49 protein-coding genes (1 of these 49 running past the window's edge) are annotated in these 57,296 nt (G+C 68.3%); 37 read left to right on the plus strand and 12 right to left on the minus strand.

Annotation, left to right across the window (positions count from 1 at the left end; all coding sequences use genetic code 11):
- Positions 1-69: 69 nt before the first annotated feature.
- Together LB310_RS12635 and LB310_RS12640 are read right to left on the minus strand one after the other, a co-directional pair.
- Positions 70-2,691 (minus strand): molybdopterin-dependent oxidoreductase, encoded by a 2,622-nt coding sequence (locus LB310_RS12635; protein WP_301155130.1) that lies wholly within the window; start codon positions 2,689-2,691, stop codon positions 70-72.
- 52 nt (positions 2,692-2,743) lie between these two features.
- Positions 2,744-2,968, minus strand: coding sequence for a zinc-ribbon domain-containing protein (locus LB310_RS12640; protein ID WP_301155131.1), 225 nt, complete (start codon positions 2,966-2,968; stop codon positions 2,744-2,746).
- Positions 2,969-3,243: 275 nt separating this feature from the next.
- Between LB310_RS12640 and LB310_RS12645 the strand changes: the two genes are divergently transcribed.
- Entirely contained in the window at positions 3,244-4,743 is a 1,500-nt protein-coding gene (locus LB310_RS12645; protein ID WP_301155132.1) for a response regulator transcription factor, read from the plus strand.
- A gap of 168 nt (positions 4,744-4,911) precedes the next feature.
- On the opposite strand, the gene LB310_RS12650 is transcribed toward LB310_RS12645, so the two are convergent.
- Entirely contained in the window at positions 4,912-6,324 is a 1,413-nt protein-coding gene (locus tag LB310_RS12650) for an SLC13 family permease (RefSeq protein ID WP_301155133.1), read from the minus strand.
- Between the two features lie 394 nt (positions 6,325-6,718).
- Between LB310_RS12650 and LB310_RS12655 the strand changes: the two genes are divergently transcribed.
- Entirely contained in the window at positions 6,719-8,074 is a 1,356-nt protein-coding gene (locus LB310_RS12655; RefSeq protein ID WP_301155134.1) for an MFS transporter, read from the plus strand.
- A 90-nt stretch (positions 8,075-8,164) separates the two neighbouring features.
- Here LB310_RS12655 and LB310_RS12660 read toward each other — a convergent pair whose 3' ends face one another.
- Positions 8,165-9,139, minus strand: coding sequence for a LysR family transcriptional regulator (locus LB310_RS12660; RefSeq protein WP_301155135.1), 975 nt, complete (start codon positions 9,137-9,139; stop codon positions 8,165-8,167).
- Between the two features lie 264 nt (positions 9,140-9,403).
- Between LB310_RS12660 and LB310_RS12665 the strand changes: the two genes are divergently transcribed.
- From LB310_RS12665 to LB310_RS12705, 9 genes are all read left to right on the plus strand, one after another.
- Positions 9,404-10,549 carry an acyl-CoA dehydrogenase gene (locus LB310_RS12665; RefSeq protein ID WP_301155136.1) on the plus strand — a complete coding sequence of 382 codons (1,146 nt, stop codon included), beginning with the start codon at positions 9,404-9,406 and terminating at the stop codon, positions 10,547-10,549.
- A gap of 33 nt (positions 10,550-10,582) precedes the next feature.
- Entirely contained in the window at positions 10,583-11,344 is a 762-nt protein-coding gene (gene fixA / locus LB310_RS12670) for a putative electron transfer flavoprotein FixA (RefSeq protein ID WP_096228015.1), read from the plus strand.
- A 14-nt stretch (positions 11,345-11,358) separates the two neighbouring features.
- Complete coding sequence (locus LB310_RS12675) at positions 11,359-12,300, plus strand: FAD-binding protein (protein ID WP_301155137.1); 942 nt, start codon at positions 11,359-11,361, stop codon at positions 12,298-12,300.
- Between the two features lie 79 nt (positions 12,301-12,379).
- Positions 12,380-12,838, plus strand: a complete 459-nt coding sequence (locus LB310_RS12680) for a PaaI family thioesterase (RefSeq protein ID WP_301155138.1) — start codon at positions 12,380-12,382, stop codon at positions 12,836-12,838.
- A 60-nt stretch (positions 12,839-12,898) separates the two neighbouring features.
- On the plus strand, positions 12,899-14,266 hold the full coding sequence (locus tag LB310_RS12685) for an NAD(P)/FAD-dependent oxidoreductase (RefSeq protein ID WP_301155139.1): 1,368 nt from the start codon (positions 12,899-12,901) through the stop codon (positions 14,264-14,266).
- A gap of 40 nt (positions 14,267-14,306) precedes the next feature.
- On the plus strand, positions 14,307-15,548 hold the full coding sequence (locus LB310_RS12690) for a CoA transferase (RefSeq protein WP_301155140.1): 1,242 nt from the start codon (positions 14,307-14,309) through the stop codon (positions 15,546-15,548).
- A complete protein-coding gene (locus LB310_RS12695) occupies positions 15,548-17,104 on the plus strand; it encodes a class I adenylate-forming enzyme family protein (protein WP_301155167.1) in 1,557 nt (518 codons plus the stop codon). The genes LB310_RS12690 and LB310_RS12695 overlap by 1 nt, the downstream gene beginning before the upstream one ends.
- A 94-nt stretch (positions 17,105-17,198) precedes the next feature.
- Entirely contained in the window at positions 17,199-18,485 is a 1,287-nt protein-coding gene (locus tag LB310_RS12700) for an FAD-dependent oxidoreductase (protein WP_301155141.1), read from the plus strand.
- The gene (locus tag LB310_RS12705) at positions 18,482-18,772 is read left to right on the plus strand and encodes a ferredoxin family protein (RefSeq protein ID WP_301155142.1); all 291 of its coding nucleotides are present in this window, start codon (positions 18,482-18,484) and stop codon (positions 18,770-18,772) included. Before LB310_RS12700 ends, LB310_RS12705 begins: the two co-directional genes overlap by 4 nt.
- 70 nt (positions 18,773-18,842) lie before the next feature.
- On the opposite strand, the gene LB310_RS12710 is transcribed toward LB310_RS12705, so the two are convergent.
- The 5 genes from LB310_RS12710 to LB310_RS12730 all read right to left on the minus strand — a co-directional run bounded on the left by LB310_RS12710 (position 18,843) and on the right by LB310_RS12730 (position 22,636).
- On the minus strand, positions 18,843-19,577 hold the full coding sequence (locus tag LB310_RS12710) for an ABC transporter permease (RefSeq protein WP_123673486.1): 735 nt from the start codon (positions 19,575-19,577) through the stop codon (positions 18,843-18,845).
- Entirely contained in the window at positions 19,578-20,420 is an 843-nt protein-coding gene (locus tag LB310_RS12715) for an ABC transporter ATP-binding protein (RefSeq protein ID WP_123673484.1), read from the minus strand. It abuts the gene before it with no gap.
- A 174-nt stretch (positions 20,421-20,594) separates the two neighbouring features.
- Positions 20,595-21,338, minus strand: coding sequence for a hypothetical protein (locus LB310_RS12720; protein ID WP_301155143.1), 744 nt, complete (start codon positions 21,336-21,338; stop codon positions 20,595-20,597).
- On the minus strand, positions 21,332-22,252 hold the full coding sequence (locus tag LB310_RS12725; RefSeq protein ID WP_301155144.1) for a LytTR family transcriptional regulator DNA-binding domain-containing protein: 921 nt from the start codon (positions 22,250-22,252) through the stop codon (positions 21,332-21,334). The genes LB310_RS12720 and LB310_RS12725 overlap by 7 nt, the downstream gene beginning before the upstream one ends.
- Before the next feature lie 6 nt (positions 22,253-22,258).
- Positions 22,259-22,636, minus strand: coding sequence for a VOC family protein (locus LB310_RS12730; RefSeq protein ID WP_123673479.1), 378 nt, complete (start codon positions 22,634-22,636; stop codon positions 22,259-22,261).
- A 225-nt stretch (positions 22,637-22,861) separates the two neighbouring features.
- On the opposite strand from LB310_RS12730, the gene LB310_RS12735 reads away from it, so the two are divergent.
- The 5 genes from LB310_RS12735 to LB310_RS12755 all read left to right on the plus strand — a co-directional run bounded on the left by LB310_RS12735 (position 22,862) and on the right by LB310_RS12755 (position 30,514).
- Positions 22,862-23,602, plus strand: coding sequence for an ATP-binding cassette domain-containing protein (locus LB310_RS12735; protein WP_301155145.1), 741 nt, complete (start codon positions 22,862-22,864; stop codon positions 23,600-23,602).
- A 1-nt stretch (position 23,603) separates the two neighbouring features.
- Positions 23,604-26,093: a YhgE/Pip domain-containing protein gene (locus LB310_RS12740; protein WP_301155146.1), complete on the plus strand. Its 2,490-nt coding sequence runs from the start codon at positions 23,604-23,606 to the stop codon at positions 26,091-26,093.
- 143 nt (positions 26,094-26,236) lie between these two features.
- On the plus strand, positions 26,237-28,066 hold the full coding sequence (gene glmS, locus LB310_RS12745) for a glutamine--fructose-6-phosphate transaminase (isomerizing) (RefSeq protein WP_301155147.1): 1,830 nt from the start codon (positions 26,237-26,239) through the stop codon (positions 28,064-28,066).
- Between the two features lie 177 nt (positions 28,067-28,243).
- Positions 28,244-28,804: a holo-ACP synthase gene (gene acpS, locus LB310_RS12750; RefSeq protein ID WP_087191339.1), complete on the plus strand. Its 561-nt coding sequence runs from the start codon at positions 28,244-28,246 to the stop codon at positions 28,802-28,804.
- Positions 28,805-28,981: 177 nt separating this feature from the next.
- Positions 28,982-30,514: a L,D-transpeptidase family protein gene (locus LB310_RS12755; protein WP_301155148.1), complete on the plus strand. Its 1,533-nt coding sequence runs from the start codon at positions 28,982-28,984 to the stop codon at positions 30,512-30,514.
- 55 nt (positions 30,515-30,569) lie between these two features.
- Here the strand turns inward: LB310_RS12755 and LB310_RS12760 are convergent, their stop codons facing one another.
- The gene (locus LB310_RS12760) at positions 30,570-31,442 is read right to left on the minus strand and encodes an NAD(P)H-hydrate dehydratase (RefSeq protein ID WP_301155149.1); all 873 of its coding nucleotides are present in this window, start codon (positions 31,440-31,442) and stop codon (positions 30,570-30,572) included.
- A 213-nt stretch (positions 31,443-31,655) separates the two neighbouring features.
- Here LB310_RS12760 and LB310_RS12765 point away from each other — a divergent pair, with 213 nt between their 5' ends.
- From LB310_RS12765 to moaC, 13 genes are all read left to right on the plus strand, one after another.
- Positions 31,656-32,183, plus strand: coding sequence for an HdeD family acid-resistance protein (locus LB310_RS12765; RefSeq protein ID WP_087191336.1), 528 nt, complete (start codon positions 31,656-31,658; stop codon positions 32,181-32,183).
- 155 nt (positions 32,184-32,338) lie between these two features.
- Positions 32,339-34,465: an NAD-dependent DNA ligase LigA gene (gene ligA / locus LB310_RS12770; protein ID WP_301155168.1), complete on the plus strand. Its 2,127-nt coding sequence runs from the start codon at positions 32,339-32,341 to the stop codon at positions 34,463-34,465.
- A gap of 80 nt (positions 34,466-34,545) precedes the next feature.
- A complete protein-coding gene (locus LB310_RS12775) occupies positions 34,546-34,800 on the plus strand; it encodes a hypothetical protein (protein WP_278805477.1) in 255 nt (84 codons plus the stop codon).
- Between the two features lie 273 nt (positions 34,801-35,073).
- Positions 35,074-36,726, plus strand: a complete 1,653-nt coding sequence (locus LB310_RS12780; RefSeq protein ID WP_301155150.1) for an ABC transporter substrate-binding protein — start codon at positions 35,074-35,076, stop codon at positions 36,724-36,726.
- Positions 36,727-36,929: 203 nt separating this feature from the next.
- On the plus strand, positions 36,930-37,919 hold the full coding sequence (locus LB310_RS12785; protein WP_301155151.1) for an ABC transporter permease: 990 nt from the start codon (positions 36,930-36,932) through the stop codon (positions 37,917-37,919).
- On the plus strand, positions 37,912-38,892 hold the full coding sequence (locus tag LB310_RS12790) for an ABC transporter permease (protein ID WP_278806880.1): 981 nt from the start codon (positions 37,912-37,914) through the stop codon (positions 38,890-38,892). Before LB310_RS12785 ends, LB310_RS12790 begins: the two co-directional genes overlap by 8 nt.
- A gap of 8 nt (positions 38,893-38,900) precedes the next feature.
- A complete protein-coding gene (locus LB310_RS12795; protein WP_301155152.1) occupies positions 38,901-39,965 on the plus strand; it encodes an ATP-binding cassette domain-containing protein in 1,065 nt (354 codons plus the stop codon).
- On the plus strand, positions 39,958-40,557 hold the full coding sequence (locus tag LB310_RS12800; protein ID WP_301155153.1) for an ABC transporter ATP-binding protein: 600 nt from the start codon (positions 39,958-39,960) through the stop codon (positions 40,555-40,557). Before LB310_RS12795 ends, LB310_RS12800 begins: the two co-directional genes overlap by 8 nt.
- A gap of 237 nt (positions 40,558-40,794) precedes the next feature.
- A complete protein-coding gene (gene modA / locus LB310_RS12805) occupies positions 40,795-41,715 on the plus strand; it encodes a molybdate ABC transporter substrate-binding protein (protein WP_301155154.1) in 921 nt (306 codons plus the stop codon).
- A gap of 79 nt (positions 41,716-41,794) precedes the next feature.
- Positions 41,795-43,330: a molybdate ABC transporter permease subunit gene (gene modB, locus LB310_RS12810; protein ID WP_301155155.1), complete on the plus strand. Its 1,536-nt coding sequence runs from the start codon at positions 41,795-41,797 to the stop codon at positions 43,328-43,330.
- Positions 43,327-44,439, plus strand: coding sequence for a sulfate/molybdate ABC transporter ATP-binding protein (locus LB310_RS12815; RefSeq protein WP_015539969.1), 1,113 nt, complete (start codon positions 43,327-43,329; stop codon positions 44,437-44,439). The genes modB and LB310_RS12815 overlap by 4 nt, the downstream gene beginning before the upstream one ends.
- 96 nt (positions 44,440-44,535) lie before the next feature.
- Positions 44,536-45,537, plus strand: coding sequence for a GTP 3',8-cyclase MoaA (moaA, locus tag LB310_RS12820; protein ID WP_301155156.1), 1,002 nt, complete (start codon positions 44,536-44,538; stop codon positions 45,535-45,537).
- 209 nt (positions 45,538-45,746) lie between these two features.
- Positions 45,747-46,250: a cyclic pyranopterin monophosphate synthase MoaC gene (moaC, locus tag LB310_RS12825; RefSeq protein ID WP_015539967.1), complete on the plus strand. Its 504-nt coding sequence runs from the start codon at positions 45,747-45,749 to the stop codon at positions 46,248-46,250.
- 89 nt (positions 46,251-46,339) lie between these two features.
- Here moaC and LB310_RS12830 read toward each other — a convergent pair whose 3' ends face one another.
- Entirely contained in the window at positions 46,340-49,159 is a 2,820-nt protein-coding gene (locus LB310_RS12830; RefSeq protein WP_041239547.1) for a LamG-like jellyroll fold domain-containing protein, read from the minus strand.
- A 244-nt stretch (positions 49,160-49,403) separates the two neighbouring features.
- Between LB310_RS12830 and LB310_RS12835 the strand changes: the two genes are divergently transcribed.
- Entirely contained in the window at positions 49,404-49,544 is a 141-nt protein-coding gene (locus LB310_RS12835; protein ID WP_156791020.1) for a hypothetical protein, read from the plus strand.
- A gap of 123 nt (positions 49,545-49,667) precedes the next feature.
- Here LB310_RS12835 and bfr read toward each other — a convergent pair whose 3' ends face one another.
- Positions 49,668-50,132, minus strand: coding sequence for a bacterioferritin (gene bfr, locus LB310_RS12840; protein ID WP_015539965.1), 465 nt, complete (start codon positions 50,130-50,132; stop codon positions 49,668-49,670).
- 305 nt (positions 50,133-50,437) lie between these two features.
- On the opposite strand from bfr, the gene LB310_RS12845 reads away from it, so the two are divergent.
- The 7 genes from LB310_RS12845 to LB310_RS12875 all read left to right on the plus strand — a co-directional run.
- Entirely contained in the window at positions 50,438-51,238 is an 801-nt protein-coding gene (locus LB310_RS12845) for a YebC/PmpR family DNA-binding transcriptional regulator (RefSeq protein ID WP_041239546.1), read from the plus strand.
- Between the two features lie 161 nt (positions 51,239-51,399).
- On the plus strand, positions 51,400-51,930 hold the full coding sequence (gene ruvC, locus LB310_RS12850) for a crossover junction endodeoxyribonuclease RuvC (RefSeq protein WP_114568523.1): 531 nt from the start codon (positions 51,400-51,402) through the stop codon (positions 51,928-51,930).
- Positions 51,927-52,526, plus strand: coding sequence for a Holliday junction branch migration protein RuvA (gene ruvA, locus LB310_RS12855; RefSeq protein WP_015539964.1), 600 nt, complete (start codon positions 51,927-51,929; stop codon positions 52,524-52,526). The genes ruvC and ruvA overlap by 4 nt, the downstream gene beginning before the upstream one ends.
- 70 nt (positions 52,527-52,596) lie before the next feature.
- Positions 52,597-53,664 (plus strand): Holliday junction branch migration DNA helicase RuvB, encoded by a 1,068-nt coding sequence (gene ruvB, locus LB310_RS12860; protein WP_015539963.1) that lies wholly within the window; start codon positions 52,597-52,599, stop codon positions 53,662-53,664.
- 88 nt (positions 53,665-53,752) lie between these two features.
- Positions 53,753-54,226 carry a hypothetical protein gene (locus LB310_RS12865; RefSeq protein ID WP_227155340.1) on the plus strand — a complete coding sequence of 158 codons (474 nt, stop codon included), beginning with the start codon at positions 53,753-53,755 and terminating at the stop codon, positions 54,224-54,226.
- A 247-nt stretch (positions 54,227-54,473) separates the two neighbouring features.
- Positions 54,474-55,799 (plus strand): Bcr/CflA family efflux MFS transporter, encoded by a 1,326-nt coding sequence (locus LB310_RS12870; protein ID WP_278807267.1) that lies wholly within the window; start codon positions 54,474-54,476, stop codon positions 55,797-55,799.
- 214 nt (positions 55,800-56,013) lie between these two features.
- On the plus strand, positions 56,014-57,296 hold the 5' portion of the coding sequence (locus LB310_RS12875; protein ID WP_114568520.1) for a LuxR C-terminal-related transcriptional regulator. 358 nt of this gene lie beyond the right edge of the window; 1,283 of the gene's 1,641 nt are visible here — the first part of the coding sequence; it begins with the start codon at positions 56,014-56,016; its stop codon lies beyond the right edge, outside the window.

Raw genomic sequence — 57,296 nt, forward strand, 5'->3', positions numbered from 1 at the left:
TGCAGGCTATCTGGCAGTTGCGGCACCCGTTGCACTTGGCGACGTCGAACACGAACACCTTGCCCATGGCTACTCCCCTTCCCCTTCGTCGACGACGCGCGCCGTGGCCACCAGCCCGCAGCCGGGATCGTAGTCGCGCCCGAACGCCTCCGGGTACTGCGCGGCCAGCGCGAGCACGTCGACCTTCTCGATGTTCACCAGGAAACCGCTCGTCACCTCGCCGTGGGCGTTCTTGGACGTGGTGGCCGTGGGGGCGATGAGGTTGTTCGCCCCGCCGCGGTCCAGGCCGCCCTCGCCCAGCACGATGGTGTCGCAGCGTGCGCCGTGGTCCTGGTACACGGCCCCGGGCATGATGCGCTCCGTGACGATGACGCCGCCGAGCACCGCACCGCGCTCGTTGTACACCTTCACGACGTCGCCCGTCGAAAGTCCCAGCTTGCCTGCGTCGATAGGGTTCACCCACACCGGCTCGTACTTGTAGCCGTCGGGGCCCGTCACCTTGCAGGTCTCGATCTCGCGGAACCAGGTGACGTCGTCGTGCTGCGCATGCACGCGGAAGTGCGGGTGGTTCGACACCAGCAGGAAGGGGTACTTCCGCCCGCGCTCCAGGTACTGCCGCTCCTGGTGCCCCGCGCCCTCGTCGACCCAGTGCGGGATGGGCCCGCGCTCGCGGTCGTCGGGGAAGTAGTGCGAGAGCGTGGTGGAGTAGTACTCCAGCTTGCCCGACGGCGTGCGCAGCGGGTGCCTCTCGGGGTCGTCGTGGAACTGGCGGATGCCGGCGGGGATGTCCTTCCAGTCCTCGCGCGTGGGGAAGGCGTAGTACTGCTTCTCCTTGAACTCCTCGAACGTGAGGTCCTCGGGCACGCCGCTCGTCTCGAAGCCCACCTTGATCCACTCGTCGTCGGTCTTGCCGCCCAGGTACTTGTCCAGCATGCCCTCGTAGATGCCGCCGTACTGCTCGAGCGCGCGGGCAACCTCGGCAACGACCTCCTTGTCGGACTTCGACTCGCCAATGGGCTGGATGGCCTGGCGCTCGTAGAACACGACGTTCCACTGGCCGGAGTCGCAGTCCGTGCCGATGTCCTCCGTCTCGAACTTCGTGTTGGACGGCAGGATGATGTCGGCGAACAGGGTGTCGTTCTCCATCCAGGGGTGCTGCACGACCACGCATTCGATGGACTCGTGGCGCAGGGCGTCCTGCATCTTGAAGCCGCCGTTCCAGCACGTCTCCCAGCAGGGGGAGTCCGACCACACCATGTGGATGCGGCTGCCGCCCTCGGGCGGGAACGTGTAGGGCCCGTCGAACTGGTCCTCGCGCGGGAAGCCGGCCGCGATATGCCCGTACCACTGCACGGGCGGGTTCATGATGGCCTCGGGAATCATGGTCTTGGGGATGAAGCTGGCCTTCGTGCCGGTCACGTAGCCGCGGTAGGCGGCGCCGAGGCTGGGTATGTGCACCGAGGGCGGCAGCGGGTCGAGCGTGGGGATGCCGAACAGCGTCCACTCCATGAACTTGAACTGGTTCGCGCCGGGCTTGCCGACACCCTGCATGCCGAGCAGCGCCACCTCGAGGCGTGCGGGCTCGTGCGCGAAGCAGGAGCGGATGAACGATCCGCCGTTGCAGTGCGCGATGGAAACCGCGTGCGCAGCCCAGTAGCGGGCAAGGGCCTTGATGGTGTAGGAGGGCACGCCGCAGATGGCCTCGGCCCACTTCGGCGTCTTCGGCACGCCGTCCTCGCCGCCCATGACGTAGTGCCTGAAGTTCTCGAAGCCCACGGCATGGGTGTCGAGGTAGGCGGCATCGTAGGTGCCCTCCTTGATCCACGTGTAGGCGATGGCAAGCTGCAGGGCCGCGTCGGTGTTGGGCAGCACGGGGATCCATTTGTCGGCGTGCACGGCGTTGGTGTAGTTCACGTCAGGCGAGATGTGGATCTGCTTGATGCCGAGCTCGGTGAACCAGTAGCACAGGCGGCTGGCCATGTAGCCGCCCCAGCCAAGCGGCGTGGTCTCGGGGTCGCAGCCCCAGAAGAGCACCGCGTCGCCGTGCTCGGAGATGTCCTTGATGACGTTGTTCTGCTGGTTCTGCTGTCCGAGCGGGTCCATGCCCCAGACGTGCTTGGCGCCCCAGTACCAGCCTTCCCAGCTGTCGGGCTGGCGGGCCTGCAGCGTGAAGCCGCCGCAGAGGTCCAGAAGCTGGGTGATGCAGCCGTGCGCCGCGTGGACGACCTTCGTCTCGCCGTGGCCATCGATCTCGCACAGGATGGCCTCGGGGCTGTACTCGTCGTGCATGCGCTTGATCTCGCTGGCCACGATCTGCGCGGCCTCGTCCCAGCTGATGCGCTCGTAGCCGCTCGTGCCGCGCGTCTCGGGGTGCCGCTCGCCCTCCGGGTCCCAGTCCACGCGCTTCATCGGGTAGGGGATGCGGTTCTTCGAGTACACGCGCTTCTTGTAGCACAGCGACAGCGGCGAGATGAGCGTCTTGAAGCCCGGCTCGAAGGTCTTTCCGCGGGCCTCGATCCGCCATGCGTTCAGCTCCTCGGGCGTTTGGTGCTCGTCGAAGTGGAACGGGCGGATGCGCAGGATCTTGTCCTGCTCCTCGTCGATGTCGACCGTGCACGCGTTCGCGCCGAGCCCGAAGCTGTCGAAGCCCAGGCCCTTGACGATGGGCGTGCCCTTCACGTTCTTGGTCATGCGTTGCTCTCCTCTCCTCGTGGCTTCCCTTCGAAACCTCCCCGCTCTCCCCTTACGCAGTGGGCGCGGGCGGCTTGGGCACGCTCGGCACCTTCGGCGCGCCGGGCACGCCGGGGACCGGCGGCGGGGTGGGCGCGCCCGGAGGCGTGGGGATCCCGGGCATCGGCACCGCCTTGGCGCCGCAGCTCGGGCAGGCGTCGGCCTTCGGGTCGACCTCGGCGCCGCACTTGGGGCACTTCACGGGTCCGTTGTCGACGGTGGGTGGTCTGAAGCACATGGTTCGTCCTCTCTGCGTGCAGGACCGCGTGGTCGGTGGCGCGGCGGTCGCCGGAGGCCCCCTGCAAGGCGTCCGGCCAGTGTGGAGCGGCGATCGGGGCGGGCGGTTGTGCGCTTAGCGCGGGAACGCTAAAATGCCCGCATGCGGGAAGCGGCGATCGTCCCCTCCCGCATGCGGGCAGTATTCTTCGTTGGGGGAAAATTATCTACCGCTGCTAAGGTTGAATTGCGGGAATAGGCTGGAACATTATCATACTCTGATGTTGAGGAGCGGGGATGACACCTGATTCACCTGCGGAAACAGCTTCAAACGACATAAGAACGCCCGATGATCTCCGCCTGACCTACGTCCTTGCCACCATCGGCTTCGCGTTCCTCATCGGGTGGGAGCTGTCGGCCACCTTCAGCCCTTCCCTCGCCCTTCTCGCATTCTGCGATATACGGGAGGCCACGGCCTTGCGCATCGTGTCGGTGCTGACGCTGGCGGCCACGTTCGCTTTCTGCGCGTGGAAGGCCGATTGGGCTTTCGAGAACCGCAACCGCCTGTTCGCCATCGGCTCGCTGCTCGCGCTCGCAGCGGTGGCGAACGCGTTCGTGAACATGGCGTTCGCGGGTATCCCGCTTGCCGTCTCGGTGATCTCCTGGGCCCTGTTCGGCGTTGCCCAGGGAAGCATCATGATGTACTGGTGCGTGTTCTTCAGCTTGATTCCCACCCGTCGTACCGGGGTGGCCGTCGGCCTGGGCTCCATCGGTGGCACGCTGCTGTTCGTCTTTGCCAACGCCTCGGACACCCAGTGGCTCAACCTGCTTGAGATCGCGCTGTTCATCGTGGGATCGGTGGGGTTGGCGGCCTATCTTTCAACGCGCATCCCCGCCGAGCGCATCTTGCCCGTGGGCGCGTTCCGCCGCACGAAGGTGCTGACGGTGCCCGCCTCGTTGTCGGTTGCCAGCCAAGGGGCGGTGTACGGGTTCATGGCCATCGAGCTGTGCTCCATGGGCCAGGAAGTGGCCGTCATCGGAGGTGCGAGCGGGCTGGTGGGCACGCTGGTGGCGCTTCTGTGGGCGCTGCTCGGGTCCAAGGTGGACGTGGACATGGCTATCGTCCAGCGCATCTCGCTGCCCGTCCTCATGGCCGGGATGCTGCTGTTCCCCTTCTTCGACGGGCCGGGGCGGGTGGTGTGCGGCGGCATGATCATCGCTGCGCTCGCACATTCGACCATCGTGGGATGGTGCACCACGAGCATCGACAATTACGAGTTCCGGCTGCACCCGGTGGATCGGTTCGCCTTGCGCCAGACCCCCAGCTACCTGGGCTTCCTTGCCGGGTCGGCGGTGGCCTACCTCGCGGTGTTCGCGTATCCGCTTGCGGGGACGCAACTCGACCTGCTGATGGTGGCGTTCGCTTTGGTTCTGGTCGTGGCGTTCTGCGTGTACGGAGGCGACGACGCCCAGGCGAGGAAGCGGTTGAACGAGCTGCTGGCGCCGCCTGCCGCAGAGCGGGTTCTCGGAGAGGCTGGGGATGTCGGCGCGGACCAGTCGGGGCCCGGTTTCTTCAGGAAACGCTGCGAGCTTGTGGCCCAGCGCTACGGCCTGACGCCGCGCGAGGAGGAGGTGTTCCTGCTGCTGGCCAAGGGGCGCAACGCCGAGCACATCGCCGAGCAGCTGGTGGTGAGCCCGGCCACGGCCAAGTCCCACATCTACCACATCTACCGCAAGCTCGATATCAGCTCGCAGCAGCATCTCATGAACATCGTGGAGGGCTACGACGGGGAGTGAGGCTCGGGTGCGCGCCCGGCCGTCTCCCGCAGAGCGGTACCGGCCTGCCTGCAGGAAGTCCTTGCCCTAGGGGGGTCGCCGCTTCCCGGCCGGCACGAAGAAGGACCCCGGAACCGTAGCGGTTCCGGGGTCCTTGCACGCGGGGTGCTTGCGAAAGCGAGGGGCGCCTTACAGGCCCATGACCCCCACGATGAACGGCATCCAGGCGGCCATGATGAGCACGAGGGCCACCGAGGGAACGATGCCGGTCTTGAACATGTCGCCGAAGGTGTAGTAGCCCTCGCCGTAAGTCAGCATGACCGTGGGGTTCACGGGCATGAGGTAGTTGCCGGCAACTACCACGGCCAGCGCGATGGTGGGCACGGCCGGCGACACGCCGAAGCCGGCGCACAGCGTGATCATGATGGGCAGGAAGATGCCCAGGATAGCCACGCCGATGGGGCACACGGTGTGCAGCAGGTAGATGAGCGCGAGCAGGAGCGCGAACGCCGCGAAGAAGCCCAGGTCCATGACGCCGCTGCCGGAGATAGCGCCGGCGAGGAACGCCGCGCCGCCCGTGGCCTCAACCACGCCGCCCATGGACATGATGGTGCCGCACATGATGACGATGCCCCACGGCACGGAGCCCTGGAACTCCTTCCAGGTGAGCAGGTCCATGCCCGGCAGGAACATGACGGTCAGGCCGATGAGGGCGACCACCGTGGCGTTGAGGACGGGAACCCAGTTGCCCACGATCCACAGCACCAGCATGGCGCCGATCACGAGGATGGCCTTCACCTCGTAGGCCTCGATCTTCTTGGCGCTGGCGGCCTGGTCGCGGATGCCCTGCAGGCAGGAGTCGGCGATGGGCTCGGGCTTGAGGATGGCCGTGATGAAGAACCAGCAGATGGGCGTCATGATGATGACGACGGGCAGGGCGACGAGCACCCAGTCGAGGAACGAGATGGAGGTGCCGGTGGCCTGCTGCAGGATGTTCATGGCCACGACGTTGAACGAGCTGCCGGCAGGCGTGGCCATGCCGCCGGTGACGGCGGCGATGGGAATGCCGATCATGAGGCAGCGGCCCAGGTTCGACTGCAGCGGCTTGGCGTCGGCGGCCTTGAGGATGGTGAGCGCGAAACCCAGGAACAGCACCGTGCAGGGCACGTCGGACATGACCGTGGACACGAGCGTCGTGGCGCACATGAAGCCCAGCACGAGCTTGCGCGAGTTGGCGCCGGTCCAGCCGATGAGCGCGTTGATGAGGCGCACGCCCCAGTTCGTCTTGAGCATGATGACGGGCATCGAGAACACCGCGATGATGAAGAGCAGCGCGGGGCTGGCGAAGCCGCCGATGGCCTTGCCCAGGTTGTCGACCACGCCGAGCACCGGGCATAGCACGACGACGAGCAGGGCGGTGGCGCCCAGGGGCAGGGCCGAGGTGACCCACAGCGCCACGAGGGCGCCCAGGATGCCGAGCGCGGTTGCTCCTTGGTGCGAGAGGGCCTCGGAGCCCGGGACCAGGAAGCCGATGGCGAGACAGACAATCGCCAGTCCTATTCCGATCAGGCGTTTTACCATAGGAACGTTGGTGTTTTCCATGCGTTGTACCTCCTTGTTGAGAGAGTGCGGTGCATTCTCCGCCGGTGCGGAGCCGGGTTCCCAGTCCGGTGCAGAGCTCTCGATCGCCGCGGCCCCCAGCCGCGTGCCACGCATTATAGAGACCGCCTTCGACAAGGGGCAAATACGTATGTTGCAAGAAGCGGTGCCTGTCGTCGTAGGGCTGCAATGCGAGAATCGAAACCATCCGATTCATCATCTGCATACTGCGGAGCACGTGCTTCCCGATAACGGGCGGGAGGTGACGCTTCAGTATCTGGGTATGAGGACTGCGGAGCTGAAACGCAGATTTCAACATCAGTTGCGGAAGATTTTCCAAACCGTCAGAGCGATGCTGGGCAGAGGAGGGCAAGACTGCAATCGCTAGGGAGGCGGCATGGACTACGAGGCACGGCAAGGGGATGCGGGCGCGGCGCCCGCTGCGGCGGGGCAGGGCGCGAAACCGGGGAGGCTGTTCTACGGCTATATCTTGATCCCCGTGCTGGGGTTCATGTACTTCTGCTCTTCGGGCATCGTTTTGCCCACGGCCACCATCGTCAACCCGCTGATGCTCCAGGATGCGTCGCTTGGCATGAACGCCACCATGCTGGGAACGGGCTTTTCGCTGTTCGTCCTGGTGCAGGGGCTCTCGGCGCCGCTCGTGGGGGCGCTTATCGCGAAGAAGGGCGCCCGGTTCAGCATGGCGCTCGGCGCAGCGGTCATGCTCTTGGCCATGCTCGCGCTGATATTCCTCGTGTCCTCGCCGGTGGCGTACTTCCTGGTGTTCGGCATCGTGACGAGCGCCGCCACCATGATGGTGGGGCAGCTGGCCGTGCAGAGCACGGTCGGCGACTGGTTCGTGGCGCGCCGCGGCATTGCCATGACCGCCATGATGGTGCTGGGGGCGAGCGCGTCGTTCGTGGGGCCGCCCGTCGTGAACGCCATCGTGGGCGCCACGGGCGGTACGTGGCGCAGCGGATGGTACCTGCTGGTGGGCCTGAGCGCGGTGCTCATCCCCGTGGCGCTCCTGTTCGTGAAGAACAAGCCTGCCGATCTGGGACAGCATCCCGACGGCATCGCCGACCCGAGTGTGCTCGGCGGTAGCGGCAAGGGCTTCAAGGTGTACAAGAACACCGACGCCGTGCCGTTCAAGCGCGTGGCGAGGACGCCGGCCTTCTGGCTCATCTCGCTGGCGGCCACGGGCGGGTTCGCGTCGTATACGCTGGCCACCTCGCAAAGCGCCCTGCACTTCTCGTCGCTCGGCTTCGACAGCGGGCTCGTGGTGGCGGGCGTGGCCGTCATGGGAGGCGTCAGCCTGCTGGGCAAGCTCCTTCTGGGCATGGTGTCCGACCGCATCGAGCCCGTGAGGCTCATCGTAGCGTCCACGGTGATCTTGGTCGTGGGCGTCCTAGCCGGCGCGGCGGCGCAGAACGAGGCGATGCTCTTCGCGTTCTACGTGTGCGTGGGCTTCGGGTTCGGCGGCGTCAATGCCGTGTTTCCCACGGCCATGGCCAACTACTTCGGGGCCTCGTCGTTCTCCAAGAACCTGGGCACGGGCATCATGATCACCACGGTGGTGGCCTCTGCGCTGCCCATAGCGAGCGGGGCTGTGTACGATGCGACGGGAACCTGCACGATCGCGTTCTACCTCACGGCGGGCATCGTCGCCGCGTGCGCGGCGTGCGGGCTGTTCGTGCGGATTCCGCGCTGCGATACGGAGATTGAGGCCGCGGCGGAAGCGGTTGTGCAGTAAGGGATTTTCTGGCGCATCCCCGGTCATGGCCGTGCGAGGGCGGGAGCGCCGGCATGCTGGCGGGAGCCGCGCACAGCGCCGTTCGATCGATCAGGCGTCGGCGGGGGCATCCGCCGAATGGAACCGCTCGGCGTGCTCCCGGAGAAGCTCGGCAAAGTACTCGAGGTCGGGGCGTCCGGGGTCGCTGTCCATGAGCGCGAAGGCGTCCACGTAGCGCTTCTTATCCGCGAAGGGAAGGATGACCACATGCTGCTTGAGCATGTCGGACATGAGGGGCTTGTACTTCCGGTCCACCTTGGTGAGCAGGTGGATGCCGTCGCCCGGGTCAGTGGCGTAGAATTCCAGCGGGTTGTCGGTGGGAACGAGCGTGATGTTGGGATAGAAGCCCACCTCGCGGCACAGCGCGATGAAGTCCTCGCGGAACCGCTCGCTGTAGCGGTTCGCCTGCAGGATGAAGCGGGATTGCGCAAGGTCGGCAAGCGCGAGCTGCCCCTTGGCCGCCAGCGGCGAGGTGCGCGAGACGCCGGCCACGAGCTCGCCGTGGAACTCGGGAATCCAGATGGCCTCCACCGAGTCGGACACGTAGAGCTCGGTGGGCGGGTCCTCGGAGATGATGGTCTCGAAGGCGACGTCCACCTTGCCGGCATCCACCATCTGCTGCCCGCCCAGCCCGGAGTTGTCCATGTTGACGAACTCCACGCGCAGCCCGGCGAAGCGCTCCTTGGCGCGGGCGACGGCCTCGTTGATGCCCACGTAGAGCGCGTTGGTGTGCAGCAGGTCGAGGATGAGGATGCGATTGCTGCCGCCCGCAGGAAGCGCGCGCAGCTCGGCGAGCATGTTCGCCTGGTCGCCGATGATCTTGCCCGCGTGCTTGAGCACCACCTCGCCGGCCGCCGTGAGGCTCAGGGGGCGCGTGTCGTAGAAGAGCCGGCATCCCAGATCGTTGGAAAGGGCGTTCATGTGCCGGCTCAGCGAGGGCTGCGACATGTTCAGGTCGCGGGCGGCCGACACGAAGCTCTTGTGGGCGGCGAGCGCCATGAATTCCCGGTACACCTCGATGTCCATGAAAGACCCACCGTCCTCGCGTCGACTCGGTTTATGCAGAATGTGAAAAGTAGGATACCAGAAGATGAATGGGCATGCATTCGGGCATGGGAAGGGCGGCTGCAACATACGTATTTGGGCCATGCCGGCGCGGCTCCCTATAATGGCGGCGGCCGGCAGGGACGCAGCGCACCCTATCCGGTTTCCGGCCGGTGGGGCCGCCTCGCACCGACCCCCCTTCCCAGCAGGCAGACCGCCGATTCCTTCGAACGATAGGAGCAACCCATGGACTTCAAGAAGACCGAGGAGCAGGAGCTTCTGCTCGACAGCCTGAAAACCGTCATGGAGCGGGGCAACTTCGAGGACTACTTCAAGGAGTGCGACCGCAACCACGAATACCCCCAGAAGGCCGTGGACGCCCTTGTGGAGGCCGGCTTTACCACCCTCGGCATTCCCGAGGAGTTCGGCGGCACGCCCACCGACACGCTCACCCAGGTCATGGTGGCCGAGGAGGCGCACGCGCTGGGCTACCCGTCGCTGTGCTGGATCAACTTCGCCACCGAGGTTGACGACATTCTCACGTTCGGCAGCAAGGAGCAACAGGAGAAGATCTTGGGGTATGCGCTGGAGGGCAGGAAGCCCTTCACGCTCGGCTTCACCGAGCCGCAGGCGGGCTCTGACAGCGCCGCCATGGCCACCACGGCCACGAAGCGCGACGGCAAGGTGTACATAAACGGCAACAAGACGTTCAACACGAGCGCCGACCGCGCACCCTACATGCTGTGCGTGTGCCGCAGCGGCGTGAGCGAGAGCCCCTACAAGGACTTCAGCATGTACCTGTTCCCGATGGACCGCCCGGGCGTGACCATCGAGAAGCTGGATAAGATCGGCAACAACATGTGCGGCACCTACGAGGTGCACCTCGATGACGTGGAGTGCGAGGAGACCGACCTGGTGGGCGAGGAGTGCAAGGGCTTCTATCAGCTCATGAAGAACTTCGAGGTGGAGCGGCTGACCATCTGCGCCGCCAACGTGGGCATGGCCCGCTGCGCGTACGACGAGGCCCTGCGCTACGCCGCCCAGCGCATGCAGTTCGGCAAGACCATCGGCAGCTTCCAGCTTGTCCAGGAGAAGCTCGTGGACATGCGCATAAAGATAGAGAACATGCAGAACCTGCTGTACAAGACCGCGTGGAAGAAGGACAACGGCGAGTCCATCATGATCGACTCGTCGCTCGTGAAGCGCTACACCGGGCAGGCCGCCTTCGAGGTCATCGACGACGCCCTGCAGATCATGGGCGGCATCGGCTACACGCACGACTGCCGCATCTCGCGTTTGTGGCGAGACCAGCGCGTCTACCGCATCATGGCGGGCACCGAGGAGATCATGGTGCACACCGCCGGCCGCGCGCTCATCAAGGAAGTGCAGTAGAACGCCCCATCGACGAGAAGGGATTCGCGAACCATGAACATCGTGGCATGCTACAAGATAGTCCCCGATGCCCAGGACATCGAGGCCGGCGCCGACGGGGCCCTGCGCCTCGACCGCGCGCAGTGGGTGCTCGGCGAGTACGACCTGGTGGCCATCGAGGCGGCGGCGCAGCTGGCCGCCGCCACCGACGGGAGCGCCGTGCTGCTCTCCGCCGGGGGCGAGAAGCTGAACGACACGAAGCTCGTGAAGGCCGCCTTGTCGCGCGGGGCCGACGAGCTGTACCGCGTGGTGGACCCGGCGCTCGAGGACGCCGATGCGTTCCAGACGGCCTCGGTGCTGGCCGCGGCGCTGCGCAAGATCGATTTCGACCTCGTGGTCTGCGGCGAGGGATCGGCTGACCGGTACTCCCAGCAGGTGGGCTTGCTCGTGGGCGCGCTGCTGGGCCTGCCCGTGGTGAACGCAGCGGGCAGCGTGCGCGCCGAGGGCGGCGCGCTTTCGGTGGAGCGCGTGCTGGAGAACGAGGTGGAGGTGCTCGAGATCGCGCCGCCGGCCGTGGTGTCCATGACCTCCGATGCCGCGCTTCCGCGCATCCCGCAGCTCAAGGACATCCTCGCCGCGGGCAAGAAGCCCGTGACCACGTGGAGCCTCGACGAGGTGGGGGGCATGCCCGAAAGCCCGGTGGAGACGGTTTCCGTGAAGGCGCCCGCGAGCATCGCGCGCAAGGGAATCGTGCTCGAAGGGGCGACGGACGAGAATATCGGCGAGCTGGTGTCCGGCATCCGGGCATCGCGGTAAGGCAGGGGGAGAGCATGAGTGCATTGAGCAAGGTATGGGTGGTGAGCGAGGCTCCCGAGCGCTTCGCCGCGCTCGGCGCCGTGGGCCGTCGGCTGGGCGAGCGGGTCGAGGCCGTGGCCGTGGGCGGGGGCGCGGCGCAGGCGGCCGCAAGCTGCGGGGCCGAGGCCGTCTATACGGTCGCGGTTCCCGAGGGCGGCCTGGTGGAGGACTGCGCGGCGGCGATTGCCGGCGCGGCGGGGGAGCACGCTCCGCGCGCCGTGCTGTTCGCCGCGGGCAAGCGCACGCGGCTCATGGCGGCGCGCGTGGCTGCGGAGCTGGGCACGCGGGTGCTGAACGACGTGGGGCGCATCTGGGTGGACGACGGCGCCCTGCTGGCCGAGCACATGGTGTACGGCGGCAAGGCGTTCGCCGTCGAGCGGGTGCGGGAGGGCTGCGCGGTGGCCCTGCTCGCCGAGGGCCTGCTGGTTTCCGAGCCGGTCGTCGAAGGCGCCGCGCGGGAAGCGGCGGTTTCGGAGCTGCCGGCCGCGTCCGCTGCGGCATCGGCGAGGCTCGTCGAGCGCAGGCCGCGGACGGTGGAGTCCGTGAACCTCGCGGCCGCACGGCGCGTGGTGAGCGTGGGGCGCGGCGTGGCTGCGCAGGAGGACCTTGCGCTCGTGGACGAGCTGGCCGCCGCGCTCGAGGCCGAGGTGGGCTGCACGCGCCCCGTGGCCGAGGGGTCGGGCTGGATGGCGCGCGAACGCTACATCGGCGTGTCGGGCGCCCTGCTCAAGCCCGACCTGTTCGTGGCCGTGGGCCTGTCGGGCCAGATCCAGCATATGGTGGGCGCTAACAGCGCCAAGACCATCGTGGCCGTCAACAAGGACAAGAACGCCCCGGTGTTCAAGCAGTGCGACTACGGTATCGTGGCCGACCTGTACGAGGTGCTGCCCAAGCTCTCGGCCGCGCTCGGGGCGTAGGGCGCCGCACCGCGGCAAACCGCGCCGGGCGGCAGCGAGCCGCCCGGCCATTCCGACCGATAGCAAGGAGGATCAAACCATGGACCAGGAGTTTTTCGCGGGTTTGGCCAAGAACGTGAGCGATGGGCCCACCCCCTTCGTCAACATGGCCCAGCTGCAGGCGGAGGCCGTGGAGGAGCGCCACGTAAGGCTGCGCCTCCCCGTGGCCGGACGCCACTTGAACCACGTGGGCATCGCCTACGCCGGCAGCGAGTTCGTGCTGGCCGAGATAGCAGGCGGCACGCTGTTCATGGCCACCTACGGCACCGACGAGTTCGTGCCCATCTTGAAGGGGGTGGAGCTCAGGTTCCTGAAGCCCGGCACGAAGGACCTCGTGGTCGATCTGTCGCTCACCGAGGAGGAGGCCGAGCAGAAGATCGCCCCCGTGCGCGAGCGCGGTCGCGGCGACTACTTCCTGGAGATACCGGTGTTCGACGTGGACGGCGAGCAGGTGGCGCAGATGGACTTCAACTACTACGCGCTTCCCGCCAAGAAATAACCTGCGGCCGCAGTGGGCCATGCGCGCCCGCGGGCGCGCCGAGAAGGAGGAGGCATGTGTATGAAGCGCTATGATGCGATCGTAATAGGGGCGGGCATCGGCGGCCTCGCGGCCGCGCTGCTGCTCGCCGAGAGCGGCAGGAGCGTTGTGCTCTTGGAGAAGCGCAACCAACCGGGCGGGCGCATAGGCTCGTCGAAGCGCGACGGCTTCACGGTAGATTTCGGCGTCCACCTGATCTCGCGCGGCGAGAAGGGGCCGCTCATCCAGCTGCTGGAACGCTGCGGTGTTGAGCACGGCATCGAGTTCACGAAGGTTCGCCCCATCCAGACCACGGGCGGGGAGAACTTCAAGTTCCCGCACGACCTTAAAGGGCGCGTGCCCGACGCCGACTTCGAGGCCGTCATCAAGATGGTCGCCGACGTCAAGGGCATGAGCGACGAGGAGACGCACGCGTTCGACGGGCAGACGCTCGAGGAGTTCCTGAACTCCTATACCACCGACCCGTTCGTGCACGCCTGCGTAAGCCAGGTGGGCTTCATCTACTGCTGCATCCCCGAGTATCGCCTGTCGGCCGGCGAGTTCGCCCGCTGCCTCAAGTGGGAGGCCGAGGCGCGTTCGTCGGGGTATCCGACCGGCGGGTGCGTGGCCCTCATGGAGGCGTATCTGGCGGGACTCGGGAGCTATGGCGTGGACGTGCGCTTCGGCGTGCCGGTGGACAAGGTGCTGGTGGAGGACGGCCGGGCCGTGGGCGTGGTGGCGGGCGGCGAGGAGCTCCGCAGCGGCCTCGTGGTGTCGAATGCGGGCATCAAGGAGACGGTGCGCGACCTCGTGGGCGAGAACGCCTTCGACGCCGAGTACGTGCGCTACGTGGAGGGCTTGGAGATATCGTTCGTGTCGATCATCGCGCGCTTCGCGCTCGACACGGTCATCAGCCCCGATATCAAGATGCTCTCGGGCTTCTCGTCGGTGCCCGTGAAGGAGTACAACGACCGGCTGATGAGGGGCGAGGTGCCCGAGGAGCTGAACTCGTTCATCGTGGTGCCCTCGAGCTTCGACCCGTCGGTGGCGCCCGCGGGCAAGCAGCTCGTGATGATGACCACGGCGGTGCCGGCCGGCATCAAAGACGAGTACTGCCCGGCTATCCTCGACGCGCTCGTGGCGTTGGCCGAGGAGCATTTCCCCGGCCTGCAGGAGCATGCGCTGTTCGTGGAGCGGGTGTACCCCTCCGACGCCGCGCGCATCATGGGCGAGGACGGCGCGGGCATCGGCATCGCCCAGCAGGCGGGGCAGGCCGGCATCGACCGGCCGCCCATCAAGACGCCCGTCGAGGGGCTCTACATCGTGGGCGCCGAGGCGGGCGGCTCGGGGGTGGGCACGGAGCTTGCCGTGAACAGCGCCATCGAGTTCTTCGACACCTGCGTTGCGTAGGGGAAATCGTCCGTCCAGGATTCGCAAAGGAGATGGTTCCATGGCAAAGCATGCCGACATACCGGAGTTCGGGAACCTGCAGGGCGTGAAGGTGGTGGTGTCGGCCGTTTCGACGGCCGGCCCCTTCGCCGGGGAGCTTTTCGCCGAGAACGGCGCCGACGTCATATGGTTGGAGCCGCCCCGCGGCATCGACCCCTACCGTTGGACGCAGGACGGCTGGGGCGTGCAGAACGAGCGCCGGAACATGCGCAACCTCATGCTGGACGTTGTCTCGCCGGAGGGCCATGACGTGTTCCTGAAACTTATCGAGACCGCCGACATCTTCATCGAGGCGTCGCGCGGCGGCCAGTGGGCCCGCTGGGGCTACACCGACGAGCTTCTGTGGGAGCATAACCCGAAGCTGGTCGTCGGCCATATGTCGGGCTACGGTCTCACAGGCGACCCCGCCTACGTGAGCCTTCCCGGCTACGACTTCACCGTGAACGCGTTCTCGGGCCTCATGTACCTGAACGGGTACAAGGACGGGGCGCCCTACATGATCCAGAAGTTCGTGACCGACTACTACGCCGGCCTGTTCGCCTACGGCTCGGCGCTCGCGGCCTACGTGGGAGCGTTGCGCACGGGCAGGGGCGAGAGCTTCGATCTGGCCCAGTACGAGGCGGCCGTGCGCTGTCAGGCGGGCCTGTTCTGCAAGTGGTTCGACAAGCAGGTGCAGGAGGAGCGCGGCGCCGGGGCCCCGCGCGACAACATCTCCGCGGGCGCGGGCTACTACGAGTGCGCCGACGGCGAGGGCGTGTACCTGTTCACGGCCGGCCAGTCCACCACGAAGAAGGCCGTCGAGTTCTTCGGGCTGGAGTACGGAAGCGAGCTCTTCCCCGAGGGCATACCGTCGGTGGGCATCGACTCGCCGGGCGCGCCCGTGTTCGACGGCGCCATCGAGCAGTACTGCGCCGAGCACACGGCTGCCGAGTTCGCCGAGGCCATGGCCGGCATCGGCATACCGTGCTCCGTGGTCATGAACTACGAGATGATGGAGAGCCACCCGCACTACCTGGCGCGCGGCACGTGGACCGAGTGGGACACGGTGGACGGTCGCACGGTGAAGGGCGTGGCGTCGGTGCCGCGCTTCAAGAACAACCCGTCGCAGATATGGCGCGGCTGCCCCTCGCAGGGCATGGACAACGACGACGTGCTGGCGGAAATCGGCTTCGACGAGGGGGAGATCGCGGCGTTCTACGAGAAGGGTGTCTTGCGCAAGACCGATTACGTGGGCGGGCTGTGATGGCATCGCTCGCCTCGCTGCTGGACGAACCGGCGCGGGTCTATCCCGATCAGGTGGCCCTGTGCTTCCGCGGCCGGGAGTTCACGTATCGGGAGATGTGCCGGCGCATCCATGCGCTTGCCGGCGCCCTCGCGGAGCTCGGCGTGGGCAAGGGGGGCTTCGCCGCCGTTATCGCAGCCAACTCGAACGTGACGGTGGAGGTTCTTTTCGCCTGTGCCCATCTGGGGGCGGTGTGCGAGCGCTACAACGTGAGGCTCTCGCCGCGGGTCATAGCCCGGCTGCTTGCCCGGTCCGAGGCTCGCGTGGTGTTCGTTTCGGCCGCCCTGCGCGCGGCTTTGGCCGAGGCGCTGGTCGAGGTCGGCCGACCGCTCACGATCGTGGACATCGACGGCGGGGAGGGCGCCGCAGCCGTCGGCGGCGCGGGCACGGAGCACGGCGGCGTGCTGCGCTACGAGGAGCTGCTCGCTTCCGCCGGCCCGGTGCCGAGCGTATGCGACGTGGACGACGGCGATCCGGCCATGCTGCTGTACACGAGCGGCACGACGGGGCTGCCGCGCGGCGTGCTGCTTTCACATGGCGCGCTGACCAGGCGCGTCGCTATCGATATTGCAGGCATGCGCTTCTCGCACGACGATATCCTGCTATGCGAGCTGCCGCTGTTCCACGTCACGTTCGTCTCGACGCTCGCCACGCTGGCGCTGGGTGCGCGCCTCGTGATAGCCGATTCGCACAAGCCGGCCGACATCGCCGCGGACATCGTGCGCACGGGCGCCACGCGCACGGCTCTCGTGCCGTGCCTCATGCGCGGGCTCGCCGACTACGTGGCGCAGGAGGGCATCGAGCTGGCTACGCTCGAGCTCATCATCTACGGGGGCGAGCCGGTGGAACCGGAGCTCCTGGAGCACTGCCGACGTCTTCTGCCCTGCGGGTTTCTCCAAGGCTACGGCATGACGGAAACGACGGCGGCCATAACCATGCTGCTCCCCGAGCACCATGAGCATCCGCGGCTTCTGCCCACGGTGGGAAAGGCGGTGCCGGGCATGGAGATACGGATCGCCGACGACGGGGGGCGCGCCTGTGCCGCGGGCGTTCCCGGCGAGGTGCTCGTGCGAACCGACACGCTGATGCTCGGCTATTACCGCGACCCCGTGCGCACGGCCGAGGCGGTGCGGGACGGGTGGTATCGCACGGGCGATATCGGCGTGTTGGACGCGGAGGGCTTCCTCACGTTGGTGGATCGCAAGAACAACCTGGTCATATCGGGGGGCGAGAACGTGTATCCCCTCGAGGTGAGCCGGTGCATCAAGGCGCTTGCCGGGGTGGCCGACGCCGTGGTCGCGGGAGTGCCCGACAAGCAGTGGGGCGAGTCGCTGGCTGCGTTCGTGGTGCGTGCCGAAGGGTCGCGCATCTCGGAGGCCGACATCGTGGCGCACTGCGCGCGCGAGCTGGGCGGCTACAAGAAGCCGCAGGCCGTGCGCTTCGTGGACGATCTCGGGCGCAGTGCCTCGGGCAAGGTGCCGCAGGAGCGGCTGGAGGAGCTCAAGAGGCTGCTGTAACGCGCGGTTGGACGCGTGCGGCGCCTGGGCGAACGCGCGCGACGCGACCGCGCCGTGCAATGCGAAGGCAACGATGAGAGGAGAGGATGCAGGCATGGCGGATTTCGATGCCGTGGTCGTGGGGGCCGGTTGCGCCGGCTCCGTTGCGGCCTGCGTGCTTGCCCGCGAGGGCAAGAGCGTGCTCATGATAGAACGCGGCTCCGATGCCGGGGCGAAGAACATGACCGGCGGGCGCTTGTACGCCCATGCGCTAAGGACGGTGTTTCCCGATTTCGAGAGCGAGGCGCCCCTCGAGCGCAAGATCGTGCGGGAGCGGGTTTCCCTCATGACCGAGGACGAGAACACGACGGTGGAATTCGCTTCGTCGCGCCTGGGGGCGGATGAGCTGGTCTCGTACTCGGTGCTGCGCGGGCCGTTCGACCGCTGGCTCGCTTCGAAGGCCGAAGAGGCCGGCGCGGAGTGCATCTACGGGATAGCCGTGGATGACCTCGTGTGGGAGGGCGAGCGCATCGTGGGCGTGCGCGCGGGCGACGACGAGCTCACGGCCGACGTGACCATCCTGGCCGACGGCGCGAACTCGCTGCTGTCCGAGAAGGCGAGGCTCGCCAAGCGCCCGTCGCCGCACCAGCTGGCCGTGAGCGCCAAGGAGGTCGTGGAGCTACCCGAGCAGACCGTGACCGACCGCTTCCAGACGAACCCCGGGGAGGGAGCGGCCTGGCTCTTCGCGGGGGCTGCGACGCATGGGCACGTGGGCGGCGGCTTCCTGTACACGAACCGCGCGTCCGTGTCCATCGGGGTCGTGGCCACGCTGTCCGACCTCTGCACGTCGTCGACTCCGGTGTACCAGATGCTGGAGGACTTCAAGAACCATCCGGCCGTGGCGCCGGTGCTGGCCGGCGGGCGCACGGTGGAGTACTCGGGGCATCTCATCCCCGAGGGCGGTTTCAACATGGTTCCGCAGCTGTACTGCGACGGCTGCCTGCTTACGGGCGATGCCGCCATGCTCTGCATCAACCTGGGATACCAGGTGCGCGGCATGGACTACGCCATCGCGGCGGGCAGGATGGCGGCGGAGGCGGCCCTCGAGGCGCTGGACGCGGGTGACGTCTCGGCTGCGAGGCTCGCGGCGTACCGCGCCAAGCTGGAGGACAGCTTCGTCCTCAAGGACCTCGCGGCCTATCGCGGCTTCCCGGCGTTCATGGAGGGCACCCCGAGGATATTCGACGGGTACCCGCAGATGGCGGCCGACATCATGCGCGGCCTGTTCGCGGTGGACGGCTCGCCGGTGCAACCGCTTAAAGGAAAGGTCATGGGGCCGGTCAAGGGCGTGGGCGTGCTCAACCTGCTCAAGGATGTGCGAAAGGGGATGAGGGTCCTATGATAGAGGTCTCGGTCAACGTCGACGAGAAGCTCGCTGTTGACAAGTTCGAGGTGGACGAGGGGAACCCGCACATCGTATTGCGCGAAGAGCCCGACCCGGCCGCGTTCGACAAGCTGGTGCTGTGCTGCCCGGCAGGGCTCTATCAGCGAGACGAGGAGGGCAGCCCGAGCTTCGACTGCGCGGGCTGCCTGGAATGCGGGACCTGTCGCATGCTCTGCGGCGACACCCTTCTCGAGAAGTGGGAGTTTCCCCAGGGGGGCATGGGCGTTTCGTACCGATACGGGTGATGTTTGAACGCGGGCTCCGCGACGTCCGGGAAAAATGCGCCCGAAGCGCCTAGCGCAGCGGGCGCAGCCTCTAGTTATCGCGCGCCAGGCGCCGGTAGAGCAGGGCGAAGGCCACGGCGGCCACGGCCACCCAGGCGAGCGTGGTAGCTACGGGCACAATGGCGTCGGGCGAGAGCAGCTCGCCCCGCGCCAGAAGCAGCCCCAGCTCGTTCATGCCGCCGGTGGGCAGGTAGGGGGCGATGTCCGAGAGGCCGTCGACCATCTGGGCGAACATGGGGGCGATTCCCGCGATGAGGATGGGCATGCTCAGCACGCCGGCAGACATCTGGTCGCGCGCCACCAGCCCCAGCAAGAGCGACAGCAGCACGATGGGCACCGATCCCGCCATGCCGATCGCGAGGAACGCCGGCAGGCCGGCCGGCGGCTGCCCGATCACCAGGTAGCATGCCGCATCGACCACGCCGATGGCGAGCAGCGTGACCAGGCCCCGCGAGGCCAGCATCTGCTCGGCGCTCACGTTCGCCAGCATGAGCGTGCGCAGCGTGTGTTTCTCCTTCTCCTCGGCGATGGCGTTCAGCGTGGCCATGGAGGCCACCATGGTGGCGGTGAACAGCAGCGACCACGACACGAGCAGGGCGGAGAACGCCTCGGCGTCCTCGCCGTCCATGCCCCCGCCCACCGCATTCTTGTAGAAGAGCATGAACCCTACGGGCAAGAGGCAGCATACGAGCATGGTGGGGTTCTTCACCACGTCCTTGAGGTCCTTGCCGAGCAGCGCCCCGGTCTTGCGCAACGTGGCTTCCATTTAAAACTCCCTTCCCGTGAGCTCCAAGAACACTTCCTCCAGATCGGGCTCCACCGAATGGATGGACAGGCACGCCCCCGAGGCCAGCGCCTCTGCCACGGCCGGCGCGCCGGCCGCGTCCTTCGACGTGCGCACCGCGCGGCCGTCCGCAAGGCGCATGATCACCTCGTTCCTCGCGAACCGCAGGCGCAGCGCGTCGGGAGCGTCGCAGGCGACGAGGGCGCCCTCGTTCAAGATGCCCACGCGGCGGCACAGGCTCTCGGCCTCGGCCATGTCGTGCGTGGTGAGGAACACGGTGGTGCCGTGGTCGTTCAGCTCGTGCAGCATCTTGTGCACCTCGGCGCGCGCGGCGGGGTCGAGGCCGCTCGTGGGCTCGTCCAGGAACAGCAGCTCCGGCCCGTGCACGAGCGCCGCCAGCAGGGCCGCGCGCTGGCGCATGCCCTTCGAGCAGTTCTTGATAAGGGTCTTGCGGTCGTCCGCGAGGTTCATGCGCTCGAGCAAGGTGGGGATGTTGTTGCCCGTCACGCCGCGGACCTTCGCGTAGAAGCGCAGGTTCTCCTCTATGGTCATGCGCTCGTAGAGGGCGCTCGTATCCGAGAGGATGCCGATGCGCTCGTAGTCGCCGTTCGTGGCGTGCTCGATGGCGCGCCCGAACAGCATGATGCGCCCGGAATCCTTGACGAGCTGGCGCGTGAGCAGCTTGATGGTGGTGGTCTTGCCCGCACCCGAGGGGCCCAGGAAGCCGAAGCACTCGCCGCGCTCCACCTCGAAGGAGAGGTGGCAGAGCACGCGCTTCGCCTTGAAGCTCAAGGACACGTCGTCCATGGACAGCAGGGGATTCATGGGTGATTGCTCCTTTCGTTTCGGACGGTGAGCAGTTTCCCGTGAGACGAAGCGCTGATCAAGGGAAACGCGACGCCGGGAGCGCGCCGCGCGACGAGAGGAGCAGGGGGAGGGACGAAAGGAGCACCGAGACAGGGGGACGGGGATGATGTCACGCCCCTGCCGCGCCTTCCCCTACTCGTCGCGGGGGATGCGCGGCGCGACCGCGACGAGCGCGACGAGGCTCGCGACGATCCATGCGAGCTGGCCGACTGCCGGCAGGATGGAACCGGGGGCGAGCAGCGTCCCTTCCGCCAGCGCGTAGACGAGCGCGAACCCGCCGCCGGTGGGCAGGAGGGGGAGGGCCTGGAACGTGGACTCGGCGTACATGAAGAACAGGGGCACGATGCCGGTGGTTATGACGGGCAGGCTGGAGAAGCTCGCCGCCATCTGGTTACGCGAGGCGAGGCCCAGTGCAAGCGACAACGCGGTGAGGGGAATGCTGGACGCCAGGGTGACCAGCATGAAGGGGAGCATGCAATCGAAGGGGGCTCCCGACACCAGGAAGCACGCCGCCGCAACGAGCGCGGTCCACAGCGTGCTGACGATGCCGTGCGCGGCGAGCATCTGGGCGCGGCCGACGCCGGCCAGCTCCATCGTGCGCAGCGTGCGCTTCTCGCGCGCCTCGGCCATGGGGTAGACGGTCGTCGTGCCGGGCACCATGCTGGTGGAGAACAGCATGCCGGTCACGAGCAGGAACATGCGCGCGTCGTCGTGGGCGATGGGCTCGATGACGACGAAGCGGAACACGAGAAGGAACAGGGCGGGGAACAAACAGCATGCGAGCAGCCCGGGGCTCTTCACCACGTTCATGAAGAATTTTCGCACGAGCGTACCTAAGATGCCCGGGCGGGCGGCGACCTGCTTCGCGTTCACCATCGGTAACGCTCCCTCATCTCCTCGGCACGCCCTTTCGCCAGAGGGATGGACGAGTGCGCGGCGTCGCTCAGCGTGAGGTTGAAGCTGTTGCGCGTGTAGCGCTCCACCTTCGCCACCTTCTGCACGTTCACGAGGAACGATCGGTGGCAGCGGAAGAACCCGGCGCGCGACAGCTCGCGCTCCAGCTCGTCCATCGTGCGCGGCGTTTGGTAGCGCTCGCCGCGCACCGAGAGGTACGTGGCCTTGTTCATGCTCTCGGCGAAGTCGATATCGCGGGGGTCGAACAGCAGCGTGGCCGTCTCGGTGTGCGCGGGGATCTTGAGCACGTGCACCTCGTCGCCCTCGTACGAGGGCTTCTCGCCGTCGGTGTCATCGCCGTCTTCGTCCTGGTCCACCGCGATGAAGCGGCCCTCTTCGTGCCAGCAGGCCACGCCGGGCATGAGCAGCGCCTCGCGCAGCGGCTCGACCGTGGTGACGAAGCGGCAGCCCTGCTCCATACGCTCGGCGATCCAGGTGAGCGCAACGGCGCGCCCTTCGGCGTCGAGGTCGGACAGCGGGCGTTCGAGGAAGCACATCTCCGGTTCGAAGAGGCTCGCGCGCGCCAGGTTCACGAGCGCGAGCGCCGAGGGGGAGAGGCCGCCCATCTTGCGTTTCGCGACGCCGCGCAGGTTGAAGTGCGAGATGGCGTCCTCGTAATGCACCGAGCTGCGCGCGATGCTGCCGTAGAAGCGCAGGTGCGAGGCCACGGAGTCGCGCTCGAAGCCGCGGTCGGTCTCCAGGACGAACGCGCAGCGCTGCGTGCGGTAGCGGGCGCGCACGGCCGCCAGCAGGGCGGCGGACGTCTCGCGGCTGCACTCGATGTGCACGCTGCGGCCATCGGCCACCAGCTCGTCGATGGAGGCGAATTCGGTCACCGGGCGTTACTCCGCGCGCATCGCCGGGAGGATCTCGAGCCAGCAGCCGTCGGGGTCCTCGATGAAGTAGATGCCCATGCGCTCGTTCACGAAGCACACGCAGCCCATCTCCTCGTGCAGGGCGCGCGCGGCGTCGAGGTCGTCCACCTCGAAGGCCAGGTGCGTGTCGCGGCCGCCGTTGACGTAGGGCTCGATGCGCCCGCGGTTCCAGGTGAGCTCCACCTGGAAGTCGGTCTCGTCGTTGCCGATAAACACGTTCTCCCACGACCCGTCCTCGGGCCCCATGCGCCGCTGCACCACGAGTCCCAGCGCGCGCTCGTAGAACGCGAGCGACGCGTCCAGGTCGAGGACGTGGATGCAACGGTGGATCATCTTCGCTTTCATGGCGGCTCCTTCCTCGGTGCGCCGTCGGGCAACGGGCGCGGTGCGTCTCGGCGACGGCTCCGTTGCGCGTCGGTTTCGGTTCGGCGACGGCGCTTCCATCGGAAGTATAAAGCAACGAGCGAGGTCGTTCGCGGCCAGCATGCGTTTCCATGCCGTCTCCGAACGTCGGGCGAAGGGGAATTCCCGCCGCCGACGCGGGGCAGCTGAAGAGAAGGACGTGGCAGGATGCAGGATGTGCAGGAGAGCCCGGCGGCGGGCCCCACGGGGACGTGCCCGATGGAGCCCGTCGACGCGAGCGGGCTGGGGGAGCGGGAGGAAGCTCCGGAAGCCCCCTACTTGAGCGCGCGGGGCCTCGAGCTCGAGACCTACGCCGGCTTCGTCTACCGCAACGTGGACCTCGACGTGTTCAAGGGCCGGGTCACGGCCGTGCGCGGGCGCAACGGCAGCGGCAAGTCGGCGCTTCTGCTCACGCTGGCGGGACGCATGAAGCCCACGGGCGGCATGCTCTCCGTCGGCGGCCTCGAACTCCCGCGCGAGCGCGCCAAGGCCGAGCGGCACGTGGGCCTGGGCCTGTTCAAGGGCCTGAACGACCTGCCGGAGAACCTGAGCGCCCGCTCCGCGGCCAAGGCCGAGTTCGACCTGCACGGCCTCTCCGCGCGCGACGGGGCTGTGGAGGAGCATCTGTGCTGGTGGGGCCTCGGCGACGTGGCGCGCGTGCGGGTGCGCGACCTCACGGCCGAGAAGCTCGCGCGCCTCGGCATCGCGCTCGCCTTCGTGGGGGACCCGGACGCGGCGGTGGTGGACGACGTTGAGGACCAGCTCACCCTGTCGCAGTCGCGCGGGCTCATGGAGCTGCTCGCGCTGGCGGCCCGCGAGCGCCATGCGGCCGTGGCGGTGGCGGTGGTGGAGCGCGACCTGGCCCGCATGGCCGATTCGTGCGCGTACCTGGCGAAGGAAGGGGAGTGACATGGCGTTCGAAGGCGTGCGCTTCGCGAGCCTGGAATGGCGAAACCTCGCGGCCTCGAAGGTGATGTGGGTGGTGATCGCGGCCATCGCGGTGATCCCGCTCCTCTACGGCGGGCTGTACCTGGCCGCGTTCCAGGACCCCTACGGACGCCTGTCCTCGCTGCCCGTGGCGGTGGCGAACGAGGACGCGGGGGCCGTGATCGCGGCCGAGCAGCGCAACCTCGGCGACGAGGTGGTCGACGAGCTCAAGCGCACCGACAACGGCCTGGGCTGGCACTTCGTGTCAGCCGACGAGGCCCGGGCGGGCCTTGCGGACGGCGCCTACTTCATGGCGTGCATCATCCCCTCGGACTTCTCCGCCTCCGTGGCCTCGGTGGACGGCGACGCGCCGCGCCGGGCCCAGCTGAAGGTGGAGTACAACGAGAGCGAGAACATGCTGGCGTCCCAGATAGGCCAGACGGTGTGGCGGCAGGTGCGCACGCGCGTGAGCGACATGGTGGCCGAGCAGTACTGGACGACGGTGCTCGGCCGCGTGGCCGATTCGGGCAAGCAGATCGGCGCTGCCGCGGCGGGAGCGCGCGACCTGGAGGGCGGCCTGTCCGCCGCGCAGGACGGCACCCGCTCGATCGCGACGAACCTGGGCACGCTCAAGAACGGCGCCGTCGAGCTCGACGCGGGGCTCGGTACCCTGGCAGGCGGCGCGGTCGCGCTCGACGCGGGGCTCGGCACGTTGGTGGGAGGCACGGGCGCGCTCGAGGCAGGGGCGGGCTCGCTCGCGTCGGGCGCGAGCCGGGTGTCGGATGGCGCGTCGGAGCTGCGGGACGAAGGAGGCGCGTCGCTGGCCGCCGGCACGCGCGAGCTGGCGGACGAGACGGCCGGGCTGCCGGCCCAGGCGGCGCGGTTGGACGACGGCGTGCAGGCCGTCGTGGGCAGCGTGGGCGAGCTGTCCGCGGCGCTCGGGACGGACAGCGAACCGCAGACGCTCGTCGGCGGGTCGGCCGCCCTCGCCTCCGGGCTCGAGGAGCTGGCGGATCCGCAAACGGGCGCCCCTGCCTTGGCCCAGGGCGTGGGGGAGCTCTCCGGTGCGCTCGGCACGCTGCAGGACGGTGCGTCCGCGGCGAGCGCGGCGCTCGCGGACGTGGACACGGAGGCCGTGCTGGCAAGCGACATGACGCCGGAGCAGAAGGAGGCCCTGATCACGTCCCTTGGCACGGTGCGGGCCTACCTCGACGGGGCCGAGGGGCGCGCGGGCGTGGTCGACGGGCTCGCGCAGGCGAAGGGGGAGGTGGACGGCGTGCTTCTGCCCGGTGCGCTCAAGGCCGCCGACGCCGCATCGGAGCTTTCGGCGGGCGCGCGCACCTTGCACGAGGGGCTGGTGCGGACGCGCGACGAGCTGGCGTCGCAAGCTTCTGACCTGCAGGCGCTCTCCGCGGGTGCGGCGGCCCTCGCCCAGGCGGCCTCCTCGCTCGTCGGCGGCATCGACCGCTTGAGCGCCGGCGCGCAGGATGTGAGCGCCAACCTGTCCGTTCTCGCCGCCGGGGTCGCCGACGCCGCGTCCGGCGCTGCGCGGCTCGACGCCGGCGCGGCCGAGGTCGCCTCGGGCGCGCGGTCGGCCAAGGACGGCGCAGGCGAGCTCGCCCAGGGCGCGCAGTCTGCGCAAGGCGGCGCGGGGCAGCTCGCCACTGGCGCGGGACAGCTGCGTGAGGGGGCGGACCGCCTGGTCACGGGCCTGCACGAGGCAACGGAGGGCGAAGGCGAGCTGGCCTCCAAACTGGCTGCGGGCGCCGAGGAGGCCGCCGATCAGACTCGAAACATCCCCGCGAAGGCCGAGGCCATGAGCGATCCGGTGGAGCTCGACAACGACTACTACACCTCGGTGAGGAACTACGGCACCGGCTTCGCCCCGTACTTCATGGCGCTGGGGCTCTGGGTGGGCAGCCTCGTGGCGGGCTTCGTGTTCAAGCCGCTCAACGGGCGCCTCCTGCTGGCGGGCGCGAACCCCGTCACGGCGGCGTTCGCGAACTACCTGCCCATGGCGGCGTTCGCCCTCGTGCAGGCGGCGCTGCTCATGGCGGCCATCCAGTTCGGGCTGCAGCTGCAGATAAGCAACGTGCCCGCCTTCTGGGGCATGGGCTTCCTCACCGCGCTCGTGTTCGCGGCCCTCATGCAGCTGCTGCTGGCGGCGTTCGGCTTCCCGGGGCGGTTCCTCGCCATCATCCTGCTCATGCTGCAGCTCACCACGAGTGCGGGCACCTTCCCCATCCAGACGACGCCCGCGTTCTTCCAGGCGGTGAGCCCGTACCTGCCCATGACCTACGTGGTGGAGGCGCTGCGCCAGATCATGACCGGGCTCGACTACGGCGTGGTGGGTTTCGACTGCCTCGTGCTCGTAGGGTTCGGCGTGGCCGCCTTCGCGCTCACGAGCATCGTGGCCTGGCGCAAGCGCACCGTGCGCATGCAGGACCTCCATCCCGTGCTGAAGTTGGGGTGAGGGGGCGGTCCTGCGCCGCCGGGCCACCCTGAAAACATGCGTTTATTGAGCGGATTCGGCTCCAGCCGGCCGTGAAAAAGAAGGGCGGGCTGCTCTTACCTTAGAATAGCGCTCGGAAAAGCGACGCGCGTGAGGAGCAGACTATGTGCGGAATCGTCGGATACACCGGAACCCGTCCCGTCAAGGACATCCTGATCGCAGGCCTGACCAGGCTCGAGTACCGCGGCTACGACTCGGCGGGCATCGCCGTCGAGCAGGACGGGGCGCTGCGCGTCGTGCACTGCAAGGGCAAGGTGAGCGGCCTCGCGCGCCTCGTGGAGCCCCTGGACCTCGCCGGCACCTGCGGCATCGGCCACACGCGCTGGGCCACGCACGGCCGCCCGAGCGAGGCCAACGCCCACCCGCACACTTCCTGCGACGGGCACGTGGCCGTGGTGCATAACGGCATCATCGAGAACTTCGCCGAGCTGCGCGAGGAGCTGGAGGCCCGCGGGCACGCGTTCTCGAGCGAGACCGACACCGAGGTGATCGCACACCTTGTGGAGGATGCCTATGCGGAGAGCCGCGACCTCCTGCAGGCCGTCCGCGAGGCGACCGAGCGTCTGATCGGCGCGTACGCCGTCGCGGTGATCAGCGATCAGGAGCCCGGCACCGTCGTGGCGGCGCGCAAGGACTCGCCGCTCGTGGTGGGCCTTGCCGAGGACGGGGCGTACGTGGCCTCCGACATCATCGCCATGATCGACGCTACCCGCGACGTGGCCGTGCTCGCCGACGGCGACTTCGCCAAGCTCACGGCGGCGGGCGCGACGTTCTTCAACGTGCGGGGCGAGGCCTACGAGCCCGAGGTCGCGCATGTGGACTGGGACCTCGACGTGGCGGAGAAGGGCGGCTACCCCGACTTCATGATGAAGGAGATCCACGAGCAGCCCCGTGTCATCCGCGACACGCTGGCGGGACGCCTGGTGAACGGTGCGCTCTCCATCGACGAGCTCGATCTCTCGGCCGAGGAGCTCAACCTCATCGACCGCGTGTGCGTCATCGCGTGCGGCACGTCCTACCACGCCGGCCTCATCGCGAAGAACCTCATCGAGGGCTGGGCGCGCATCCCCTGCGAGGTGGAGGTGGCCAGCGAGTTCCGCTACCGAAACCCCATCATCACGCCGTCCACCCTGGTGGTGGCCGTGTCGCAGTCGGGCGAGACCGCCGACACGCTGGCGGCCATCCGCGACGCGCGCGTGAAGGGGGCCAAGGTGTTCGGCATCACGAACGTGGTGGGCTCGCCCGTGGCGCGCGAGAGCGACGGCGTGATCTACACGAAGGCCAACAAGGAGATAGCCGTGGCCTCCACGAAGTCGTTCTTGGGCCAGGTGGCGTCGCTCACGCTGCTCGCCATGCTGCTCGCCCAGGCCAAGGGCAAGCTCAAGACGAACCAGGTGCGCCTGCTGTTCCACGAGCTGGCCGACACGGCCGAGCAGGTGGAGCGCATCCTGGCCGACACCGCCGCCATCGACGAGGCGGCTCGCGCGTGCAAGGACGCCTCGAGCGCGCTCTTCGTCGGGCGCGGCATGGGCGCCGCCATCGCGTGCGAGGGCGCGCTCAAGCTCAAGGAGATCAGCTACCTGCACGCCGAGGCCTACCCGGCCGGCGAGATGAAGCACGGCCCCATCGCGCTCATCGACGAGGGTTTCCCCGTCATCGCGGTGGCCACGAAGAGCCCCGTGTACGACAAGCTCGTGTCGAACCTGCAGGAGGCGAAGGCCCGCGGCGCGATGATCGTGGCTGTCGCCACCGAGGGCGACGAGGACATTCGCGCGCACGCCGACCACGTCGTCTACATTCCGAAGGTGCGCGACGCGTTCTCGGCCGTCACGGCCAGCGTGCCGCTGCAGCTGTTCGCGCGCGCCATCGCCGTGGAGCGCGGTTGCGACGTGGACCAGCCCCGCAACCTGGCGAAATCGGTTACGGTGGAGTAGCTTTTCGACCTGCGGATCCGCGGAAGGGGCCGGCGATGCCCAGTCGCCCGGACAGTCCTCGCTTCGCTGCGGAACTCGCTTGGCGGACGCCGCCGGCCCCTTCCGCTCCAAGCGGGGAGGGGCTTCGACTGAAGGGTCGCCGGGTTGCGGCGAGGAGGAAAGAGAGAGGAATTACCTGTGAGCGATACTGAGTTGGACGAGGCGTTCCCCGCGGCCGAGGGGCAGGTGGGGCTGGGCGTGGACATCGTGGAGATCGCGCGGGTGAGGCGCATCCTCGAGCGCACGCCGAGCTTCCGCGAGCGCGTGTTCTCGGAGGAGGAGCGCGCCTACTGCGACGCGACGGCGAACCCGGAGGTGCACTACGCCACGCGCTTCGCGGCGAAGGAGGCGGTGGTGAAGGCGCTCGGCACCGGCTTTACGCGCGGCATCGGCGTGCGCGACATCGAGGTGCGCCGCAACGCCAAGGGGCGGCCCTCCGTGGTGCTGTCGGGACGGGCGAAGGAGGTCGCGGCCGAGCAGGGCGTGCGGGAGCTTCCGCTGTCGCTGTCGTTCACGCACACCGACGCCGTGGCCTGCGCCATGGCCATCACCGAGGACTCGCTGCGCGCCGCCGAGAAGCGCGTGGACCCCATGGAGGAGCTCTCGCGCCAGTTCAAGGAGGCCCGCAGCCTGCTCGACGAGATGGACGCCCCGCCGGCCGCGCCGGCGGGCGCGGCCTCTGGCACGCCTGGCCGGTAGGACGTCGCCGCAGAGGACTGTCGGCGGGGGCGCGGCGGCCAGGCGGGCGACTGCCGAACGGTGCACCGGGGCATCCGCTTTCCCCTTTTACCGTGGGGATGCATTGAACTTGTGCGGCGAACCCATTATGTTGGATCAAGGCACGAGAGAGCGGCGGAGAGGCGAAGAGGTGAGCGCATGGCGCCAGGAAACGGTTCGCAAGGCAGGCACGCAGGCAACGACGTGAAGGGCGAGGAGCCGTCGCGCGGTTTCCGTCCCGCGTCCGTCCCGCGTTCCGGCTCCGCTCCGCGGCGGCCGAAGCCCGGCCGCAAGGAGGGCGTCATCGCCGCTTGCGCCGTGGCGGCCGTGCTGGTCGTCGTTTATCTGGCAGGCGCGTTCACGTTCATGGACCGCTTCATGCCCCGCACCACCGTCATGGGCGAGGACGTGTCGTTCAAGACGTCCGCCGAGGTGCAGGACCTGCTGGCCGACATCGCGAAGAGCTACGCGCTCGACGTGTCGGGGCAGGGGTTCTCGCTCAAGCTCACGTCCGCGGACATGGGCACCGGCATCAACGTCCAAAGCGTGACGGACGCCATGCACGCCGACGCGAACCCCTGGGCCTGGCCGGTGGAGGTGTTCGGCTCGCGCGACGAGACCGACAAGCTGGCCACCTCGAACGGAAAGCTGGAGCAGGCCGTGCGCACCGCCGTCGACGCGTTCAACGAGGGAGCCGTCCCGCCGCGCAACGCCGGGCTCGACTACGACGCGGGCAGCTCGTCGTTCGTGGTGCGCACCGAGACGGCGGGCACGGCGCTCGATGCCGATCGAGTGCTTGCGGCCGTGAGCGCGGCCGTTGCCACTCTCGCGCCTTCTGCGACGCTCGGCGAGGACGCGCTGCAAAAGCCCACGCTCTTCGCCGACGACACGCGCCTGGCGAAAGCCGCCGACGACGCGAACGCCCTGCTCAAGGCCGACTTCAACCTGAAGCTTGCCGATACGGTCGTCGCGCGCGTGAACGCCGACCAGATAGCGGACTGGATGCGCCTGGGCGACGACGTGACCGTGGGAGTGGACGAGGACCTGGTGGCGGCCTGGGTGCAGGACATCGCCTCGGCGTGCAACACCTACCAGGCGCGGCGCACGTTCACGCGCGCCGACGGCAAGGAGGTTTCCGTGTCGGGCGGCGTGTACGGCTGGATCGTCGACAAGGACCAGCTCAAGAAAACCGTGATGGACGGCGTGCGGTCCGCCCAGGCGGGCGATGTGGCCATCCCCTGCGAGCAGGAGGCCAGCGCCTACGACGGCCTGCACGGGCGCGACTGGGGCAAGCGCTACCTTGACATCGACCTGGCCGAGCAGCATGCGCGCTTCTACGGCGACGACGGCAGCCTGGCGTGGGAGTCCGATATCGTGTCGGGCACGCCCGACGGCGAGCACGACACGCCAGAGGGCGTGTACGTCATCAACGGCAAGGAGAGCCCTTCGAAGCTCATCGGCCAGATGGAGCCCGAGACGGGCAAGCCGGAATACCAGACGGAAGTGAAGGCGTGGATGCCGTTCGTGGAGAACTACATCGGCCTGCACGACGCTGACTGGCAGCCCGCATTCGGCGGCTCGCGGTACGCCTCCGGCAGCGGTAGCCACGGCTGCGTGAACCTGCCGGTGGAGAAGGCTACCGCGCTTTACGACCTCATCGCCACGGGCGACGTGGTGGTCTGCCACTGGTAGGCCGCTCGGCTGCGGAGCGCACACGTTCCGCCGTTTGGACCCGCCGTCGCGTGCCCTACGCGCCCACGAGCTCCGCGAGTGCGGCGGGCAGGCACTCCACGACGTCCTCCGCGCATACGGCGATGGCCGACCAGCGGGCGGCCGCGGCGAGCCCTGCCCGCGCGTGCAGCTCGGCTCCCAGCACGGATGCCTCGAGCGCGTCCATCCCCTGGGCCAGCAACGCCGCCACCATGCCCGCCAGCACGTCGCCCGTGCCCGCCTTCGCGAGTGCCGGCGTGCCGTGCGCCATGCGCACGGTCTGCTCGCCGTCGGATATGAAGGTGACCGGCCCCTTCACCACCGCCACCACGCCGTAGGCGAGCGAGAGCGACCGTGCCAGCGCGCAGGGGTCGCCCGTAGGCAGGTCGAATGCGCGCGCGAGCCGCGCCGCCTCGCCGGCATGGGGCGTGACCACGGTGGCGTGGCCGTTCAGGAAGCGCCGCTTCAGCAGGCGGCGCCCCTTCTCCGAGGCAAGGGCGCCCAGGCCGCTGCCGTCCACCAGCACGGGCGCCTCGGCATGCTTCAACACGAAGTGCACGAGCTTGGAGGACGCGCCGTCGTCCGCGTCGAACCCGCAACCTACGAGGTAGGCGTGCGGGTTGCCCGGCAGCGAGGGGGAGAGCTTCGGCGGGAGGGCCGAGCGCGGGCCCACCACGAGGGAGGGGCGGAAGCCCTGCACGAGCGGGACGGCTGCCGGATGGGTGAACACCTGCGTGTAGCCGGCGCCCATGCGCTGGCTCGCGTAGGCTGCCAAGCATGCCGCGCCGGGGTAGCGCTCGCTGCCCACGACAGCGGTGAGCGTGCCCCGCGTGTACTTGTTCGCGTCGTCGGCCGGCAGGGGCACAAGGGCCACCAGCTCGTCGTTGCCGTATTCCCGAACGTCCTGCATAGGCGACCACCTTGTCCGTCGAAGGGTTCCCTCTTCCCATTCTACCGCGTATCGACGAAAGGCGCGAACGCTCGATAGACCGTTGCCGTGCGAATTCGGACCGTTACGGTGCGGAAACGGTTGACCACCCCGCTCAGCTTGTTTTTCCCATTCGCTACAATCATATGATGAGAAAAAAGGCGCATCGGCGCCGAACGATTCGAAGGAGGCATCGTGGATACGACGAGGAAGCATGACTGGGGTTTGATCGTTGCGGGCATTCTGCTGGTGCTGTGCGCCTTCTTCTTCGTGGTGGCGCCGGGGCTCACCCTTGTCACCATCACGGCCATCGCGGGCGCGGCGTTCCTTGTGTCCGGCATATTCGACATCATCAACTACGTGCGCTTCCACAAGGTCATGAACCTGTCGGGGTGGGCCATCGCCTACGCTGTGCTCGACATCGTCATCGGCCTCATGTTCCTGATCCATCCGCTGGCGTTCGCGGGCGTCATCCCGTGGGTGATCGGGGCGTTCTTCATCATCTTCGGCGCGTTCGAGGTCGTCGGCTCCTTCCGCATTCGCAAGACGGGCGTGCCTATGTGGGGTTGGATGCTGTTCTCGGGCATCGTGAGCGTGCTCTGCGGCATCACGTTCTTCGTGGCGCCAGCGTCGTTCAGCATCTTCCTCTCGGTGTTCATACTCATGCGCGGCGTGTCGCTCGTATTCTACGGCTGGAACGCGAACAAGGGCATGCTGGCGTAGCCGGCGGCCGGGCCTTGCCGCAACCTCTGATGAAACCATGGGGCGGGTGCGCTGCCCGCTGCGACTCGTGGTAGAATCTCGATTAAATGGCGAAGGCCCCGAATGCGTTCGGGGCCTTCTTCCCGATGGAGGAAGTCAAGACGGCGGTGGAGAACATGGCAGAAGAACAGCAGAACCTCCTGGACGAGCGGGCGCTCGCCGAGGCGACGAGCGATCCGGCCGCGCGCATCGACGCGCTGCGGCGCGAGATCGAGCACCACACCTACCTGTACTACGCCCAGGATGCTCCCGAGATATCCGACGCCGCGTTCGACTCGCTCATGCGCGAGCTGCGCGAGCTGGAAGCGGCCCATCCCGAGCTCATCGATCCGTCCAGTCCCACGCAGCGCGTCGGCGGCTACGTGGGCGAGCAGTTCGCCCCCGTGCGCCACGAACGGCGGATGTACTCGCTCGACAACGCCATGGACATCGAGGAGCTGGACGCGTGGATCGAGCGCGTGGTGGAGGCGTTCGGCCGCATGGTGCCCGTGGTATGCGAGCTCAAGATAGACGGCTCGTCCATCGCTTTGACCTACGAGGGCGGCCGCCTCGTGCGCGCGGCGACGCGCGGCGACGGTACCACCGGCGAGGACGTCACCGCCAACATGCGCACGGTGAAGGACGTGCCGCTGCGCCTGCGCGAGGCGGCCCTCGGCGGGCTGCGGGACGCGAAGGCGCCGGTTGAGCTGCGCGGCGAGGTGTACATGCCGAAGTCCAGCTTCGACGCCCTCAACGTCGCCGCCGAGGCCAATGGCAAGCAGGCGTTCGCGAACCCGCGCAACGCCGCAGCGGGGAGCCTCCGCCAGAAGGATCCCGCCATCACGGCGAACCGCGACCTGTCCACGTTCATCTACGCGGTGGCCGACGAGCGCGCCCTGGCCGTCGAGGGCCAGTGGGAGCTGTTGGCATGGCTGCGCGAGGCGGGCTTCCACGTGAACCCCGACGTCGAGCTGTGCGAGACGCGCGAGGCGGTGCACGCGTTCTGCAAGCGCGCCATCGAGCGCCGCGAGGACCTGCCCTACGAGATCGACGGGGTAGTGGTGAAGGTGAACGCGTTCGCGCAGCAGGAGTCGATGGGCTACACGGCCCGCGCTCCCCGCTGGGCCGTGGCGTTCAAGTTCCCGCCCGAGGAGAAGACGACGCTGCTGCGCGACATCACCGTGCAGGTGGGGCGCACCGGCAAGCTGACGCCCGTTGCCGAGATGGACCCCGTGTCGGTGGCCGGATCCACCGTGGCGCGCGCGACGCTGCACAACGAGGACGAGGTGCAGCGCAAAGACGTGCGCGTGGGCGACACCGTCATCGTGCGCAAGGCGGGCGACGTCATCCCCGAGGTGCTGGGCCCCGTGCTGGCGCTGCGCCCCGCCGACGCCGTTCGCTGGGAGATGCCGCGCACGTGCCCGTCGTGCGGCTCGCCCGTCATCCGCGAAGAGGGCGAGGTGGATTTCCGCTGCATCTCCATCGACTGCCCGGCGCAGGCGCTCGAGCGGCTGCTCCATTGGGCCAGCCGCGGCGCCATGGACATCGACGGCATGGGAGAGGAAATCGTGTCGCGCCTTGTGGAGAGCGGCCGCTTGACCGACGTGGCCGACTACTACACGTTGGACGAGGTGGAGCTGTCGCTCGTCGACATGGGCCGCGTGAACAAGGAAGGCGAGCCCATCCGCCTCGGGTCCACCGTGGCGAAGAAGCTCGTGGCCGCTATCGACGAGAGCCGCGCGCGCCCGTTCGCCCGCGCGCTGTTCGGCCTCGGCATACGCCACGTGGGCAAGACCATCGCCGAGCTGCTGGCGGCGGCGTACCCGTCCATCGAGGCGCTCATGGAGGCCTCGGAGGAAGACCTGGCCGCCATCAACGGCGTGGGCCCGAAGATCGCCCGCAGCGTGTACCTGTTCCTGCGCACGCCCGACAACGTGGCCGTCATCGAGCGCTTGCGCAAGCGCGGCGTGGCGATGGCCGACGAGGCGGGCGACCCTGCCGAGCAGCTGCCGCAAACGCTCGAGGGCCTCACGTTCGTGCTGACGGGCTCGCTCGTGGAGAGCGGGATGACCCGCGACGAGGCAGGTGCGGCGCTCAAGGCGCGCGGCGCGAAGGTGTCGGGCAGCGTGTCGAAGAAGACGAGCTTCGTCGTGGCCGGAGAGGCCGCCGGCTCCAAGTACGACAAGGCCGTGACGCTCGGCGTCCCGGTGCTTGACGAAGCGGCTCTGCTGCGCATCCTCGAAACCGGCGAGGCTCCCGAGTAGGGCGGCCGCCTGCGGGCGCGCGCGACGCGGGCGGCGATGCGGGCGTGCGGTCGCGATGCGGGCGGAGAGGCGCACGGGCGGTGGCGATGCGGGCGGGCGCGATATGTGCGCTCGCGATGCGGGTGGTCGCGATTCAGGCGGAGATGCGCGCGGTTGGTCGCGATTCGGGCGGTCGCTGCTACAAAAACGCCCTTTTCGGCGGGCAAGCGCGGCGCTGGCGGCTTCGAAGCGGGTTTGGGCGCAAGGGTGTCACGCCTGACCGGGGTTTTTCCGAGGGCTGTTTTTCGCTCGCGCCGAAACGCGTTTCGTACCCGCCGAAATCGGCGATTCTGTAGCGCTGAAGGTGAGATTCCGGCTGGTTTGGGCCGTTCCCGCAAGCATGCCTCGATGATTCATGCGAACCGCCCGTTAGCTTGTTTGCCCGTGCGCTGCTCCGCGTTCGCCTTTCGGTGCCTGCCGCTCGCCTAGAGGAGTTACGGAAATGGAAATCGTAACACCGTCGGTGTGATCTATCTGCTATAGTGTGTTACACAGTTCAGATTCGTAACACATTTTGAGGTGCTGCGCCGGGCCGCGAGGGAGCCGTCGCAGCGGGTGGGAGGATTCGCATGGCAACACTCACACGGCGCGACTTCGCGAAGCTGACGGGCGCAGGCGCGGCGGCGCTTTCGCTGGGCGGGATCTTGGCGGGCTGCGCGGGCGGCGGGAACGAGAAGCCAGCGGCAGGGACAGGCGCGACGGGCGCGGGCGAGGCAGCCCCTTCGCAGGTGATCGTGTCCATGACCACGGGCTCCGAGCCGGCGGCGGGCTTCGACCCGCTGGTCTCCTGGGGCTGCGGCGAGCACGTGCACGAGCCGCTCATCCAGTCCACGCTCATCGCCACCGACACCGACCTTAGCTTCAAGAACGATCTCGCCACGTCCTATGAGTGCTCCGATGACGGCATGATCTGGACGTTTACCATCCGCAACGACGTGCGCTTCACCGACGGCGAGCCGCTCACGGCGCGCGACGTGGCGTTCACCTTGAACGGCATCCGCACGGCCGAGGCCTCGGAATGCGACCTGTCCATGGTGCGCGAGGCCGTCGCGCCGGACGACGCCACGGTGGTCATCCACATGGAGAAGCCGTTCAACGCGCTCCTGTACACGCTGGCCGTCATCGGCATCGTGCCCGAGCACGCCTACGGCGAGGGCTACGGCGCCAACCCTGTCGGCAGCGGCCGCTATATGCTGGAGCAGTGGGACCGCGGCCAGCAGGTTATCCTGAAGGCCAACCCCGACTACTACGGGGAAGCGCCGAAGATCGAGCGCGTGGTGGCCGTGTTCATGGAGGAGGACGCCTCGCTCGCCGCGGCGCAGTCCGGGCAAGTGGACGTGGCCTACACCTCCGCGACGTTCGCCGCGCAGCAGCCGGCGGGCTACGACTTGCTGAACTGCGCGTCGGTTGACTCGCGCGGCATCTCGCTGCCCACCATCCCCGCCGGTGCGTCGAAGACCGACGAGAAGGGCGAGGCTGCCGCGGGCAACGACGTCACGTGCGACCTCGCCGTCCGCCAGGCCATCAACTACGGCGTAGACCGCGACAAGATGATCGAGAACGTGCTGAACGGCTTCGGCACCGTGGCCTACAGCGTGGGCGACGGCATGCCGTGGTCCTCGCCCGACATGAAGTGCGCGACCGACGTGGGCAAGGCGAAGAAGCTGCTCGACGATGCCGGCTGGGCGCCGGGCGCCGACGGCGTCCGCGAGAAGGGCGGCGTGCGCGCCTCGATGAACCTGTACTACTCGGCCGGCGACACCGTGCGTCAGGGTATTGCCGAGGAGTTCTCCAACCAGATGAAGGAGCTGGGTCTTGAATTCGCCATAAAGGGCGTGAGTTGGGACGATCTGTACCCGCACCAGTTCACCGACCCGGTGGTGTGGGGTTGGGGCACGAACGCCCCCATCGAGACGTACAACCTGTTCTACTCCAAGGGCACGGGCAACTACGCCTGCTACGAGAACGCCGCCACCGACGCGTACCTGGACGAGGCGCTGGCCCAGCCCCGGGTGGAGGACTCGTTCGAGCTGTGGAAGAAGGCCCAGTGGGACGGCTCGACCGGCATCGCGCCGCAGGGCGACGCGCCGTGGGTGTGGTTCGCGAACATCGACCACCTGTACTTCGCGAAGGAGAACCTGAGGGTTGCCGAGCAGAAGCCGCACCCGCACGGCCACGGCTGGTCGCTCGTGAACAACGTCGACCAGTGGTCGTGGGCTTAGGGGTTTCGTTGCAGACGCGCAGGGGGCGGATGGCGCCCAGTCGCTCGGACAGTCCTCGCTTCGCTGCGGAACTCGCTTGGTGGGCGCCGTCCGCCCCCTCCGCCGACTTCGGAGGACCTGCGGCGGGGCTGGTCGGCGTTTTCCCTCGTTGAGGGGTGTTGTTGTCAGGTTTTCGGACAGGTGAGGTTATAGTAGTTTCAGTCATGGCCCGATTCATTGTTCGCAACATAGTGAAGTTCATACTGCTCATGGTTGCCGTGAGCATGGTGACGTTCGTGCTGGTGAGCATATCTCCCATCGATCCGGTGCAGGCGAACGTGGGGCAGGCGGCCTACGTCAACATGAGCGAGGCGAAGCGGGCTCAGTTGGCCGAGTACTGGGGCGTGAACACGCCCTTGTGGGAGCGCTACGCCAGCTGGTTCGGCGACCTTTTGCACGGCGACCTGGGAACGTCGTTGCGCTTCAACGCGCCGGTGGCCGACGTCATCGCCACGCGGGCGGTGAACTCGCTTGCGCTCATGGCCACGGCCTGGGTGGTGAGCGGCGTGCTGGGCTTCGGCTTGGGCATCCTGGCCGGCGCCAACCGCGGGCGGCCCATCGACCGTATCGTGAAGGGCTACTGCTTCCTGCTGGCGTCCGTGCCCACGTTCTGGCTGGGGCTCGTGTTCCTCATCGTGTTCTCGGTGTGGCTAGGCTGGTTCCCGTTCGGTTTCTCGGTTCCCATCGGGGTGTCGGCCGCCGACGTGACGCTCGCGGACGCGCTGCACCATCTGGCGCTGCCCGCGCTCACGCTCGCGGTGGTGGGCGTGGCGAACATCGCGCTGCACACGCGCGAGAAGACCATCGACGTGCTGGAGAGCGACTACGTGCGGTTCGCCCGCACGCGCGGGCTTTCCACCTGGGGCGCCCTGCGCCACCATGGGCTGCGCAACCTGGCGCTGCCCGCGCTCACGCTGCAGTTTGCCTCCATCTCCGAGATATTCGGCGGGTCGGTGCTGGTGGAGCAGGTGTTCTCGTACCCGGGCCTGGGCCAGGCGGCTGTGACGGCCGGTCTGGGCGGCGACGTGGCGCTGCTCGCGGGCATCGCGCTTTTCTCGGCGGCGTTCGTGTTCGGCGGCAATCTCGTGGCGAACGTGCTGTACGGCGTGGTGGACCCTCGCATGCGCAAGGGGGAGGCGAGGGCTCGTGCGTAGCGGGAAAGAAACCTGCGAGGCCGCCGGTGGGGTCGGCAACGCCCAGTCGCTCGGACAGCCCTCGCTTCGCTGCGGAACTCGCTTGGCGGGCGTCGCCGACCCCACCGGCTCCAAGGCAGTTGCAGCTCCGGTGCTGCACGCTTCTCGCGCGGCTCGGTGGGGGAACAGGAAGCTCACGCTGGCAGCCTTTGCGGCGGCGGTGGTGGCGCTCGCGGCTATTGTGGTGGCGGGCCTTCTGGTCACCGACGCTGCCACGGCCACGGACTTCGCGCAGAAGAACCTCGCGCCCAGCCTGGCGCATCCCTTCGGCACCGACTGGATGGGCCGCGACATGCTGCTGCGCACGCTTGCGGGCCTGTCCACGAGCGTGCTGGTGGGCCTTCTGGCCGCAGGCGCGTCCTCCGTCATCGCGCTCGTGCTGGGTGCGGTGGCGGCGCTGGGCGGCAAGAAGGCCGACGCGGTGGTCACCTGGCTTATCGACCTCATGATGGGCGTGCCGCACATCGTGCTGCTCATCCTGATATCGTTCGCGCTCGGCAAGGGATTCTGGGGCGTTGCCATCGGCGTGGCGGTGACGCATTGGCCGAGCCTGGCCCGCGTGGTGCGCGCCGAGATCCTGCAATGCCGCGAGTCCACGTTCGTGGCCGTTGCACGCAAGCTGGGGCAGAGCCCGGTGCGCATCGCCTTGAAGCACATGGTGCCCTATGTGCTGCCGCAGTTCATCGTGGGGCTCATCCTGCTGTTCCCCCATGCCATCCTGCACGAGGCGGCCGTCACGTTCCTCGGTTTCGGCCTGCCGCCCGAGCAGCCGGCCATCGGCGTCATCCTGAGCGAGTCGATGGCGTACCTGTCGGCCGGCATGTGGTGGCTCGCGGTGTTCCCGGGCCTCGCGCTCATCGCCACCGTGCTCTTGTTCGACGTGGCGGGCTCGAACCTTCGCAAGCTCATCGATCCGCACAGCTCGCAGGAATAGGAGGCCGGATGGGCGAGACAAAAAAGAGCGAAATGCGGATGGACGCGGCGCGAGTAGTCGAGGCTCGGATGGACGGGACGCGGGCGGAAGGCGTGCGGGCCGGCGGACGCGCGGCCGAGCTGGACGAGCTGGCCGACACGCTGTTCGGCGGGCACGAGGCAGTCGAGCACGTCGACGAGCAGGCGCACCACCACCATACGCACGCGCCGGTGTCCCGCCACGAGCATGGTCACCACCTGCTGCAGGTGGAGGACTTGAGCGTGGGGTTCCGCATGTACGACGAGGACGCCCCGTTCTTCCGCGCGAGGCAGCGCGTCGTGGAGGTGATCAGCTCCTTAAGCATCTCGGTGCATGCGGGCGAGATCGTGGCGGTGGTGGGCGCGTCGGGGTCGGGCAAGACGCTTCTGGCCGATGCCGTGCTGGGCTTGTTCGAGCCGAACGCCACCGTGCGCGGTCGCATCTGGTTCGACGGCAAGCTGCAGGATGCGGGGGGCCTCGCGCGCCTGCGCGGCAACGGCGTGTCGCTCGTGCCGCAGAGCGTGAACAACCTGGACCCGCTCATGAGGGTGGGGCGGCAGGTGGAGGGCTTCGCGCGCCCCGACGTGCCGCACGCCGAGCGCCGCCGCCGTCGCGCGGAGCTGTTCGAGCGCTACGGCCTGTCGGAGGAGACGGCGCGGCTCTACCCCTTCGAGCTATCGGGCGGCATGGCGCGGCGCGTGCTTCTGTGCTGTGCGCTCATGGACGATCCGCGCGTCATCGTCGCCGACGAGCCCACGCCCGGACTCGACCTGGATCTGGCCGTCCGTGCGCTCGACGACTTCCGCGCGTTCGCCGACGCGGGAAACGGCGTGCTGCTCATCACGCACGACATAGAGCTGGCCCTGCACGTGGCCGACCGCGTGGCCGTGTTCAAGGACGGCACCGTGGTGGAGGAGACGGCCGTCGCGAACTTTGCATCGCCCGACCTGTTGGAGCACCCGTTTTCGCGCGCGCTGTGGCATGCGCTGCCGGAGCATGGGTTTCGCAACCGTAACGTTGACGAGGGGTCTGGCGAGGGAGGTATCCATGCTTGAGGCGCGGGGCATCACCTATGCGTATCCTGGCGCCGCCCGGCCGCTCTACCAAGGTTTCGACCTGGCGGTCGCGCCCGACGAGCGGGTGGCCCTCTGTGCGCCGTCCGGCTTCGGCAAGACCACGCTCTGCCGCCTGCTGGCCGGCTATGAGCGCCCGCAGGCAGGGCAGATCCTGGTGGACGATGCGCCGCTGCCGCGGCGCGGCGCATGCCCCGTGCAAATGATATGGCAGCATCCCGAGGCCGCCGTCGACCCGCGCATGCGCATGAGCGCGACGCTGGCCGAGGCCGGCGAGGTTCCCCTGCGCCTGCTGGACGACCTGGGCATCCAGAAACGCTGGCTGACGCGCTACCCGCACGAGCTGTCGGGCGGCGAGCTGCAGCGCTTCTGCATCGCCCGCGCGCTGGCCGCGAACCCGCGCTACCTCGTGGCCGACGAGGTGTCCACCATGCTCGATGCCGTCACTCAGGCCCAGATATGGCGCTTCCTCGTGGACGAGACCGCGCGCCGGGGCATCGGGGTCGTGTTCGTGTCCCACTCCCCGGCCCTCACCGAACGCGTGGCTACCCGTGTGGTGCGCCTGGACGCGTAGGACCGGGCACCTTCCCGTTTTTCCGGCCTTCCCCGCTTGCCCTGCCTTCCTCCTTGCCCGATCCGCCGTCCCTTAGCCGTTGCCGGCTTTCTGCTCGATTCGCGATATTTGTAATTGACTATATACTATCAAAAGAATAATATAGGGGTGCTCATACGCCGATCAGGCGCCTGTCAGGGGGCGGGGGCCGGCGGCACCGCGTGAGCCGAGTCAGAGAGAACCAGGGAAGGGGATCTTATGAAGAAGCACCTCCGCATTGCGATGGCGGCTGCGTGCGCGTTCGCCATGGTGGGCGCGTTCGCGCTGTTCGGCTGCTCGTCCACCGAGCAGAAGGCCGACGAGCCGAAAGCCGACGAGCCCAAGGCCGAGAGCCACGAGGCCGTGGAGCTGCAGCTGTTCGCCGCGAACTCGCTGTCGAAGGCCATGGACGCCGTGCAGGAGCTCTACACGCAGGACCACGACTGGGTCACGTTCAAGGACACGCAGTACCTGTCCTCGGGCGAGCTCAACGAGCAGCTGGCCGGCGGCGCGTACGCCGACGTGCTGATCTCGGCCTCCAAGGCCAAGATGGACGAGGCCGTGGACGGCGGCTACGTCGACGAGGCCACGCGCTTCGACCTGTTCAAGAACGACCTGGTCATGGTGACGGGCGAGAACTCCGAGCTGGCCGCGAAGTACGGCGCCGACCAGAGCTTCACGCTGGCCGACGTGGCGACGGGCAACTACGCCGTGGCCGTGGGCGACGAGTCCGTGCCGGCCGGCAACTACGCCGACCAGGCGCTGTCCACCGTGGGCTGCTACGCCGACCCGTCCGGCAAGACCGGCAGCGACATCACGGGCAAGGGCGGCACGTTCGACGGCACGCCGCTCGACGGCAAGGTGAACCTGCAGACCTCCGTGGGCAACGTGTGCAAGCAGGCCGAGTCCGGCGCCGTGGACGTGGCCTTCGTGTACAGCTCCGACGTGTACCGCTTCGGCGGGGTGAAGGTCATCGGCGTCGTGCCGAACGACACGCACAAGAAGATCATCTACCCGGCCGCCGTCTGCAAGGACTCGAAGCAGGCCGAGGCCGCCGCCGAGTTCCTCGATTGGGCCACGACGGATGCCGACGCCAAGAAGCTGTGGCAGGAGTGGGGCTTCGAGCTCGTTACCGAGTAACGGATCCCGCACATACGGTATCATGTGGGAAAGGATGGGCACTCGACTGCCCATCCTTTCCATGCGATAAGGAACAGCCATGAGAATCTCCCGAACAGACACCTGCGCGCGCCCGGTTGAACGGACGGCGCAGGGCTGCGCGAACGGGGCTGCGCCCCCGCTCCCGACCGCTTCCGCGCTTGCTCGGCCGGCTTCTGCCCTGCGGCACGCTGCGTCGGGCGCCGCAGCCCTTGCCCTGGCGCTTTTCCTCGCGCTGCCCCTCGCCCTTGCGCCCGGTCTCGCGTTCGCGGCTGCCGGCGACGGGGGCGACCCTGCCGCCGCGGAGGGCGCCGCCGACGCGCAGGACGCCACGGCCGCCGACGACGCCGTGAGCCTGGCCGCCGACGGCACGGCCGCCTCCTTGGATGGCAGCCCTTTCTCCCTGCAGGGTTTCTCGCGCTCGCAGGTAGGCAGCAACAGCGACATCGGCGGGGTCTACGCCGGCTACCGCTACCTCGTATCGGACGAGCCGGGCAGCCTTGCGGTCATCGCCGCCGAGGGCCTTACCGTGGTGTACGTGCCGGTCGAAGCGGCGCAGGCGGTGGGCTTCGACGCCGGTTCCTCCGAGAGCCGTAGTTTCCTCAAGCGCCTGTTGGTGGCTCTGGACACCCAGAACTCGAAGGGCGGCGCAACGTTGTCCGCAGAAGGGGAGTGGCTGTTCACCAGCGGCACGGAGCTCGTGCGGGACGGCGTGGCGTACCGTTTCGACCAGGAGCTCAAGCCTGGCGAGTTCTACGCGTGCGTCATCGGCGAGGACGGCTCGGACGTGACCGTAGCGTCGAACCCCGCCCACGTGCGGCTCACCCACGCCGACTTCGCCACGCTCGCTCCCGCGGCCGACGTGGAGGTGGTGGGCGCCGCCACCGGCCTCGCCGCGCTCGGGGAGTTCCTGGGCGGCATCGACCTGAGCCCTTTGTGGGTCACGCTCAAGACCACGCTCACGGCCATCGTGTTCATCTTCATCCTCGGCCTGGCCGCGGCGTACTTCAGCCTGCGCATCCCCGCGCGGGCGCAGGACATAGCGGACTCCATCTTCACCATTCCCATGGTGCTGCCGCCCACGGTGTGCGGCTTTCTGCTGCTGCTCGCGTTCGGGAAGAACACGGGCGTGGGGCAGTGGTTCATCGACATAGGGTTCCCGCTCATCTTCAGCTGGCAGGCCACGGTCATCGCGGCCGTGGTGGTGGCGTTCCCGCTCATGTACCGCAGCGCGCGCGGTGCGTTCGAGAACCTGGATCCCAACATGCTGGACGCCGCCCGCACGCTCGGCTGGAGCAACGCGAAGATATTCTTCAAGCTGATGCTGCCGCTGTCGTGGTCGTCCATCGCGGCGGGCACGGTGCTCTCGTTCGCGCGCGCCCTGGGCGAGTTCGGCGCCACGCTGTTCCTGGCCGGCAACTACTTAGGAATCACGCGCACCATTCCCATCGCCATCTACTTCGAGTGGATGAACGGCAACACCGACGTGGCCATCTTCTGGACGATCGTCATCATGCTGTTCAGCTTCGTGGTCATCCTGTTCATCAACCTCTGGGGTAGGCGCACGACGAAGTACCGCAGGAGGGCCGAGGCGTGAGCCTGGAAGTCAACATCAAGAAGAAGTACCCCTCTTTCACGCTGGACGTGGCGTTCACGGCGGGGGACGAGACGCTGGGGTTCCTCGGTGCGTCGGGGTGCGGCAAGAGCCTCACCATGCGCTGCATCGCCGGCATCGAGACGCCCGACGAGGGGCGCATCGTGGTGAACGACCAGGTGTTCTTCGACTCCGCGCAACGCGTGAACCTCACGCCGCAAAAGCGCAAGACGGCGCTTCTGTTCCAAAGCTACATGCTGTTCCCGAACCTCACCGTGGCCGAGAACGTGGGCGCGGGCATCGAGCGCGCCGTGCCGCGCGGCGTGCGCGATGCCATCGTGGTCACGGAGCTCAAGCGCTTCGGCCTGGAGGGCTTCGACAAGCGCTACCCGGCGCAGCTCTCCGGCGGCCAACAGCAGCGCGTGGCGCTCGCCCGCATGCTGGCGGCGCGGCCCGGCATCCTCATGCTGGACGAGCCGTTCAGCGCGCTCGACGCGCACCTGAAGGGCGTGCTGGAGCAGAACCTGGTGAGCCTGTTCGACGCCTACGACGGCACCATCCTGTACGTGAGCCATGACATCGACGAGGCGCTGCGCTTCTGCGACCGCATCGCCGTGGTAGAGGCCGGCCGCATCATGGAGACGGGCACGGGCGACGACCTGGTGAACCGCCCGCAGTCGCTCGCGGGCGTGAAGCTGTCGGGCTGCAAGAACGCCACGCCGGCCGAGCGGATGGGCGAGCACCGCGTGAGGCTGCCGAAGTGGGGCATCGAGGCGGCGACCGCCGCGCCGGTGCGCGAGGACGTCACCCACCTCGGCGTGCGCGCGTTCTACCTCGAGCGCGCGTCCGGCCCCGGCGAGAACTGCTACCGGGTGCGCGTCGACCGCGTGAGCGACTCGCGCTTCGACCGCACGGTGCTTCTGGGCTTCCTCGATCGTGTCCAGGACGAGGCGCCCACCGTGAGCGCCGACGAGGACGAGATGAAGTACCTGCACCAGCATCTGTTCTGGCGCGTGGACAAGCTGAAGGCCGGCCCCGGCGAGCTGCCCTGCGAGGGCGACGAGCTCTGGATCCGCATCCCGCCCGACAAGGTGTACCTGGTGTCGCGGTAGCGCTCCTGCGCGCTCGGTCGCGTCCGCTAGATTGCCTCTCGCAATCGAGGATACTTGGCCTATAATATTCTCACACGAGAAGGGAGAAGGGGCCCTATGAAAGACAGCCATGGTCGCACCATCGACTATTTGAGGATATCGCTCACCGACCGCTGCAACTTCCGGTGCATCTACTGTATGCCCGAGGACGGCGTGCAGTCGCTCGCCCACGAGGACATCCTGCGCATCGAGGAGATCGAGCAGGCCGTGCGCGTGGCGGCCGGCATGGGCATCCGCAGCATCCGCCTCACCGGCGGCGAGCCGCTCGTGCGCCTGGGCGTGGTGGATCTCGTGCGGGCCATCGCGCACACGCCCGGCATCGAGAACGTGTCCATGACCACGAACGGCGTGCTGCTGCCGAAGATGGCCGATGACCTGAAGCAAGCGGGCCTCTCGCGCGTGAACATCTCGCTCGACACGCTCGATCCCGCCCAGTTCAAGCAGATCACCCGCCGCGGCGAGCTCCAGCAGACGCTCGACGGCATCGAGGCGGCGCTCGAGGCGGGCTTCAACCCGGTGAAGATCAACGCCGTGGCCGTGCGCAGCCTCGACCAGGACTACCTGGCGTTCGCGAAGCTCTCCCTCGACCGCCCGCTGCATGTGCGCTTCATCGAGTACATGCCGGTGGGCGAGAGCTCCGGCAGCCACGGCTGCGGCTGGGGCAAGGACGACGTCGTGCCGAGCGAGGAGCTGTTCGGCATCATCAACGAGCGCGCCCGGGCCGCCGGCATGGACGAGCTCGTGGCCGCCGGCGACGACCGCCCGCTCGGCTGGGGGCCGGCGCGCTACTTCCAGTTCCCGAACGCGCAGGGCACGGTGGGCTTCATCAGCCCGCTGTCGCGCCACTTCTGCAGCGAGTGCAACCGCCTGCGCCTCACGGCCGACGGCAAGCTGCGCCCGTGCTTGTTCTCGGACGACGAGTGCGACCTGCGCACCGCGCTGCGCTCGGGCGACGAGCAGGCCGCCCGCACCGTGTTCGCGCAGGCCCTGGGCGCCAAGCCCGACGAGCACCACGACAAGGTAGGAACCGAGCGGGGGATGTCCCAAATTGGAGGCTGAGGGGTACCGACGGCCTGCCGGCCGTCGGTACCTGCCGATGCTGCGAAGGGCCGAGGCGCGCCGCCTTCGCGCGATCCCAAGGGCTCGCGTACCAAAGCACGCTTCGCCCTTGCGATCCCCCGAATTCGACACCCCTCGGCCCTTCTCGCTGAGTTACTAGCGCCAACCTGCGATTTTCAACCTGTGATATCGAGCCAAAGGAGCACTCCATGACCGAACAGCAACTCACCCATATCGACGAGCACGGCGACGTGCGCATGGTGGACGTGTCGCAGAAGGCCGACACCGAGCGCGTGGCCGTGGCCGAGGGTTTCATCGCCATGAACCCCGCCACGCTCGCGCTCATCGTGGAGGGCAAGGCCGCCAAGGGCGACGTGCTGGCCTGCGCGCGCGTGGCGGGCGTCATGGCCGCCAAGCAGACGAGCAGCCTCATCCCCATGTGCCACCCGCTGAACATCACGAAGGCCAAGGTGGAGTGCGCGCCGGTGGAGGCGGGCGAGCGCGAAGACGGTCGCGCGGGCATCCACGTGACCACCACCTGCGGCGTCACGGGCAAGACCGGCATCGAGATGGAGGCCCTCACCGCCGCGAGCGTGGCGTGCCTCACCGTGTACGACATGTGCAAGGCCGTGGACCGCGGCATGGAGATCATGGACGTGCGCCTGCTGAAGAAGGACGGCGGCAAGACCGGCCTCTGGGAGCGCGAGGCTTAGCGCGCCGCAAAAAGACGCCGCCCGTTTTCGGGAACCAGGCGCCCCTTCGACGGTCGAGGTCGAAGGGGCGCCGTGCATGCGGAGAGGAGCTAGCGGGATTCCTCTTCGGAGAACTCGCCTTTCCAGAAGCTGCGGGCAACGCAGATCGCCGCGCCGGCAGTGGCCATGAGGCCGACCAGTGCGCCGCCCGCCTCGATGCCGTCCCCGGTCTTGGCCAGCCTCGATCCGCCGGTGCTCCCGGGCGCGGTTCCGCTTCCGCCCGTGCCCTGCCCGGAGCTGCCGGTGCCGCCGCCTGCACCGTTGCCGGGAGCGGGATCGGGGTCGGGTGTCGGATCGGGCGTGGGCTGGGGATCGGGCGTCGGCTCGGGATCGGGGTCGATCGGGGCTGCCGCCACGGACACGGTCAGGGACGCTTGGGAATAGCCGGCGCGGTAGGTGACCGTATGGTTTCCGTCGACGGTTGGAACGAACGAGTACAGCGTGGTCCCCCTAGCTGCTGCGGCCGCGAGGGCGGCGGCGCCCTCGGGCACCGAGGTGAGGTAGAGGCCCACGGGGTTCCCCTCGGGGTCGATGACGCTCGGCACCGCTTCGATAGGGGACCCGTTCGCGGTCGTGGCCGCGGCCGCGGGTATGACGCAGGCTGCGCCGACCTCGGGTGCGCCGAAGGCATCCGGCTCCGGCAGCTCGATGGTCGACGGGGCGCAGGCCCGGTAGTTCGCGGCCACCTCCTCGGCAGTCGCCACGGTGCCATGCGTCAGCTTTGCGAACGCCACCTTTGCGGCGCTGAACGCCTGGGGCTCTCCCTCCCCGCCGCAATCGGCTCCTATGTACCAGCGCGCCTTCGATGCGTTCGGCGCGGCGATGGCCCCCGCCGCCGCGGTTTCTCCCGCCAGCACGCCATCCTGGTAGATCTTGAGGGATGCGCCGTCGTAGGTGGCGGTGATGTGCGTCCACACCCCCGGCTCGACCGGCGTCGACACATTGGTGGAGCCGTCGGTGAAGTAGTAGTGCAGCTTGCCGGTGGGATAGTACTCCAGCCACTGGCCGCCTCCCTGCCCGCAGGAGAAGATGTCGGTGTAGCCGGAGCTGGGTTTCGCCGTGAACTGCACGAGCAGCTCGGCGGTGGTGGAGGTTGCCAGCTTGGCGAAGTCCTCGGCCGCGAAGTCGTAGCCGAAGGCGGCCGTCGCGCCGTCGAAGACGGCCACCTGGCGGCCGAATTCCTCCACGGTCTCGAACGCAGGGCTGCCGAACGGAGTCAGGACATGCGGCGTCTCGGAGAGGTCGGCGGCGGACCCTTGCGAGAAGTCGACGGACAACAGCGGCGTTGCCGGGACGGCCTCGCCTCCGGCGGTGGTGAAGATAACCTCGCCGATGAGCGTTTCCTTCTCCCAGGGGTTGCGCGCGTAGGCTTTCAGGCTGTAGGGGCTTTCGGGGGCGAGCGCGGCGCCGAACAGCGGGCGCACGAACTCGGCGGGCTGGTTGGCGGGGGCGTTGTAGTAGTCGGACATGTAGCAGGCGTTGTACACCTCGGCCCCCTGGGCGTCCAGCACCACGATGCGATAGCTCATCACCACGTCGTCGGACAGTCCCGACGTGTCGGGCCTGATCTTGTCGGCGGCGATGGCGAACGACGCCCCGGTTTGCGTGATGGAGTCGGCCGGTATGCGCACGGCCGCGCCCTCCTCCAGAATCGGGGGAAGGCTGCGCGCCTCCATGGCGGCGTGCGTGTACGTCCAGGTGGACTTGTCGGACACCTTGAACGTCCAGGGGGTTCCCAGATAGGCTCCCTGGCGGAAGTCCATGCGCCGGATGGTGACCTCGTGTCCGTTGGCGGCGTCCACCTCGACCAGCAGGCACTGGCTTGCATCGTAGCCGTCGGACGGGTGTCCGCCCGTGCCGCCGTTCTCGTCGTAGCCGTCGGCATCCTTGCCGCCGCGCATCCAGAAGCTATCGCCGAAGGTGGCCGTCTGCACGAGCGTGAACCCGTCGACGTCCTGGAAGATGGAGCGCGGGTCCTCCTCGGGGATGTGCGTGTGCCCGGAGAAGTGGACGAGCTGCGGGTACTTCGCCTTGAGCTCGTTGTAGAACGCTTTGGAATTGCGGTCGTCCACAGAGCCGTAATCGCCGATCCAGCCGGCGTTGAACGACGTGGGGGAGTACCAGACGGTGTCGGGGAAGGGATGGTGCGTCATGAAGAAGATGGGCTTGGTGCCCGTGGGGTCGTCGGCTGCGGCGGCGGCGATCTCGCGCTTCATCCAATCGAGGATGGTGATGGGCGTCGTGCCGTCGTCGTCATAGGTGGTGTCGCCGTACCAGTAGCCCCGCCCGCAGCTGGCGGCGATCACGTGGTAGCCGCCTATTTCGGTATGGACGTTCAGCTTGCCCTCGAAGGCGCCGCCTGGTTTCTGATAGGCATCCGCGCAGGTCAAGTGCGAGAGGAAGTACTTGAAGTTCGTCACGGCGTTGCCCTCGAGGGGGCTGCCGCCTACGCCGAACTCGTGGTTGCCCATGACGAACAGGGCCGGCTTCCTGATGGCGGCGTTCGCTCCCGCCAAAAGCGCGTCGAACTCGGCGGTCGTGCCGGTGTTCACCGAGTCGCCCGCGAAGACGTGCGCGGCGCAGTCGGGTACGGCCTGGTAGATGGTCTCGAAGGCGAACGGCAGCTTCTTCTCCACGTCGCAGCAGGTGAAATGAGTGTCGCTGTGCACCGTGAAGCGCACTTTGCCGGCGGGGAGCTCGGGCCAGCTGGGGTCTTCGGGCTCGGTGAAGGCCGCGTCGGCGTGCTGGCCGGGGAATGCGAGCATGCCGCCCATGGCCGTCACCCCGCAGGCGGCGGCCAGTTTCACGAACGTGCGGCGCGATACGCCGAACGTGCCGTGGTCGTAGATCGAGGAGAGCTGGGAATCCATGATGTCCTTTCGGTCGACTGCGCGAGATGCGTCGCCGTGGCTCCGCATGCGCGAAGTCCGCCGGGCGTCGGTGCGCTCTATCGTAGGCGCGCAAGGTAAGGCCCCGGCAAGGGGGAGGTCACGCGAGTGAAAGGATCAGGTAAGGATTCGCTCAAGCCTCCTGGTGCGAAAAGGCTGGCGGCGGGCCTGGGCGGCGGCAGGCCGGGGCGCGTTTGGACCTCGGCTGCCCGCAGGCAGATCAACCATGATCGAAAACATCATGGACAAGAATCAGGTCGGTGGCACGATGCTCGGCGAGAAGGTCGCTTCCCGCGGTTTGCCACCAGGCGGTTTTCCAGCACAACCCAAGAAAGCGGCTTCGAACGAGGCCGCTTTCTTGCCATAGCCCCCGATCTCGTCCAGGCGGTCGGGCGCGCCTGGACGTGCGGGGATTCGCCCGAGGGAGAGGGGCGGTCGTGCGGCGCATTCCGCACCCGTCTGCGCGTGCGCGAGCGGGCGGGCGGTGCGGTTAGTTCTGCGTGGACAGGAACGTGGGCAGCGTCATCTGCTCGATCTGGTCCTGCAGCTCCTCCAGCTCGTCGAGGTGCTTGTCCTCGTCGCGCAGGATGGCCTCGAGGATGTCGCGCGTGGCGTAGTCCAGCACGTTGCCGGCCTGCACGATGGCCTCGTTGTACATCTTGATGGCGGTGAGCTCTGAGGCGTGGTCGTTGTCCACCTGCTGGGGGATGGTGGCGCCGATGTGGATGTCGTCCAGGTTCGACACGATGGGCGTGCCCTCCAGGAACAGGATGCGCTCGATGAGGCGCTCCGCATGCGTCATCTCGGTGATCGAGCGCGTCTTGAAGTTCTTGCTCAGGCGCTCGTAGCCCCAGTCTTCGGCCATTTCCGCGTGCACCATGTACTGGTTGATGGCGGCCAGCTCGCTGGCAAGCAGGTCGTTCAGCGTGTCGATGAGTTCAGGATTTCCTTTCATGGCAGTGCTCCTTTTGGTTGACGGGCGGTCAGGGAGGACCCGCCGGACGCCGGCGTCCCTCGTCTTCCAGCCATTGTAGGGGCGTGCTGCTGAATCGGCGGCTCGGTCACGGTACCGTAGGCACGCCGTCGCACGTCCGTCAACTCGCCCCGTGCGAGCCCGCGCCTGGACACCCGGCCGTCCGGCCCGACTGGCCCGGCCGGGCCGTCGCAGGCCGTTTTTTGAAGACCGTGCGATAAGCGAGCAGGGTATTTGACGGATGTGCTAGAATGTTTGGCCGATAGTGCTCTGTGGAAGGGAAGTATATGTCTGGGCATTCTAAGTGGGCTACAACGAAACACCGCAAGGCGGCGCAGGACGCGAAGCGCTCGGCCTTGTTCTCCAAGCTGTCGCGCATCATCACGGTGGCCGCGAAAGAGGGCGGCGACCCGAACCCCGAGAACAACGCGTCGCTGGCGGCCGCCATCGAGAAGGCCAAGGGCTACTCCCTGCCGAAGGACAAGATCAAGACCGCCATCGACAAGGCGTTCGGCTCCGGCAAGGATGCCGCGAACTACGAGGAGGTCGTCTACGAGGGCTACGGCCCGGCCGGCATCGCCGTGTACTGCGAGGCGCTGACCGACAACCGCAACCGCACCGCGGCCGACGTGCGCAGCGCGTTCTCGCACGCGGGCGGCTCCCTGGGCACCTCCGGCTCCGTGGCGTTCCAGTTCGAGCGCAAGGGCCAGATCATGGTTCCCAAGGAGGTCGAGACGGGCGACAAGAAGAACCCCGTGAAGCCGAACGGCGCCGCGGCCGACGAGGAGGAGTTCATGCTCGCCGTGGCCGAGGCCGGCGGCGACGACTACGAGGACGCCGAGGACGAGTGGATCATCTACACCGGCCCCACCGACCTCATGGCCGTGAAGAAGGCGCTGGAAGAGGCCGGCACCGAGACGAAGGGCGCCGAGCTCACCATGATTCCCACCACGCCCACCCAGGTGAGCGTGTCCGACGCGAAGAAGGTCATGCGCCTGGTGGACAAGCTGGAGGAGCTCGAGGACCTGCAGAACGTCTACCACACCATGGACATCACCGACGAGATCGCCGAGGCGCTCGACGAGTAGGGCTCCGGCAGCCTGACGACCGCCGAAACCGATCGGCGCCCTTTCGCGCCCTGCCGCGAGGCGTGGTCGGCGAACGATGGATTACTTGAAAGACGCGCTCCCGGCGCGTCTTTTTTGTGGTAGGATAGCGCGAACAAACGTTTGCGAACCGAAGGGAACGGATGGCGCGCACCGAACGGACGATACTCGGCATCGACCCGGGCCTGGCGAACACGGGCTGGGGCGTGGTGGCGCAAAGCGGGCCGCGGCTGGCGTGCGTGGCCTACGGCTGCATCTCCACGCCGGCCCAGGCGCCGCTCGCGCGGCGCCTGGGCAAGATACACGAGCAGATGGCGGCCGTCATCAGGCGGTTCGCGCCCACGTGCGTGGGCATCGAGACGGTGTGGTTCGGTGCGAACGCGCAGAGCGCCTTCGCCACCGGCCAGGCGCGCGGCGCGGCGCTCGTGGCGTGCGCCGAGGGCGACCTGCCGGTGGGCGAGTTCTCGCCCAGCCAGATCAAGCTGGCCGTGGTGGGCGCCGGCTCGGCGGACAAGGAGCAGGTGCAGTACATGGTGCGCCAGCTGCTGGCGCTCGAGGCGGTGCCGAGCCCCGACCATGCGGCCGACGCGCTGGCGGCCGCCATCTGCTACACGACCCACGAGGGCTTCGCGGCGGCGACCGCCGCGGCCGCATCGGGAGGAGGCGCGCGATGATCGCGTTCTTGAAGGGAAGGCTGGCGGGCAAGACCGCCGCTGCCGCGTTCATCGACGTGAACGGGGTGGGCTATGCCGTGGGCATGTCGCAGGCCAGCCTGTCGAAGCTGCCCGAGGCGGGCGCGTCCGTGGAGGTGCACACGTACCTGCAGGTGCGCGACGACGCCATCGCCCTGTACGGGTTCATGACGGTGGAGGAGAAGGCGCTGTTCGAGCGCCTCATCGGCGTGGGCGGCGTCGGCCCTAAAGTGGCCTTGGCGGCGTTGTCGGTGTTCACGCCGCAGGCGCTCGTCGCGGCCATCGCCGCGCAGGACGTGGCGGCCGTGTCGAAGATACCGGGCGTGGGGAAGAAGACGGCCTCGCGCATCATCCTGGAGTTGAAGGGGTCCCTCGACCAGGGGCTCGCGAGCCTGTTCGACGAGGGGGAGGCGCCCGCCGCCCGCGCCGCCGAGCAGCTGCGCGGCGCGCACGAGGCGCTGCTGTCCATGGGGTTCACGGCGGCCGAGGCCGACCTGGCCTTGAAGGGCGCGCCGGAGGGCGTCTCTGACAGCGCCGTTCTCCAGTACGCCCTCAAACGGTTGGGAACCGAGCGCTGACGCGCGCGGGCGCGTGTGGTACCTTGGTAGGCGAAGCGACGGACGGGACGGCTTGCGAAGTTAGGCGGTTATGGCGCACGACGACATCGAGATAGAGGGCCTGGGCTACGTGGCCGACGGCGCAGACGCGGCGTCGGTGCCGCCGCGTGCCGTGACGGCCGAGCTCACGGAGGACGACCTCGTCCTCGACCGCAGCCTGCGCCCGAAGCGATTGGGCGACTACCTGGGCCAGACGAAGGTGAAGGAATCGCTCGCCATCCTCATCGAGGCGGCGCGGGCGCGCGGCGACGTGGTCGACCACATCCTGTTCTCGGGCCCCCCGGGCCTGGGCAAGACCACGCTCGCCACCGTGGTGGCCAACGAGCTGGGCGCCAGCATCCGCACCACGAGCGGCCCCGCCATCGAGCGCACGGGCGACCTGGCCGCCATCCTCACGAACCTCGAGGAAGGCGACGTGCTGTTCATCGACGAGATACACCGCCTGAACCGCATGGTGGAGGAGGTTCTCTACCCCGCGCTCGAGGACTTCGCGCTGGACATCGTGGTGGGGAAGGGGCCGGCCGCGCGCTCCATCAGGCTCGACCTGCCGCACTTCACGCTCATCGGCGCCACGACGCGCACGGGGCTGCTCACCGGGCCCTTGCGCGACCGCTTCGGCATGGTGTTCCGGCTGGCATACTACACGCCCGAGGAGCTGGGCTCCATCGTGTGCCGCTCTGCGGCGATCCTCGGGGTGGACATAGCCGAGGACGGCGCGCTGGAGATCGCGCGGCGTAGCCGTGGCACGCCGCGTCTGGCGAACCGCCTGCTCAAACGTGTGCGCGACTGGGCGCAGGTGCGCGGCGACGGCACGATCGACGAGGACGTGGCCGCGCAGGCCCTAAGCTTCTTCGAGGTGGACGCGCTCGGCCTGGATGCCGTGGACAACCGCATCCTGGAGCTTCTAGCCGTTCAGTTCGGCGGCCGGCCCGTGGGGCTCTCGACGCTCGCCTCGGCGCTCTCGGAGGACCCGGACTCCCTCGAGGACGTCTACGAGCCCTTCCTCATGCAGCAGGGCCTCATGGTGCGCACCCCGAAGGGCCGCCAGGCCACGCCGCGCGCCTACGAGCACCTGGGTATCGCCCTCCCGCCTGCCTGAGCCAACCGGGGGGGGGTCGGCGCCAACGCCGCGGGCCCCCGGCGCTTCCCGCCAACCGTTTTCGACCTGCGACGAAAGGACGAGCCCCATGCTCGAACAGGACTACCTCATGCGCATCTTCCTGCAGTTCGCCGAGATACTGCGGCGCAGCTGGTTCAAGGCACGCGACGAGCACGACCCGAAGGCCGCGGCCGACATGCTGGAGAACGCCGTGGGCGACGCCGTGGACATCGACGGCGCCACGCTGCTGTCGCTCGCGCCGGAGTCCATGGCCGGCATCCTGCAGGTGTCGGGCACCGACCCGCGCGTCACCGAGTACGTGGCGCGCAGCCTCATGCTGGCGTCGGCCTACCTGCGCGAGGCAGGCGAGGACGCCGTCGCCGACCTGCGGCTGGAGCAGGCGCGCGCCCTGGCCGACGCCTACGGGCTCGAACTGCCCGACGACCCGGCCGAGATGGCGGGCCTGCTGGACGACGCCCCCGAGCCCGCCATCGTCGACATCGCCTCGGCCGACGATCCGCGCTCGCCCGCCGTCGAGGCGCCGGAGCGCCCGGGCGAGTGACGCAGGCCCGTCTCCTGCGCGGTGGGCTCCCCGCGGCCCTGCCCGGGTGCTGGCGGCGCCTGCCCTCCGTGCGCCCCGCGCCGGATGCCGCCAGCATCCGCGGAACCCCTTCGAACCGTGATTTGTTAGATCATGGTGACTCTGTGATGATCGAAGGATCGCGTCCTCATCTGGTTTCGTTCCGCTAGAGTAATCGCCTCGTAATCCCGTTACGGGTCGCCTTCGGAACCTAGAAGGAAAACTCACCATGAAACAGAAGATGCAGCAATGGCTCGTCCGGCCCCAAGGAAAGCTCGGACCCTTGGGACTTGTCGTCCTCCTCGTCACCGCCAGCTTGGTGACGCCCCTCTCGCTCGACATGTACACCCCTGCCGTTCCCCACATGACGGAGGCCTTCGGCACCACGGCGGGCACCGTGAACCTCACGCTCGTGGGCTACTTCCTGTTCTTCGCCGTGGGCCTGCTCGTGTTCGGCCCGTTGAGCGACCGCTACGGCCGCCGCCCTGTGCTGCTGGCCGGCGTGGTGACCTACACCTCCGCAAGCGGGCTCTGCGCGCTCGCGCTCGACATCGAGATGCTCATCGCGTTCCGCGTCGTGCAGGCGCTGGGCGCGGGCGCCGTGAGCGCGGTTGCCACCGCCGTGGTCAAGGATGCGTTCAAGGCCGAGAAGCGCGAGGCCATCCTGTCTATCGTGCAGGTCATGTTCGTGGTGGGGCCCGTGCTGTCGCCGGTGGTGGGCGCCCTCATCCTGCAGGTGTTCGACTGGCGCATGACGTTCTGCGCCCTGGGCGCCGTGGGCGTGTTCTGCTGCGCGCTCGCCGTGCTGTTCGAGGAGACGCTGCCGCAGGAGGAGCGCTACCGCGGCACCGTGCTCGGCAGCATCGGGCAGCTGGGCGCTGTGGCCAGGAACAAGGGCTTCTCCTCGTTCCTGGCCATCGTGGGCCTGTACAACCTGCCGTTCATGGCCTACATCGCCGTGGGCTCCTACGTGTACATCTCGTTCTTCGGACTAAGCGAGCTGGAGTACAGCGTGTTCTTCGCCGTGGCGGCGCTGCTCACCGCCGCCGGTCCCTTCATCTGGCTCAAGGCCTCCCGCTACGTGAGCGCGCGCCGCTTCACCGGCATCCTGCTGGCCGCGGCTGCGCTCTCGGGCGTGGCCATGCTGCTGGCAGGCGAGCTCTCGCCCGTGCTGTTCTGCCTCACGTTCCTCGTGTTCGCCCTCACGGAGGCCTGCATCCGCCCCTACAGCACGAACATCCTGCTATCCCAGCAGGAGGGCGACACGGGCGCGGCGTCGTCGCTCATCAACTTCGCCCATACCGCCATCGGCTACGTGGGCATGCTGCTGGCGGTGCTGCCGTGGTCGAGCTACGTGCAGGGCATCGGCGTGCTCATCGTGGCGTCCATGGCTTTTGCAGGCATCGGCTGGATCGCCCTGCTCAAGTCCCGTATCCCGCTCGCGGGCATCAAGGACGCCGCGCCGTCCGGGCAGGAGGCTCCGGCCGTCCGGGGCGGCCGGCCCGGACAGGGCTCCCTGGACGCGTCCTCCCCGGCGCAGGGGAGCGCCCGGTAGCCGGCGCGCTGCGGCCGCGGTCCGTTGGATGCGGGCCGGGTGGCGGCAGGAAGCGGGTGCGCCGGCCGGCCATGCCGATGCGGGTGCACCGGCTGCGCTGCCCCGCCTTCGCCGCGCCGGTGCGATCGGCGCCCGGCTTTTCCCCTCTGCCCTTCACCGGGCGGCTGCGGTACGCTACCATGTTCCCGGGAGAAACTACGGGAGGGGATCGTTCTTGTCCGTCGAGAAGGCGAAAACGCTGCTGCGGTCGCTGCGGTGGCATCATCTGGGGTTCGCGTTCGTGTGGGCCATCACGTTCGCGGGCCTCGCGGTGCCCGACGGCTTCGCCGGCCAGCGCCTGTTCAGCTTGAGCGATCAGCTGTGCGCCCTGGCGGCCGTGGGCGCCGCCGTGCTCTACGAGCGGCGGCGCATGCCCTTCCCGCCGCGATCCGCCCTGATGGTGGGCGTGCTGCTGGCCGCAGGTTCGGCCGCCTACTACCTGGCGGCCAACGGTATCGTGCCCGTCCTGCCCGGCTCGCTGGCGGCCGGCGTGCTGGTGGGCCTGGCCCTGGGCTCGTCCTACGTGCTGTGGCAGCAGTTCTTCGCCTCCGAGGGGGCATCGCGCACGGCCGTGTTCATCCCGCTTTCGGCCCTGCTCTCGGTTGCGCTCAGCGTGCTGCTGGCGCTCTTGCCGGACGCCGCGCGCGCCTTGTGCTCCGTGGTCGTCCTGCCCGCTGCGGCCGCCGTGTCGCTCGGCCGCTGCCTGCGGGAGATCGTGCCCGCCGACCCCCGTCCGCGCATGACGGGCACGGCCGCCGCGGCCACGGTGCGCATGCTGTGGAAGCCGGTGTTCTGCACGTGCGCCATCGGCTTCGTGTGGAAGCTGGTCTCGCACCTCTTCGCCGTGCCCGGCGGCATCACGTCGCCGCCCGTGCTGGCCGGCATGGCGCTGGCCGTGGCGGTGGTGGTGCTCATCGAGCTGCTCTCGGAGACGGGCTTCGCGGTGCTGCGCGTCTACCAGATACTGTTTCCGCTGGTCACTGGTGCGTTTTTGTTGCCTACGCTGCTGGGGGTGCAGTTCGCGCCCTTTGCGTCGGGCATGCTGCTGTTCGGCTTCGAGATAGTGAACCTGCTGCTCATCGTCACCTGCGCCGTGTACGCGAGCGAGCGCTCGCTGCCCTCCACCCAGGTGTACGCCCTGTGCGTGGGGCCCACGCTGGCCGCCATGCTCGCGGGCGACGTCGTGGGCACGGGTCTTAGCCCGCTTGCGGCCTACGACTTCGCCCTGGCGGTGAACGTGCTGTTCGTCTGCGTGTACGCGCTGTCGCTCGTGCTGTTCTGCCTGGCGTTCACCCGCAAGGGACGCCGGGGCCGCGCGGCGGCCGAGGCTGAGCACGACATGGCCGTGGTGGGCGCCGCCGCATTCCTTCCGGCGGACGTTCTGGCAGCGGGGGCTGCTGGATGCTCGGCAGCGACAGGGCCGGACGCCGTCGCGGGCTCTGCCGCCGGCGCGTCCGG

This window comes from Gordonibacter sp. RACS_AR49 (assembly GCF_030418435.1).
GTDB lineage: Bacteria > Actinomycetota > Coriobacteriia > Coriobacteriales > Eggerthellaceae > Gordonibacter > Gordonibacter urolithinfaciens.

What these genes read in the sequence shown, in the direction of transcription:
- LB310_RS12635 (WP_301155130.1), bottom strand. Translation starts at nt 2,691, where the DNA reads ATGACCAAGAACGTGAAGGGCACGCCCATCGTCAAGGGCCTGGGCTTC.
- LB310_RS12640 (WP_301155131.1), bottom strand. Translation starts at nt 2,968, where the DNA reads ATGTGCTTCAGACCACCCACCGTCGACAACGGACCCGTGAAGTGCCCC.
- LB310_RS12645 (WP_301155132.1), top strand. Translation starts at nt 3,244, where the DNA reads ATGACACCTGATTCACCTGCGGAAACAGCTTCAAACGACATAAGAACG.
- LB310_RS12650 (WP_301155133.1), bottom strand. Translation starts at nt 6,324, where the DNA reads ATGGAAAACACCAACGTTCCTATGGTAAAACGCCTGATCGGAATAGGA.
- LB310_RS12655 (WP_301155134.1), top strand. Translation starts at nt 6,719, where the DNA reads ATGGACTACGAGGCACGGCAAGGGGATGCGGGCGCGGCGCCCGCTGCG.
- LB310_RS12660 (WP_301155135.1), bottom strand. Translation starts at nt 9,139, where the DNA reads ATGGACATCGAGGTGTACCGGGAATTCATGGCGCTCGCCGCCCACAAG.
- LB310_RS12665 (WP_301155136.1), top strand. Translation starts at nt 9,404, where the DNA reads ATGGACTTCAAGAAGACCGAGGAGCAGGAGCTTCTGCTCGACAGCCTG.
- fixA (WP_096228015.1), top strand. Translation starts at nt 10,583, where the DNA reads ATGAACATCGTGGCATGCTACAAGATAGTCCCCGATGCCCAGGACATC.
- LB310_RS12675 (WP_301155137.1), top strand. Translation starts at nt 11,359, where the DNA reads ATGAGTGCATTGAGCAAGGTATGGGTGGTGAGCGAGGCTCCCGAGCGC.
- LB310_RS12680 (WP_301155138.1), top strand. Translation starts at nt 12,380, where the DNA reads ATGGACCAGGAGTTTTTCGCGGGTTTGGCCAAGAACGTGAGCGATGGG.
- LB310_RS12685 (WP_301155139.1), top strand. Translation starts at nt 12,899, where the DNA reads ATGAAGCGCTATGATGCGATCGTAATAGGGGCGGGCATCGGCGGCCTC.
- LB310_RS12690 (WP_301155140.1), top strand. Translation starts at nt 14,307, where the DNA reads ATGGCAAAGCATGCCGACATACCGGAGTTCGGGAACCTGCAGGGCGTG.
- LB310_RS12695 (WP_301155167.1), top strand. Translation starts at nt 15,548, where the DNA reads ATGGCATCGCTCGCCTCGCTGCTGGACGAACCGGCGCGGGTCTATCCC.
- LB310_RS12700 (WP_301155141.1), top strand. Translation starts at nt 17,199, where the DNA reads ATGGCGGATTTCGATGCCGTGGTCGTGGGGGCCGGTTGCGCCGGCTCC.
- LB310_RS12705 (WP_301155142.1), top strand. Translation starts at nt 18,482, where the DNA reads ATGATAGAGGTCTCGGTCAACGTCGACGAGAAGCTCGCTGTTGACAAG.
- LB310_RS12710 (WP_123673486.1), bottom strand. Translation starts at nt 19,577, where the DNA reads ATGGAAGCCACGTTGCGCAAGACCGGGGCGCTGCTCGGCAAGGACCTC.
- LB310_RS12715 (WP_123673484.1), bottom strand. Translation starts at nt 20,420, where the DNA reads ATGAATCCCCTGCTGTCCATGGACGACGTGTCCTTGAGCTTCAAGGCG.
- LB310_RS12720 (WP_301155143.1), bottom strand. Translation starts at nt 21,338, where the DNA reads ATGGTGAACGCGAAGCAGGTCGCCGCCCGCCCGGGCATCTTAGGTACG.
- LB310_RS12730 (WP_123673479.1), bottom strand. Translation starts at nt 22,636, where the DNA reads ATGAAAGCGAAGATGATCCACCGTTGCATCCACGTCCTCGACCTGGAC.
- LB310_RS12735 (WP_301155145.1), top strand. Translation starts at nt 22,862, where the DNA reads ATGCAGGATGTGCAGGAGAGCCCGGCGGCGGGCCCCACGGGGACGTGC.
- LB310_RS12740 (WP_301155146.1), top strand. Translation starts at nt 23,604, where the DNA reads ATGGCGTTCGAAGGCGTGCGCTTCGCGAGCCTGGAATGGCGAAACCTC.
- glmS (WP_301155147.1), top strand. Translation starts at nt 26,237, where the DNA reads ATGTGCGGAATCGTCGGATACACCGGAACCCGTCCCGTCAAGGACATC.
- LB310_RS12755 (WP_301155148.1), top strand. Translation starts at nt 28,982, where the DNA reads ATGGCGCCAGGAAACGGTTCGCAAGGCAGGCACGCAGGCAACGACGTG.
- LB310_RS12760 (WP_301155149.1), bottom strand. Translation starts at nt 31,442, where the DNA reads ATGCAGGACGTTCGGGAATACGGCAACGACGAGCTGGTGGCCCTTGTG.
- ligA (WP_301155168.1), top strand. Translation starts at nt 32,339, where the DNA reads ATGGCAGAAGAACAGCAGAACCTCCTGGACGAGCGGGCGCTCGCCGAG.
- LB310_RS12780 (WP_301155150.1), top strand. Translation starts at nt 35,074, where the DNA reads ATGGCAACACTCACACGGCGCGACTTCGCGAAGCTGACGGGCGCAGGC.
- LB310_RS12785 (WP_301155151.1), top strand. Translation starts at nt 36,930, where the DNA reads ATGGCCCGATTCATTGTTCGCAACATAGTGAAGTTCATACTGCTCATG.
- LB310_RS12795 (WP_301155152.1), top strand. Translation starts at nt 38,901, where the DNA reads ATGGGCGAGACAAAAAAGAGCGAAATGCGGATGGACGCGGCGCGAGTA.
- LB310_RS12800 (WP_301155153.1), top strand. Translation starts at nt 39,958, where the DNA reads ATGCTTGAGGCGCGGGGCATCACCTATGCGTATCCTGGCGCCGCCCGG.
- modA (WP_301155154.1), top strand. Translation starts at nt 40,795, where the DNA reads ATGAAGAAGCACCTCCGCATTGCGATGGCGGCTGCGTGCGCGTTCGCC.
- modB (WP_301155155.1), top strand. Translation starts at nt 41,795, where the DNA reads ATGAGAATCTCCCGAACAGACACCTGCGCGCGCCCGGTTGAACGGACG.
- moaA (WP_301155156.1), top strand. Translation starts at nt 44,536, where the DNA reads ATGAAAGACAGCCATGGTCGCACCATCGACTATTTGAGGATATCGCTC.
- moaC (WP_015539967.1), top strand. Translation starts at nt 45,747, where the DNA reads ATGACCGAACAGCAACTCACCCATATCGACGAGCACGGCGACGTGCGC.
- LB310_RS12830 (WP_041239547.1), bottom strand. Translation starts at nt 49,159, where the DNA reads ATGGATTCCCAGCTCTCCTCGATCTACGACCACGGCACGTTCGGCGTA.
- LB310_RS12835 (WP_156791020.1), top strand. Translation starts at nt 49,404, where the DNA reads ATGATCGAAAACATCATGGACAAGAATCAGGTCGGTGGCACGATGCTC.
- bfr (WP_015539965.1), bottom strand. Translation starts at nt 50,132, where the DNA reads ATGAAAGGAAATCCTGAACTCATCGACACGCTGAACGACCTGCTTGCC.
- LB310_RS12845 (WP_041239546.1), top strand. Translation starts at nt 50,438, where the DNA reads ATGTCTGGGCATTCTAAGTGGGCTACAACGAAACACCGCAAGGCGGCG.
- ruvC (WP_114568523.1), top strand. Translation starts at nt 51,400, where the DNA reads ATGGCGCGCACCGAACGGACGATACTCGGCATCGACCCGGGCCTGGCG.
- ruvA (WP_015539964.1), top strand. Translation starts at nt 51,927, where the DNA reads ATGATCGCGTTCTTGAAGGGAAGGCTGGCGGGCAAGACCGCCGCTGCC.
- ruvB (WP_015539963.1), top strand. Translation starts at nt 52,597, where the DNA reads ATGGCGCACGACGACATCGAGATAGAGGGCCTGGGCTACGTGGCCGAC.
- LB310_RS12865 (WP_227155340.1), top strand. Translation starts at nt 53,753, where the DNA reads ATGCTCGAACAGGACTACCTCATGCGCATCTTCCTGCAGTTCGCCGAG.
- LB310_RS12870 (WP_278807267.1), top strand. Translation starts at nt 54,474, where the DNA reads ATGAAACAGAAGATGCAGCAATGGCTCGTCCGGCCCCAAGGAAAGCTC.